The organism is Propionicimonas sp. T2.31MG-18, from assembly GCF_964266745.1.
GTDB lineage: Bacteria > Actinomycetota > Actinomycetes > Propionibacteriales > Propionibacteriaceae > Propionicimonas.
Genome location: NZ_CAXWGX010000012.1, coordinates 166,918 through 222,868, shown reverse-complemented (window position 1 = coordinate 222,868; position 55,951 = coordinate 166,918). Strand labels below are relative to the sequence as shown.

The window sequence follows — 55,951 nt, the reverse complement described above, 5'->3', positions numbered from 1 at the left end:
GTGGCCCTGGCGATCGCGTTCGTGAACCTCGGCTTCTGGCAGCTCGCCCGGCTCGACCAGCGCCGCGCCGCCAACAACACGGTGCTCGGCCACGAGAACTCCGCGATCGCCGACTTCTCCACCGTCTTCACCCGCCCGATCACCGAGGCCGACCAGTGGCAGCGCGTCCGCGTGTCCGGCACGTTCGACGCCGCCCACCAGTTCCTCGTCCGGTACCGGTCGAACGGGCCGGAGAGCGGTTTCGAGGTGGTCACGCCGTTGCGGACGCCCGACGGCACCTGGGTGCTCGTCGACCGCGGGTTCATCGCCAAGCCGGCGGACCGCGACTACCCCGCCGTCCTGCCGTCCCCACCGGCGGGCGAGGTCCGCATCGTCGGCCACGTCCGCCGCGACGAGCAGGGCAGCCCCGAGGCAATGACCCCGCTGCCGCCGACCAACACCGTGCGCCTCGTGAACTCCGCTGCGCTGGGGGCCACGCTCCCCTACCCCGTCGTGAACGGCTACCTCTCTGTCGTCGAGATCTCCCCCGCGCAGGACGGCGGGCTGGTTCCCGTGAGGCCACCGGAGCTGACCGAGGGCAACCACTTCTCCTATGCGATTCAATGGTTCACGTTCGCTGCGATGGCCGGACTCGGGCTGGTACTGCTGATCCGCTCCGACCTCCGCGCGACGAAGCTCGCGGCGACGTCGCCGCAGAACCCGGGAGGAGACCCGTCGTGAGGAAGTCCTGGATCGTTCCGCTGGGCCTGGTGGCCCTGCTCACCGCGTGCGCGTCGGTGACTCCCGCCGCCCCGGCGACCGGGCCGGCGCTGGACGGGACCAGCTGGACGGTGAGCCACCTGAACGGCAAGCCCACCGTCGAGGGCCACCCGCCGACGATGCGGTTCGCCGACGGCCGGGTGGGCGGTACGACGGGGTGCAACACCTTCAGCACCGGCTACACCCAGGACGGGGCACGCCTGACGTTCGGCAAGGACGTCGCGATGACCGCGATGGCGTGCGCCGACGAGGCGGTCACCGCGCAGGAGCAGGCCGTGACGACGGCGCTGGCGACGGTCGCAGGGCTGCGCCAGGCGGGGACGGGCCTCGAACTCGTGGACGCCGGGCAGTCGGTGGTCTTCGCCCTCGCACCCGTCGTCGACAAGCCGCTGGAAGGCACCACCTGGCAGCTCTCCGGGGTGATCGCCAAGGACGCCGTCACCTCTGCTGTCGCCGACGGCGTGGTGACGATGACCATCTCCGGCGACCAGCTGTCCGGCAAGGCCTGCAACACCTTCCGCGGCCAGGTGACGGCGAAGGACGGGTCCTTCACCGCCGGGCCGCTGATGAGCACGAAGATGGCGTGCACGTCCCCCGAGCTGACCGCGCAGGAGACGGCCGTCCTCGCCAACCTCCAGTCGGCCACCGCCTACGCGATCGAGGGCGACACGCTGACCATCACCGGTGGCGACACCGGCCTGGTCTTCACCGCGGCCTAGTGGGCGTCCCCTCGGCGATCGACCTGCTCGCCTGCCCCCGCTGCGCGGGCGGGCTCGTCGTCGCCGGCGGGGCCGTCCGGTGCGCCTCCGGCCACAGCTACGACCTCGCGCGCCAGGGCTACCTGAACCTGCTCGGGGGCCCGGAGCCCGCGAACGCCGACACCGCCGGCATGGTCGCGGCACGGGAACGGGTGCACGCCACCGGGCTGTTCGGACCGGTGGCGACCCTGGTGGCCGACGCGCTGGCCGGACGCGGTCGCCTGCTGGAGGCCGGCGCGGGGACGGCGTACTACCTGCGCCGCTCGCTGGGCGACGATCCGGCTGCCGTCGGCCTTGCGCTCGACGTCGCGAAGGCTGCGGCCCGCGCCGCGGCCCGGGCCGACCAGCGCGTGGCGGCCGTCGTCACGGACGTCTGGCGCACCCTGCCGGTGCGTCCGCGGTGCCTGGACGGCGTGCTGTGCGTCTTCGCCCCCCGCAACCTCGGCGAGTTCGCCCGCGTGCTGCGCCCGGACGGCCGGCTGGTGGTGGCCACCCCCGGCCCCGGGCACCTCGCCGGCCTGCGGGACCGCCACGGCCTGCTGCGGATCCCGCCGGGCAAGGACGCGGACGTGGCCGCCGCCGCCGCGGAGTTCTTCGAGCTCGTGGACACCCGCGTCGCCCGCCATCGCGCCGACGCGGACGGCACGCTCGCCCGCGACCTCATCGCCATGGGGCCGAACGCGTTCCACCGCGTGCCCGAAGAGGTCGCTGCCGGGGAGGTCGCGATCGACGTCACCGTGCAGGTGTTCCGGCCGCTGCGCTGAGCGCCGTCCGCGCGGGGCGGGGGTGCTCGATACCGCGCGGGGTTTGCTGACAAGATGGGGCGCATGGCGTCCACCTGGCCCAGCGACCCGGCCAAGCTCCTCCTGGCCGACCTGGTGGCGCACCTCGACCAGCAGTTGCCGCACGCGCAGGCGCTGCGGCGCGAGCTGCACCGTCACCCCGACCTCAGCGGTTTCGAGCGGTCGACCGCCGACCGGCTCCGCCACGCGCTGCCGACCCTGCGGGCCACGCGCGTCGCCGATACCGGCTTCCTGGTGCGGGTCGGGCCGCCGGGCCCGTCCGTCGCGATCCGGGCGGAGCTGGACGCCCTGCCCCTGGTCGAGCGGACCGGCGTCGAGTGGTCGTCCACCGGCAGCGCCATGCACGCCTGCGGCCACGACGTCCACATGGCGGCGCTGTGGGCGCTGCTCGAGGCCGCCCGGCACGTCGCGGACCTCCCGGTGGGCCTGGTGGGGCTCTTCCAGCCCCGCGAGGAGGTCCAGCCCTCGGGCGCGGAGGACGTCGTCGGCTCGCAGCTGCTGGCAGAGCACGAGGTGCGGGCCGTCATCGGCGGCCACGTCCAGCCCCGGGTGCCGACCGGCGTCGTCAGCACCGGCATGGGAGCGGTGAACGCCGCGGCCGACCAGTTCGACATCGTGGTGCACGGCCAGCCCGGACACGGCGCCTACCCGCACGTCGCGATCGACCCGATCCCCGTCCTCGCCTCCATCGTGCTCGGCCTCCAGGAGCTGGTGGGACGCACGATCGACCCGATCCACCCCGCGGTGATCACCGTCGGGCACATCGAGGCCGGCACCGCGCACAACATCATCCCGGAGAGCGGCTCGCTGCACGGGGTGATCCGGACCATGCACGAGGCGGACCGCACGCACCTGCATGCGGCCATCCGGAGGCTCGCCGAGCACACCGCCGCCGCGCGGGGGGCTCACGCGGAGGTCACCCTCGTCGTTGGTGACCCCGTGCTCAACAACGACCGCCGGCTGGTGCAGTTCGTCGACCCGCTGCTGGGGCACCTGGGGATGCCGGTGGCCCACGAGCCGTTCCGGTCCTGCGGCGCCGACGACTTCAGCCACTACTCCCGCATCGCGCCGATCCTGATGATGTTCGTCGGCACGGGCGGCCCGTCCAGCGGAGCCCGGCACCGCGTCGGGCTGCACCACCCGACCTTCCTGCCCGCGGAGGAGTCGATCCGCCACCTGGCGCTCGCCCTGGCCGCCGGCTTCGTCGGGGGTGCCCAGCTCGCCCTCCGCCCCCACGTGACGGACGGCGCGGTCGCCCCAGGTCCCGCGGTGGTCGCCGCGGCTCAGGCCAGCGACACCAGGTCGGCGTAGTCCGGGTTCCAGAGGTCCTCGACGCCGTCGGGCAGCAGCAACACCCGGTCTGGCTGGAGTGCCTCCACCGCACCCTCGTCGTGGGTCACCAGCACGACGGCGCCCGCGTAGGTGCGGATCGCGGCCAGCACCTCCGCCCGTGAGGCGGGGTCGAGGTTGTTCGTGGGCTCGTCCAGCAGCAGGACGTTGGCCGCGGAGACCACCAGCATCGCCAGGGCGAGCCGTGTTTTCTCGCCTCCGGACAGGACGCGGGCGGGCTTTTCCACGTCGTCGCCGCTGAACAGGAACGACCCGAGGATCTTGCGCACCTCGGTCTCGTTGAGGTCCGGCGAGGCGGTCATCATGTTCTCCAGCACCGTCGCGGCGACGTCCAGCGTCTCGTGCTCCTGGGCGTAGTAGCCCAGCCGCAGCCCGTGCCCGGGCACGACCTCTCCGGTGTCGGCGGCCTCGATGCCGGCCAGGATGCGCAGGAGGGTGGTCTTCCCCGCGCCGTTCAGGCCGAGGACCACGACGTTGGCCCCGCGGTCGATGGCCAGGTCGACGTCGGTGAACACCTCCAGCGAGCCGTAGGACTTGCTGAGCTCGGACGCGGTGAGCGGCACCTTCCCGCACGGGGCGGGCGTGGGGAACCGGATCTTGGCCACCTTGTCGGCCGCGCGGGCCTCCTCCAGGCCCGACAGCAGCTTCTCCGCGCGCCGGGCCATGTTCTGCGCCGCGACGGCCTTGGTGGCCTTCGCCCGCATCTTGTCCGCCTGCGCCATCAGCGCCTCGGCCTTGCGCTCGGCGTTGGCCCGCTCCCGCTTGCGGCGCTTCTCGTCGGTCTCGCGCTGCAGCAGGTACCGCTTCCAGTCCATCGTGTAGATGTCCAGCTCGGCGCGGTTGGCGTCGAGGTGGAAGACCTTGTTGACCGTCGCCTCGAGCAGGCCGACGTCGTGCGAGATCACCATCAACCCGCCGGGATAGGACTGGAGGAACCCGCGCAGCCAGACGATCGAGTCGGCGTCGAGGTGGTTGGTGGGCTCGTCGAGCAGCAGGTTGTCCGCCCCGGAGAACAGGATCCGCGCCAGTTCTACCCGCCGCCGCTGGCCGCCGGACAGCGTGCTGAGCTCCTGGCCGAGCACCCGGTCGGGCAGCCCGAGGTTCGCCGCGATGCGCGCGGCCTCGGACTCCGCCGCGTAGCCGCCCGCGGCGGCGAGCTCGGCCTCCGCGCGGGCGTAGGACGCCATCGCCTTCTCCTGCGCCTCGCCCTCCGCGGTGGCCATCGAGAGCGCGTAGGTGCCGAGACGGCGAAGGATGTGGTCGAGCCCGCGGGCGGAGAGGATGCGGTCGCGGGCGAGCTGGCCGAGGTCACCGGTGCGCGGGTCCTGCGGCAGGTAGCCGATCTGGCCGGTGCGGGTCACCGTCCCCGCCGCGGGCAGGGACTCGCCGGCGAGGATCCGCGTGAGCGTGGTCTTCCCCGCGCCGTTACGTCCGACGAGGCCGACCTTGTCGCCGGCGGCGACCTGGAAGGACGCCGGGGACAGCAACAGCCGGGCTCCCGCCCGGACCTCAAGCTCTCGTGCCACCAACATCGCCCGGCAAGGCTACCCTGTCGCGGTGGCCGGCATTCCCGCAGCAGACGTGCGCATCGACGCCGCGCTGGTCACGCGGCTGCTCGAGGAGCAGGCCCCGCACCTGGCCGATCCGCACGTGGAACCCTTCGCCCACGGCTGGGACAACGAGATGTTCGCGCTCGGACCCGGCCTCCTGGTGCGCCTGCCCCGCCGGCGCGCAGCGGCCGACCTGATCGAGCACGAGATCGCCACCCTTCCCCGCCTGGCCGGCCGGCTCCCGAGTCCCGTGCCGGTGCCGGTGTTCGCCGGACGGCCGTCCCGCGGCTACCCCTGGCGCTGGACGGTCGTGCCACGTCTGCCGGGGCACAGCGCGTCCGGGGTGCCGGTGCCCGACCGCGCGGCGGCGGCACCGGGGCTCGCCGCGTTCCTGGCCGCGCTGCACACCGCCGCGGACGACGACGCACCCGCCAACCCCTACCGCGGCGTCCCGCTGGCCGAGCGGGCCGAGGGGTTGTCCGAGCGGGTGCGGGTCGTGGCCGGCGACCGGGCCGTGCGGACGTGGCGGGCCCACGCCACCGCCCCGGCGTGGCCCGGCCCGCCGGTGTGGGTGCACGGCGACCCGCACCCGATGAACCTGCTGCTGCATTCGGACGGCACGCTCGCCGGCGTGATCGACTTCGGCGACGTCTGCGCCGGCGACCCCGCGAGCGACCTGTCCGTGGCCTGGCTCATGTTCGACGCGGACGCCCGCGCGGAGTTCCGCGCGTCGTGCAGCCTGTCCGGCACCTACGACTCCGCGGTGTGGGCGCGCGCCTGGGCCTGGGCCCTGGGCCTGGCGTCCGTGTTCGCGCTGGCCAGCGACGACATGCCGGCACTCGCCGCGATCGCCCGCCACGGCCTGGCCGAGACGCTCGGCGACCCGGAGTTCAGCGCAGCCGGGTGAGCCGGGACGGGTCGTCCAGCTCGAACTGCCCGGCGACGGCGGTCACCTCGAGGGCGGTCAGCCCGACCGGCGCCCCGAAGCTGGTGAGGAAGGCCGTGTCGGCCGCGTCGCGTCCGGTCGCCACGCGCAGCAGGCTCTGCCGCGGCGCCAGCCGGGTGGCGTCCACCACCCACCAGGCGTCGTCCACCATGGCCTCACAGACGGCGTGGAACTCCATCGGGCTGAGCCCCGGTGCGTAGACCGCGGCCAGCCGGGCGGGGACGCCCAGGGCCCGCAGCAGCGCGATCGAGAGGTGGGCGAAGTCGCGGCACACCCCCTGCCGGGCGAGCAGCGTGTCCAGGGCGCTGTCGGTCGCGACGCTCGCGCCGCTCACGTAGGCGATGCGGTCGTGCACCCATTCGACCACCGCGGCCAGCAGCGAGGCCCCCGCCAGGCCACCGAACTCGGCCGCCGCCGTCGGGGCGAGGGTGTCGGACTCGCAGTAGCGGCTCTGCCTGAGGTAGCGCAGCCGGTCGAGGTCGTCCACGGGCGCCGGTTGGGCAAGGCCGTCGGCGGTCGCGGCGTAGTCGAGCACGACGGGGCCCGCGTCCACGCGGACGCGGTGGAGGCGGGTGCCGTGCTGGTCGACGATCTCGACCGGTTCGAGCAGCGCCCCGGACGACGTCACCAACAGCGACTCGGAGACGACCGGGACGCCGCGCGCCACCGCCACGGAGAAGACGAGCTCGGCGGGGCCGTCGGCGGACAGTTCGAGGTGGCAGGAGACATCGCGTTTCACGTGGCCATGCTGCCCGATACGGCCAACCCGCAAACCATAAGCTGGCGGAGACCCTCAGGAGGACCCCGTGAACTACCGCAACGTCCAGGCCCCCACGGCCGTGGTGATGGTGCGTCCCCACCACTTCGCCGTGAACCCGGAGACGCTCGGCGACAACGCCTTCCAGGCGCTGCCGGGACGGCTGTCGCCGGAGGCGGTCGCGCGGACCGCGCGCGACGAGTTCGACGGCTGCGTCGACGCGCTCACCGCCGCCGGGGTACGGGTGCACGTGTTCGACGACTTCGGCCAGCTCGACACCCCGGACTCGGTGTTCCCCAACAACTGGTTCTCCACGCACCACGGCGGCCGGATCGCGATCTACCCGATGTACGCCCCGAGCCGTCGCCGGGAACGCCGCACGGACGTGATCGACCTGCTCAAGAGCACCTACCGGGTGCAGGAGGTGATCGACTACTCCGGGCTCGAGCACGACAACCTGTTCCTCGAGGGCACCGGCGCGATGGTGTTCGACCACCTCGAGCGCGTCGCCTACGTCGCCAGCTCCCACCGGGCCGACCCGGTGATCCTGGAGCGGTTCTGCACCGCGTTCGGCTACGAGCCGATGGCGTTCCCGACCGCCGACGCCCAGGGGCGGCCGATCTACCACACCAACGTGCTGATGACGATCGCCACCGACTATGCGCTGGTCTGCCTGGACGCGATCGCCGACCCGGCGCGGAGGGCCGAGGTGTCCGAGCGCCTCGCCGACAGCGGCCGCGCCGTGCTCGAGCTGAGCTTCGCGCAGGTGGCGGAGTTCGCCGGCAACGCGATGGAGCTCACCGGCGAGGACGGGCGGGTGCTCGCACTGTCCGCCCGCGCTGCGGCCGCCCTCACCCCGGCGCAGCGCGCGGTGGTCGAGGAGTCCGCGCGCCTGCTCCCGCTGGCCATCCCCACCATCGAGCTGGCCGGCGGATCGGTGCGCTGCATGCTGGCCGGCGTCCACCTGACGCCGCGGTGAGCCTCAGGCGTCCTTCGACGGACGCCCGCGCCGGGGCAACGGCCCGGCCTCCCGCGGCGAGCGCCCGGCCTTCGCCAGCGCCTGGCGCAGCAGCAGTTCGACGTGGGCGTTGAGCGAGCGGAGGTCGTCCGCCGCCCACCGCGCGAGGGCCTCGTGCACCGCCGGGTCGAGGCGGAGCAGGACGGGCTTGCGCTCCCGTCCCGCCGCTGCCCCCGGCGTGCCCTCGGCTGCGTCCGACACGGTCGCCTCAGTTGTAGAGCGTCCCGGTGTTGACCACCGGGGTGGCCTGGGCCGAACCGCACAGCACCACCAGGAGGTTGGACACCATGGCGGCCTTGCGCTCGTCGTCCAGGGTCACCACGTCGTCGGCCTCGAGCCGGCGCAGGGCGCTCTCGACCATGCTCACCGCACCCTCGACGATCTTCTCCCTGGCGGCGATGACGGCGGCCGCCTGCTGGCGCTGGAGCATGGCGTGGGCGATCTCCGGGGCGTAGGCGAGGCTCGAGATCCGGGCCTCGACGACCTCGAGGCCGGCGATCGCGATCCGGGCGGCCACCTCGGTCGCCAGTTCCGCCGCCACCAGGTCTGTCGACCCGCGCAGCGACTCCTCGCCGGGTCCGGCGTTGTCATAGGGATGGGTGGTGGCCACGTGGCGCAGAGCGGACTCGGCCTGCACCCGGACGAAGTCGTCGTACTTCTCGACGGCGAAGACGGCCTTGGCGGTGTCCGCCACCTGCCAGACGATGATCGCGGCGATGTTCACCGGGTTGCCGTCGGCGTCGTTGACCTTGAGCTCGTTGGTCTCGAAGTTGCGGACCTTCACCGACACCTTCCGGCTGACGACGAGCGGCATCGTCAGCTGGAGGCCCGGGCTGCGCAGCGTCCCGACGTAGCGGCCGAAGAACCGCAGCACGCGGGTGTCGCCGGGGCTGACCACCGTGAGCGCGGAGCCCAGCAGTCCCGCCACCAGCAGCACGAACGCACCGAGGATGCCGAGCGGCGTCCCGTTGCCGCCGGCCTCGTCCGCCCCCGCCGCCTGGACGACGAGCACGAAGCCGACGACCACGAGAGCGACCACGACGCCGAATCCCAGGGCGCCGTTGACGCTCCAGGCCGGCCGCTCGGCGATGTCCACCCGGGCCCCGCCGTGGCCCACCGGCACGCCGGCGGGCTCGCCCCCGGGGGCCGCCTGGTCGTCGAACCGGATCTGATCTGACATCGGAACTCACTCCTTCACGAGAAACTGATATCTAAGTGATATCACTTTTCGCGTGCCTGCTCAACACCAGCGCGTCCGCGGTGACGCCGCCGGTCGCGCAGAGCGCCAGGTCGAAGGCCAGGAACCCGCCCAGCAGCAGCCCCACCGTCGGTGCGCCCAGGCCGTCCACCGCCTCGGCGATCGCCACCGGGAACGTGTCGGCCAGCGCCCAGGTGGCGAGCAGCTCACTCGTCGGAGCGAGGGCGATGCAGGCGCCGATGAGGGCGAAGAACAGCAGCGTGAAGCCCAGGGCCGACCGCGCGGGACTGCGCCGGGGACCCTGCCAGGCGGTGACGATCGCGACGTAGGCCGTCGCGAGCGGGAAGTCGATGAAGAGCGCGTACAGCACCTCGACCACGATGAGGGTGAACGGCCCGAGACGGGGCTGTAGTACTTGGTAGGACGGCTCCATCACGGCGGGCGCCGCGGCGATCGCCGCGACGGCCAGGACGACGGCGAGGGCACCCCGGCCGATCCAGCCACGATTCTTCATCTGACTCTCCTTCTCCAGTTGGAGAAGAATCTAGCACGCTAGGCTCTCCACATGGAGAAGAGCGTTCCCGGCCGTCTCGTCGACGCCTCCCTCGCCCTCCTCGCCGGGCACGGCGGGGGCGCGGTCACCGTCCGCGCGGTGGAAGCGTCCGCCGGGGTTCCGCACGGCAGCGTCCGGCACCACTTCGGAGGGTTGGCCGGACTGCGCGCCGCTCTGGTGGACGGACTCCTCGCCGCCGAGCGGGTCGGTCCGCCGGACGCCGGAACCGCCGGCGAGCCCACGGTGGACGAGCTCGTCGACTGGTGGACCGGGGACGGCTCCGCCCTCGCCACCGCCCGCTACGAGGTGATGCTGATGGCGCGCCGGGAGCCCGGGCTGAGGCAGGTGTTCCTCGCCGCCAGGGACGCCCTCGTGTCCCGGATCACCGCGACGGGCGTCGCGGCACCGGACGCGGAGGCCCTCCTCGCCATGCTCGACGGCCTCGTCCTGGACGCCCTGCTGCGCGACCGTCCGCCGGACCTCACCCTCTGGCGGAACTCCCTGACCGTCGCCCTCGCCGCCACCACCTCCCCCTCCTGAACAGCAAAGTGGACCGAAACCGCCGACAACCGCGGTTTCGGTCCACATCGGCGGAAGAGTCGGGGGCTAGAGGTTGTAGCCGATGGAGCGGAGCTGCTCGCGGCCGTCCTCGCTGATGAGTTCCAGGGTCCACGGCGGCAGCCACACCCAGTTGATCGTCACAGAGCTCACCAGGCCTTCGAGGGCCAGCTGGGTGTCGTACTCCAGCCGGTCGGTGAGGGGACAGGTGGGCGAGGTCAGGGTCATGTCGATCGTCGCGTTGTTGGCGTCGTCGATCGTCACCCCGTAGACCAGCCCGAGGTCGACGACGTTGACCATCAACTCGGGGTCGACGACGTCCTTCATCGCCTCGAGCACGTCCTCCTCACTCGGCCGGGCGCTCGCCGGGTCGTCGGGGAAGGTGTCCTGCACCAGGTCCGAGGGGCGTACGTTCTGCGTCATCTCACTCCTTTCCTTCCGCGGCCAGGGCCTGCGCGGCGGCGTCCTTGAACGCCGACCACCCCAGCAGCGCGCATTTCACCCGTGCCGGGAACTGCGAGACGCCGATGAAGGCGACCGCATCCTCCAGCCTGTCCTCGTCGGGCTCTGCCCTGCCCTGGGAGTGCATCATCTCGGTGAACTCCTCGTGCAGGGCGAGCGCCTCGTCCACCGTCCGTCCGATCACCAGGTCGCTCATCACCGAGGTGGACGCCTGGGAGATCGAGCAGCCCACTCCCTCGTACGACACGTCGGCCACCCGGTCGCCGTCGAGCGCGACCCGCAGCATCACCTCGTCGCCGCAGGTCGGGTTCACGTGGGTCACCTGGGCCTGGTAGGGCTCGCGGAGCCCGCTGTGGTGCTTGGCCTTGTAGTGGTCCAGGATGATCTCCTGGTACATCGCCTCGACGCTCATGACCGTCCTCCGAAGAAGGAGCGCACGTAGTCGAGGCCCTCGGCGAGGGCGTCGATCTCGGCCTCCGTGGTGTACAGGTACCCGGACGCGCGGCTGGACGCCGTGATCCCCAGGCGCTCGTGCAGCGGACGCGCGCAGTGGTGCCCGCCGCGGACGGCGACGCCACGGGCGTCGAGGAACTGCATCACGTCGTGCGGGTGCACCTCGGTGCCGTCCGCCGTCGAGAGGGTGAACGAGACCGCTCCCCCACGGTCGACCGCCTCGGTGGGCCCGAGGACGGACACGCCGTCCACCTGTCCAAGGCGCTCCAGGGTGTAGCGGGTGATCCGCTGCTCGTGGGCGGCGACGTTCTCCATGCCGAGGCGCTCGAGGTAGTCGATCGCCGCGCCCAGGCCGACGGCCTGCGCGATCGGCGGCGTGCCAGCCTCGAACCGGGCCGGCGGCTTGGCGAAGGTGGAGCCGGTGAGCCGGACCACCTCGATCATCTCCCCGCCGCCGAGGAACGGCGGCAGGGTCTCCAGCAGGTCGTAGCGGCCCCACAGGACGCCGATGCCGGTCGGTCCGAGCATCTTGTGCCCGGTGAAGGCCATCAGGTCGGCGCCCAGCGCGGCGACGTCCGTGGGCAGCTGGGGGACGCCCTGCGAGCCGTCCACCACCACATGCGCGCCGACACGGTGGGCGAGCCCGGCGACCTCGGCCACCGGGTTCACCGTGCCGAGAACGTTCGAGACCCACGCGATCGACACGATGCGCGTGCGTTCGTTGATCAGGCCGTCCGCGGCCGCGCGCTCCAGGTCGAGCCGGCCGTCGGGCGTGATGTCGAACCACCGCAGGATCGCGCCGGTGCGCTGGGCCAGCAACTGCCACGGGACGATGTTGGAGTGGTGCTCCATCACCGAGATGACGATCTCGTCGCCCGGGGAGAGCCTGCCTCCGAGGGTGTGCGCGGCGAGGTTCAGCGCCTCGGACGCGTTCTTGGTGAACACGACCTCTGCTGCGCTCGCCGCGCCGACGAACCGGGCCACCTTCTCCCGGGCGCCCTCGAACGCCGAGGTCGCCTCGCCGCCCAGGGTGTGCATCGCGCGCGCGACGTTGGCGTTGTGCTCGAGGTAGTGCCGCGCGATCGCCTCGACGACCCGCTTGGGTTTCTGCGAGGTGTTCGCCGAGTCGAGGTAGGCCAGCGGCCAGTCCCCGATCCTGCGGGACAGGATCGGGAAGTCGGCGCGGACCCGCTCGACGTCGAGGCCGACCACCGGGGCGGCCACCCCGGACGCGGTGGGAACAGGCTCAGGCATCGACCTTGGCCGCCGACCGGACGAACCGGTCGTAGCCCTCGATCTCGAGGCGGTCCGCCAGCTCCACGCCACCCTCCTCGACGACGTGGCCGTCGACGAAGACGTGCACGTAGTCGGGCTTGATGTAGTTCAGGATCCGCGTGTAGTGGGTGATCAGCAGCAGGCCGCGATCGCCCTGGGCGGTGTAGCGGTTCACGCCCTCGGAGACGATCCGCAGCGCGTCGATGTCGAGCCCGGAGTCGGTCTCGTCGAGGATCGCGAACTTCGGGTTCAGCAGCTCGAGCTGAGCGATCTCGTTGCGCTTCTTCTCGCCGCCGGAGAAGCCCTCGTTGAGCGACCGTGCGGCGAAGCTGCCGTCCAGGCCCACCCGCTCCAGGGCCGCGTTCACGTCCTTCACCCAGGTGCGGACCTTCGGGGCCTCGCCGCTCAGGGCGGTCTTCGCGGTGCGCAGGAAGTTGGCGACGGAGACGCCCGGCACCTCGATCGGGTACTGCATGGCGAGGAACAGCCCCGCCCGGGCACGCTCGTCGACCGTGAGCTGGGAGAGCTCCACGCCGTCGAGGGTCACCGAGCCGCCGGTGATCGTGTACTTGGGGTGGCCGGCGATCGAGTAGGCGAGCGTCGACTTGCCCGAGCCGTTGGGACCCATGATCGCGTGGACCTCGCCGCTGCGGACCGTGAGGTTGACCCCCTTCAGGATCTCCTTCGGGCCGCTCTCGGTCTCGACCTCGACGCGCAGGTCACTGATGCGGAGTTCTGACACTTACTGCTCCTGGATGTCGATCGGGTTGTGTGGGTCAATGAGGACGTCCTGCCCGTCCAGCCGGACGGGGTAGACGGGTACCGGCATCACCGCCGGAAGTTCGAGCGGGAGGCCCGTGCGCAGGTCGAACCGGGAGCCGTGCATGTAGCACTCGAGGGTGCACCCGTCGATCTCCCCTTCGCTGAGCGGCACCTCGGCATGGGAGCAGACGTCGCGGATCGCGAAGAAGCCGTCGACGGTGTTGACGACGGCGATCTCCGCGTCGCCGCCGAGGTCCACCGCTATCGCGGAGCCGACGGGCACCTCGTCCACCGCGCAGGCACGGACGAAGCTCATGACGCCAGCCCCGCCGGGGTGCCGACGATCACCGCGAGCTCCTTCTCGACGGTGGCCAGCAGCCGCGTCTCGACCTCGGGGACGCCGATCCGCCGGATGATGTCGGCGAAGAAGCCGTGGACGACGAGGCGACGGGCCTCGTCCTCGGGGATGCCGCGCGAGCGGAGGTAGAACAGCTGCTCGTCGTCGAAGCGCCCGGTGGTCGAGGAGTGCCCGGCGCCCTCGATCTCGCCGGTCTCGATCTCCAGGTTGGGCACCGAGTCCGCACGGCAGCCGTCGGTGAGCACGAGGTTCTTGTTGGTCTCGTAGGTGTTGATGCCCTCTGCGACCTTGCGGATCAGGACGTCGCCGACCCACACCGAGTGCGCACCCTGGCCCTGCAGGGCGCCGCGGTAGTCGACGCGGCTGCGGGTGTGCGGGGCGTTGTGGTCGACGAAGAGCCGGTGCTCGATGTGCTGGCCGGCGTCGACGAAGTAGAGGCCGAACTGCTCCAGCTCGCCGCCGGGGCCGTCGTACTCCGCCGTCTCGACGAGCCGCACCAGGTCACCACCGAGGCTCGCCGTCACCGTGCGGACGCGGGCGTCCCGACCGATGCGCAGGCCGACGTGGCCGGCGTGGACGGCGTCGTCCGCCCAGTCCTGGAGGCCGACGAAGTTCAGGCTGGCGCCCTCGCCCACCAGCACCGAGACGCTGGACGCGTAGCGGGCCGACCCGAGGTGCCGCAGCACCACCGTCGCCTTGGCCTGCGCGCCGATGGCGAACACGACCTGGCCGTAGACCTGCTGGTCGGAGTCCGTCCCCACCAGCTCGATCACCACCGGCTCGGTGAGCTCGAGCCCGGCCGGCACCTCGACCAGCACGGCTCCCCCGCTCTCGGCCACGGCGAGGGCGGACGGGCGGTCCACCGGGGCCGGCACGCCCAGGGCGATCGCCTCTGACGTGCTGATCTCCCGCATCACGACGCCCTCGGGCAGCGTGGTTCGCCAGTCGAGGTGCGCGGAACTCGGCGCCCCGTCCAGCAGCCCGCGCAGGCGGCGCATCGGGGTGAACCGCCACACCTCCTCGCGGCCTCCGGGCATGGGGTGGTCGGCCAGGTCGAAGGAGGCGACGGGGTGCAGGTGGGACTCGACTTTGGTCTCCACCGCTTCGGCGACGTTCGGAACAGCGGTCACGGTCATCTTTCTGGGTTCGTCGGTCCGCGGGCTCAGCCCACGGCCCCTTCCATCTGCAGCTCGATCAGGCGGTTCAGCTCCAGCGCGTACTCCATCGGCAGCTCGCGCGCGATCGGCTCCACGAAGCCGCGCACGATCATCGCCATCGCCTCGTCCTCACCCATGCCACGGCTCATCAGGTAGAAGAGCTGGTCCTCGCTCACCTTGGACACGGTGGCCTCGTGGGCCATCGACACGTCGTCCTCACGGACGTCGACGTAGGGGTAGGTGTCGGAGCGGGAGACGGTGTCGACGAGCAGGGCATCGCACTTGACCGAGCTGGCGGAGTGGTGGGCGCCCTCGTTGACCTGCACGAGGCCGCGGTAGGACGAGCGTCCGCCGGAACGGGCCACCGACTTGGAGATGATCGAGGACGAGGTGTGCGGCGCGGCGTGCACCATCTTCGAGCCGGCGTCCTGGTGCTGGCCCTCGCCGGCGAACGCGATGCTGAGGGTCTCGCCGCGGGAGTGCTCGCCGAGCAGGTAGACCGCCGGGTACTTCATCGTCACCTTGGAGCCGATGTTGCCGTCGATCCACTCCATCGTCGCTCCCTCCTCACAGGTGGCGCGCTTGGTGACGAGGTTGTACACGTTCGTCGACCAGTTCTGGATGGTCGTGTACCGCACCCGGGCGTTCTTCTTCACGATGATCTCGACCACGGCGGAGTGCAGGGAGTCCGAGGAGTAGATCGGCGCCGTGCAGCCCTCGACGTAGTGGACGTAGGAGCCCTCGTCGGCGATGATCAGCGTCCGCTCGAACTGGCCCATGTTCTCGGTGTTGATCCGGAAGTAGGCCTGCAGCGGGATCGAGACGTGGACGCCCTTCGGCACGTAGATGAACGACCCGCCCGACCACACGGCGGTGTTCAGCGCGGCGAACTTGTTGTCGCCGACCGGGATGACTGAGCCGAAGTACTCCTCGAACAGCTCGGGGTGCTCCTTCAGGCCGGTGTCGGTGTCGAGGAAGATGACGCCCTGGCGCTCCAGCTCCTCGTTGATCTTGTGGTAGACCACCTCGGACTCGTACTGCGCGGCGACGCCGGCCACCAGGCGCATCTTCTCCGCCTCGGGGATGCCGAGCCGGTCGTAGGTGCGCTTGATGTCCTCGGGCAGGTCCTCCCAGGTCTGGGCCTGCTTCTCGGTCGAGCGGACGAAGTACTTGATGTTGTCGAAGTCGATGCCCGACAGGTCCGCGCCCCAGGCCGGCATCGGCTTGCGGCCGAAGAGCTTGTGGCCCTTCAGGCGGAGGTTGAGCATCCACTCGGGCTCGTTCTTCAGCCCGGAGATGTTGCGGACCACGTCCTCGGTCAGGCCACGCTGCGCGGACGCACCGGCCACGTCGGAGTCGCGCCACCCGTACTGGTAGCTGCCGAGCGCCTGGAGGTGCTCTTCCTGCGTCGCGCCGAGCCCGGGGGCGGCGGGAGCGGTTGAGGTCATCAGTGGGCCCTTCCTTGTGGGGACGGATGTGCGGTGGCGGGCACCGGGCGGGGCACGTGGGTGGTGCACACCCCGTCGCCGTGAGCGATGGTCGCCAGTCGCTGGACATGGGAGTCGAGCAGGTTCGCGAACGCCCTGGTCTCTGCCTCGCAGAGCTGCGGGAACTCGGCCGCCACGTGGGCGACCGGGCAGTGGTACTGGCACAGCTGGACGCCCGAGGCGACCGGCTGCAGCGAGGCCACGAAACCTTCGGCGGTCAGCGCTTCGACCAACGCCTCCGTGGGGCTCTCGTATTCCCCCGCGATGGCGTGGAAGCGGGTGGAGACGCTCTCCGCCACCCGGGCGGCGAACTGCTCGACGGCCGCCGGTCCGGCCACCCGCTGCAGGTACTCCAGCGCGTCGATCGCCAGCCGGTCGTAGGCCTGGAAGAACTCCGCGCGCCCGGCGTCGGTCAGCGCGAACACCTTGGCCGGACGTCCCCGCCCACGGTGGCCGTACACCCGCTGCTCCCTGCTGGTCACCTGGCCGGTGCTGGCCAGCACCGTGAGGTGGCGGCGGACCGCTGCCGGCGTCAGCCCGAGGCGGCCGGCGAGGTCGTTGGCCGTGGACGGCCCGTGCTGGAGGATCGAGCGGGCCACCCGGCTGCGCGTGGAAGCGTCCGCAGCCAGCTGCTCGGCCTCGGTGGGGACGGCGACGGCGCCCTCCTGCTCGCTTTTCACAACGCCATTCTTACCTTATTCGGCGCCGTACTCAACTCGCCGGCCGGTGCGGGACCGGATGCCGGACGCCCGCTTCCGAAAGATGGCCGTGTACAGGAACTACGACAGCTGGTCGTAGAGTGCGGGACGGTGACTTTGTCTTGTCAAAGGCGACAGGTCATCTACAACCACACAGACACCTTCAAAGGAAGCATCGTGACGACTCCCTCGCTCGATACCCAACCATCATCAGGACGGCGCACCCTCGTGCGTTCCGGCCTGGCTGTGGCGTTCGGGCTCATGGTCCCGGCCCTCAGCGCCTGCTCCGGCGGCGCCGGTGAGGCCGGCCACACCCAGCACCAGAGCGAATTCGACCTCCCCCTGCCCGACCTGCACGCGGCCACCTTCGCGGGCATGGGCGGAATCAGCGGCTGGTACCTGCTGCTGATCGGCCTGCTGATCTGCGTGGGCGGCTTCGCCTTCGGACTGGTCAGCTACATGCAGCTGAAGAAGCTGCCGGTGCACCAGGCGATGCGTGACGTCTCCGAGCTGATCTACGAGACCTGCAAGGCGTACCTGCTCCAGCAGGGCAAGTTCCTGCTCACCCTGTTCGCGTTCATCGGCGCGGTCATCTTCGTGTACTTCGGCTTCCTGAACACCTCCGGTGGCTGGGGCCGCGTCTTCATCGTGCTGGCGTTCGCACTGATCGGCATGGCCGGCTCCTACGGCATCGCGTGGTACGGCATCCGCCTGAACACCTTCGCCAACAGCCGCACCTCGTTCGCCGCGCTCGAGGGCAAGCCCTTCAACGTCTACAACATCCCGATGCGCTCGGGCATGAGCGTGGGCATGATGCTGATCTCGACCGAGCTGATCATGATGCTCGCGATCATGATGTTCCTGCCCGCCGACATCGCCACCGCCTGCTTCCTCGGCTTCGCCATCGGCGAGTCCCTGGGCGCGTCCGCGCTGCGCATCGCCGGCGGCATCTTCACCAAGATCGCCGACATCGGCTCCGACCTGATGAAGATCGTGTTCAAGATCGGCGAGGACGACCCCCGCAACCCGGGCACCATCGCCGACTGCACCGGTGACAACGCCGGCGACTCGGTCGGCCCGTCCGCGGACGGCTTCGAGACCTACGGCGTCACCGGCGTCGCGCTGATCACCTTCATCCTGCTCGGCGTGCAGGCCGACCTCCAGGCCCACTTCCTGGTGTGGATCTTCTTCATCCGCGCGATCATGCTGGTCGCCTCCGCGCTGTCCTACTTCGGCAACGGCCTGTGGGCGAAGGCGAAGTACGGCGACGCGGACGAGATGGAGTTCGAGACCCCGCTGACCTCCCTCGTCTGGGTCACCTCGATCGTCTCGATCGTCCTCACCTTCGCGATCTCCGCGATGCTGATGTCGGACATCCCCGGCAACCCCAACCTGTGGTGGCAGCTGTCGCTGATCATCAGCTTCGGCACCCTGGCCGGCGCGGTCATCCCCGAACTGGTGAAGGTGTTCACCGGTGTCCGGGCCAAGCACGTCGAGGAGGTCGTGAAGTCGGCCAAGGAGGGCGGCCCGTCGCTCGACATCCTCTCCGGTCTCGTCGCGGGCAACTTCTCCGCCTACTGGCTCGGCATCGCGATCGTCGCCCTGATGGCCGGCGCGTACGGCGTCTCCACGCTGATCCCGTCCGCGATCATGCTGGCCCCGGGCGTGTTCGCCCTCGGCCTGGTCGCCTTCGGCTTCCTCGGCATGGGCCCGGTCACCATCGCGGTCGACTCCTACGGCCCGGTCACCGACAACGCCCAGTCCGTCTACGAGCTGTCGCAGATCGAGTCCGTCCCCGGCATCGAGGAGGAGCTGAAGCGCGACTTCGGCGTCACCCCGAAGTTCGAGCGGGCCAAGCACCTGCTCGAGGCGAACGACGGCGCCGGCAACACGTTCAAGGCGACCGCGAAGCCGGTGCTCATCGGCACCGCGGCCGTGGGCGCGACCACGATGATCTTCTCGATCATCATGGGCCTGACCAACAGCCTCACCGAGAACATCGAGAGCCTGTCCCTGCTGCACGTGCCGTTCCTGCTGGGCCTGCTCACCGGTGGCGCGATCATCTACTGGTTCACCGGCGCCTCCACCCAGGCCGTCACCACCGGCGCCTACCGCGCGGTCGAGTTCATCAAGGAGAACATCGACCTGGAGAACTCCACCAAGGCCTCGGTCAAGGACTCCCGGCGGGTCGTCGAGATCTGCACCCAGTACGCCCAGCGCGGCATGTTCAACATCTTCCTCGGCATCTTCTTCGCCACCTTGTCGTTCGCGTTCGTCGAGCCGTTCTTCTTCATCGGCTACCTGATCTCGATCGCCATGTTCGGGCTCTACCAGGCCATCTTCATGGCCAACGCCGGTGGCGCCTGGGACAACGCCAAGAAGATCGTCGAGGTGGACCTCCAGGCCAAGGGCACCGACCTGCACGACGCGTCCATCGTGGGCGACACCGTCGGCGACCCGTTCAAGGACACCAGCTCGGTGGCCCTGAACCCGGTCATCAAGTTCACCACCCTGTTCGGCATGCTGGCGATCGAGCTGAGCCTCATCATCAGCAACCCGGCGATCAACGCCGTCCTGGCCGTCGTGTTCGGCCTGGCGTCGGTCTACATGGTGTGGCGTTCCTTCTACGGGATGCGGATCGACCAGCCCATGCTGACGGCTGCCGACTTCGCCTACCTCAAGCAGGCGCCGGCCGAGGTCGGCTCCGCGGCCACGGCTCCCGCCGCCGCGGACGCGGTGGAGGCCGTCGCGAAGGCCTGACCGCAGGACCCACCGCCGCTGCCCGGTTCCCGCGAGGGAGCCGGGCAGCGGCGTCTCGTCTGCCTAGACTGAACGGGTGCCTGCCGCCCTCTCGCTCACCGACGTGCGCCTGCGACTGGGCGGACGGGCGGTGCTGGACGGGCTGGGCCTGGTCGCCGCCCCGGCGGAGGTGACCGCTGTGCTCGGGCCGAACGGGGCCGGCAAGACCACGATGATCCGTTGCTGCACCGGCCTGCTCACCCCCGATTCCGGCCGAGTGGAGGTGCTCGGAGCGCCGCCGGGATCGGCGTCGGCGAACAGCCGGGTGGGGCTCATGCCGCAGGCGACCAGCGCGTGGTCCGGCGTCCGCCCCCGCGAACTGCTGGCCTACCTCGCCTCGCTGCACGCCACTCCCCTGCCGGTCACCGACGTGGTGGACGCCCTCGGCATCGGCCCCTTCGCCGGCACGCCCTACCGACGGCTCTCGGGTGGCCAGCAACAGCTGGTGAACCTTGCCGGGGCGATCATCGGACGCCCGGAGCTGGTCTTCCTCGACGAGCCCACCGCCGGCCTGGACCCGCACGCCCGCCGGGAGGTGTGGACCCTGGTCCGCGCGCTCCGCGACGCGGGCGTCGCCGTCCTGCTGACCACCCACGCCATGGACGAGGCAGAGCAGCTCGCCGACCACGTCGTGCTCATCGACGCCGGCAAGGGCGTGGCCGACGGCAGCGTGGCGGAGCTCACCGCCGGTGGCAGCCTCGAGCAGTTGTTCCTCGAGCTCACCCGGCCCGGGAGCGCGGCATGAGCACGCTCGACCTGCGTCCCGCGCCGGCGCCGGCACCGCGCCTGCAGCGGATCCTTCGCCACGCCCGCATGGAGACCGTCCTGGTCACGCGCAACGGCGAGCAGCTCCTGCTCGCCCTGGTGATCCCGCTCGGCCTGATCCTGGGCCAGGCCGTCGCCGGAGAGCGCCTCGGGATCGCGCGCGAGCCGTTCGTCGCCTCCGTGATCGCGCTGGGGTTGTGGTCCACGGGCTTCACCTCCCTGGCCATCACCACGGCCTTCGAGCGGCGCTACGGCGTCCTTGAGCGCCTCGTTGCCACCCCGCTGCGCCGCACCGACCTGATGCTGGGCAAGGCCGCCATGGTCATCGCCGTCGCGCTGGCGCAGGCTGCGGTCCTGGCCCTGGCCGGGGTCGCCGCCGGCTGGTCGCCCCGTCCGTCGGTGGCGCAGACCGCGGTCGCCGCGGGCGTGGTCGTGCTGTCCCTGGCCGCGTTCTCCGGCCTCGCCCTCGTGCTCGCCGGACGCGCGTCCGCCGAACTGACGCTGGGGCTGGCGAACCTGGTCTACCTGCTGGGGGCCGCCGGCGGCCTCCTGGTACCGGTCGCGGCCTTCCCGGGGTGGGCCCAGCCCGTGATCTCGCTGCTGCCGACCACCGCGCTGGGTGAGACGCTGCGCACGTGGGCCGGCGGTGGCGTCGACGCCCTGCCCCTGATCGTCGTCGCGGTGTGGGCCGTGGCGGCCCTCGCCCTGGCCAGAAAGGTGTTCCGATGGACCTCGTAGGCTCCCCCGCCGCCCTGCGACGCTGGGCGGTCGCGTCCCTGGTGGGCAACATGGGCATCGTCGTCACCGGGGGCCTGGTGCGCCTGACCGGCTCCGGCCTGGGCTGCTCCACCTGGCCGCAGTGCGAACCGGGCTCGATCACGCCGCCCGAGGCCTCCCTCCACGCGTCCATCGAGTTCGGCAACCGGCTGCTCACCTTCGTCCTTGTGGTGCTCGCCGTCGGTACCTTCGTCGCGGCCTGGAAGGCGAGGGACGATGCCGGCGCCCCCCGGCGCCGCACCCGGAGGCTCGCCCTCGCCGCAGCCCTCGGCATCCCCGCCCAGGCGATCATCGGCGGCTTCTCCGTGCTGGCCGGCCTCAACCCGTGGGTCGTCGGGCTGCACATGGTGGTGTCGGTGGCCCTGATCGCGGTGTGCACCGTGCTGGTCCACGACGCGTACGGCGGGCGACCGGCCGCCGCGCGCCCGCTCGCCCGCCTGCTGGCCCGGGTGGCCTTCTGGGTGGGGATGGCCTCGATGGCGCTCGGCGTGGTGGCCACCGGCGCCGGGCCTCACGCCGGAGACAGCGACTCGGCGCGCAACGGGCTCGACGTGGTGGCAGCGACCCGCGTCCACTCCCTCAGCGTCTGGGTCGTGGTCGCGCTCACCATCGCCCTCGTCCTGCTCACCACCGGTGCCGCGCGGCGGGCGGCCGTGCTGCTGCTGGCCGTCGAACTGGCCCAGGGTGCGATCGGCTACGCGCAGTACCTCCTCGGCCTTCCGGTGCCGCTGGTGGCGCTGCACATGCTCGGGCTGACCGTCTTCACCGCTGCGCTGGCGAACCTCTGGTGGCTGGTGCGCGACACCCGGCCCACGGACGCGGACCTCCCGGCAGCCGAAGCCGGGGCTCTCAGAACAGCAGGGGATCCACCGCAGCGGCCATGAACACCACGGCGAGGTAGCTGTTGGAGAGGTGGAACAGCCGCATCGGCTTCAGCGCGGCGTCCACCAGGCCCCGGCGGGCACGGACCAGGAGCGCCACGGCCTCGGCCAGCATCGCCAGGCCGGCGACCGCCGCGACCACGGGATAGAGCCAGCCCGTGCCGGCCACCGGCCACAGCAGCAGGCTGACCGCGACGGTGAGCAGGCTGTAGGCGAGGATGCGCCAGGCGACGGCCACGGGCGGCGCCACCACGGGCAGCATCGGGATGTGCGCCTCCTGGTAGTCCTCGCGGTAGCGCAGGGCGAGCGCCCAGGTGTGGGGCGGGGTCCAGGCGAACACGATCGCGAAGAGCACCAGGGGCGTCCACGCCACAGAGCCGGTCACTGCGGTCCAGCCGATCAGCGGCGGGAAGCAGCCGGCGATGCCGCCCCAGACGATGTTCTGGGCCGTCCGCCGCTTCAGCGCCAGGGTGTAGACGAACACGTAGTAGAGGTTGGCCACCAGCGCGAGCGCGGCCGACAGCCAGTTGGCGCCGAGGCCGAGGATGAGGGTGGCGGCCAGCCCGAGGGCGACGCCGAAGGCGAGCGCCCGGGGGGTGTTCACCAGCTCGCGGACCATCGGACGCCGCCGCGTGCGCCGCATCCGGGCGTCGATGTCGGCGTCCAGCACCGAGTTGAAGACGTTGGCACTGCCGGCGGCAGCGGTGCCACCCAGCAGCGTCCACACCACGAGCTGCCAGGACGGGAAGCCGCCCGCGGCCAGGAACATCGCCGGGATGGTCGTGACCAGCAGCAGCTCGATGATCCGCGGCTTGGCAAGGCCCACGTAGGCCGTCACCACGGCGCGCCAGCCACCCTGCTCAAGGGCGGCCAGGGACGCGCCCTCCTCGGCTGGTCTCATCCGGCTCCGATCACGTCAGGGGTCAGCGTCTGAGCAGTCTAGACGCCCGTTCCGCCCGGCCGCGATCAGCATCGCTCCCCAGTGACCGCGTGGGTACAGTCGCAGGTGTGAATCCGCTCCGCGACCAGCGCGATCCCCGCCTGCCCCGGATGGCGGGCCCCTCGGCCCTCGTCCTGTTCGGCGTCACCGGCGACCTCGCCCGCAAGAAGCTGCTGCCGGCCGTGTACGACCTGGCCAACCGCGGCCTCCTGCCACCCGGCTTCGGGCTCGTCGGGTTCGCCCGCCGTGACTGGGCGGCCGAGCACTTCGCAGAACTGGTCGCGGAATCGGTACGCGAGCACGCCCGCACCGAGTTCCGCGAGGACGTCTGGAAGCAGCTGCAGGAGGGGATCCGCTTCGTCCCCGGAGAGCTCAACGACAACGAGGCCTTCGCCCAGCTCAAGCAGACCCTCGCCGACCTCGACGAGCGGCAGGGCACCGGCGGCAACCACGCCTTCTACCTGTCGGTGCCGCCCAAGGCCTTCGACGTCGCCGTGGCCCAGTTGCGGCGCCACGGCCTGGCCGACCGTCCGAAGGGGTCCTGGCGACGGGTGGTCATCGAGAAGCCGTTCGGCCACGACCTGGACAGCGCCCGCCAGCTCGAACGCAAGCTCGCGAAGGCGTTCTCGCCGTCCAGCATCTTCCGGATCGACCACTACCTGGGCAAGGAGACGGTGCAGAACCTGCTGGCGTTCCGCTTCGCCAACACGATGTTCGAGCCGATCTGGAACCGCACGTACATCGACCACGTGCAGATCACCATGGCCGAGGACATCGGCATCGCCGGGCGTGCCGGCTACTACGACGGCATCGGCGCCGCCCGCGACGTCATCCAGAACCACCTCCTCCAGCTCGTCGCCCTGACGGCGATGGAGGAGCCGACGTCCTTCGGGGCCGACGAGCTCAGCCTGGAGAAGCGCAAGGTGCTCTCCGCCGCCCGGGTGCCGTCCGACCTGGACGCCCACACCGCGCGCGGGCAGTACGCGACCGGCTGGTCCGGCGGTGTCGAGGTGCCGGGCTACCTCGAGGAGCAGGGCATCCCGGGCGACTCGCGGACGGACACCTTCGCCGCGATCCGGGTCGACATCGACAACCGCCGCTGGGCAGGCGTGCCGTTCTACCTGCGCACCGGCAAGCGACTCCCCCGCCGGGTCACCGAGGTGGCGCTGAACCTGCGTCCGGCGCCCCACCTGCCGTTCGACGGCACGGACGTCCGCGCGCTCGGCACGAACGCGCTCGTGCTGCGGATCCAGCCGGACGAGGGCATCACGCTGCGGTTCGGGGCCAAGGTGCCGGCGACCCCGATGGAACTGCGCGACGTGAACATGGACTTCGGCTACGGCACGTCGTTCGCCGAGTCGAGCCCCGAGGCCTACGAGCGCCTGCTCCTCGACGTCCTGCTGGGCTCGGAGCCGCTGTTCCCCCAGCCGGCGGAGGTGGAGCTGTCCTGGCAGATCCTCGACCCCGTGCTGGACCGCTGGGCAGAGCGGGACACCCCGCCAGAGCCGTACCCCTCGGGCACGTGGGGTCCCCCGTCCGCCGTCGAGATGCTGGCCCGTGACGGGTTCAGCTGGCGACGTCCGTAAGGAGGAGCGATCGTGATCGTCACACTCACCGGCACCAACGCCGCAGAGGTGCAGCAGGCCATCGCGAAGGCCAGGCACCACGTGGGGGCCGCCTCCGGGCTGGTCTTCACCCTCGTCGTCGTCGCCGAGCTCTCCGACTACGAGCGGGCGAAGGAGGCGTGCGCCGAGGCCGGGCGCGAGCACCCGTCCCGCATCCTGCTCCTCACCAACGGACGCGCCCGGGCCGACCGGCTGGACGCGGAGGTGCAGGCCGGCGAGGGTTCGCCCGGCGAGATCATCGCACTGAAGTTCCACGGCGTGCTCCAGAAGCACCGCGAGTCCGTGGTGCTGCCGCTGCTGCTGCCCGACCTTCCGGTGATCGTGTGGTGGCCGGGACGCTCGCCGAGGACGCCGGGCCTGGACCCGATCGGCCGGCTCGCCACCCGACGCATCACCGACGCGATGGGCGACCCCGACCCGTTGGCAGCGCTGGAGGTGCGCGCCCGGAACTACTGCCCCGGCGACACCGACCTCACCTGGACGCGCCTCACCCGCTGGCGCGGGCTGATGGCGGCCGCCCTCGACGCCTACCCGATGGACGTCACCCGGGCCACCGTCAGCGCCGCCCCGGCGAACGCCGCCGGCACGCTGCTCGCCGCCTGGCTGTCGCAGCGCCTGGACGTCCCGGTGACCCTCGAGCGCACCGGCCCGGCCGTGGGCATCACCGGGGTCGTGCTCGGCTCGGGCGAGGACGAGATCCGGATCACGCGCACCGACGGCAACCTCGCCAGCTTCTCCGCCCCGGGGCTGTCGAGCAGGCTGGTCGCTCTCCCGCGCCGCGACGTGAACACGCTGCTGGCCGAGGAGCTGCGGCGCCTCGAGGACGATCCCATCTACGCTGAGGCCATGGCGTCCGTGGTGAGGAGAATCGATCGTGCCGTGGCACGCGGCCAGGTGAGGGCGGAGTGAGCGCGCAGCCCCAGGTGATCCGTCACCACGACGCGGACGACCTCGCCGCGCGCGGTGCCGCCCGGCTCCTCTCGGTGCTCATCGGGCTCCAGGCCGACGGCAGGGTCGCGCAGGTGTGCCTCACCGGCGGACGGATCGCCATGGCCGTCTACGCCCGCCTCGGCGAGCTGGTGGAGGGCTCGGCGCTCGACCCGTCCCGCCTCGAGCTCTGGTGGGGCGACGAGCGTTTCGTCCCGACCGGCGACCCGGAGCGGAACGCCGGGCCGACCCTGGCGCTGCTGGCCAGCCACTTCCCGGTGGATCCGGCCCGTACGCACCCGATGCCGAGCGCGGACGGCGTGATCGACGCCGCCGCGTCCGCGGCCACCTACGCCAAGGAACTTGGGGACACCCGCTTCGACCTGTGCCTGCTCGGCATGGGGCCGGACGGCCACGTGGCCTCGATCTTCCCCAACCACCCGTCCAGCGAGCCCACCACGCAGGCGGTGATCGGCGTCAGCGAGGCGCCGAAGCCACCGCCGGAGCGGATCAGCCTGACCATCCCGACGCTCAACGACTCCCGCGAGGTCTGGTTCCTGGTGAGCGGGTCGGAGAAGTCGAACGCGCTGTGCCGCTCACTGGCCGGCGACACGGCGCTGCCGGCGGCCCGAGTGGCCGGACGGGAGCGCACGCTGTGGCTCGTGGACGAGGACGCCTCGGCGGAGCTGCCCTACTTCGACTGCTCGCTGTAAGGCGTGGGCCTGCGGCCGGACGGGGGCATCCGGCTCAGTAGATGACCTCGCCGGCCGCCCGACGGGCGCGCAGGGCGTCCAGCGCCTCGGCGAGGATGGCCACGGCCTCTGCGTCGCTGCGACGCTCCTTCACATAGGCCAGGTGCGTCTTGTACGGCTGGGTCTTCGGCGGGGGCGGCGGGTTCTCGCTGTCGAGGTTCGCCGGCAGGCCGCACCGCGGGCAGTCCCAGGTGTCCGGGACGACGGCGTCCGCGGCGAACGCCGGGCGCGTCTCGTGACCGTGGGCGCAGAAGTAGGAGACGTAGAGGCGGGGGGCCGCGTCTCCGCGCTCGGCCTCCCCCATCGGGCCGGCGCCGACCCGGCTACCGCGAATTGCGCTACCACCAACCACGTGCTTTGACTCCTTGCTGCGAGCGGGCCGGACTCAGCCCAGGGCCCCGACTTCGGGGAAATACCGGTACAGCACCAACAGGCCGATGATGCTGGCGAGCCACACCAGGCCGACCATGATGGTCAGGCGGTCGAGGTTCCGCTCGGCGACCGAGGTGCCCCCCATCCCCGTGCTCATGCCGCCGCCGAACAGGTCGGACATGCCGCCGCCCCGGCTCTTGTGCAGCAGGATGAACAGTGCCAGGACGATGCTGGTCAGGATCAGGACGATCTGAAGTGTCACGATCGGCCAGGTCGTCACCAGAGGGAGCGCAGTCACGCGGAGAATCCTAACCCACGCCTGCCCGGACCAACGAAACGCGGGTAGGGGCTGGTCGCGGCCGGCGTCCACCCCGTCCCCTGCGAGGGCCAGCCTTCCCGTCCGAGGGCCAGCCTTCTCGCCGAGGGCCGGCACCGGTGGACGGGCCCTCGGCCACAACGCTGGCCCTCGACGCAGGGACGGGGGACGACGAAGCCCCCTCACTCCGGCGTGGGCCGGAGGGAGGGGGCGGGGTCGGACGCGGGCTGGGGTCAGCCGGCCGCGTAGTACATGACGATCTTGGCGAACTCGTCCGCATTGAGGCTCGCGCCTCCGACGAGGGCGCCGTCGACGTCGGGCTGCGCCATGATCTCGACCACGTTGCTGGCCTTCACCGAGCCGCCGTACTGGATGCGCACGGCCTCACCGGCGGCCGCACCGAAGGTGTCGGTGACGTAGCCACGGATCGCACCGCAGACCTCCTGGGCGTCCTCGGGGGTGGCCACCTCGCCGGTGCCGATCGCCCAGACCGGCTCGTAGGCGATGACGGACGCGGCGACCTGCTCCGCGGTCAGCGGGGCGAGGCAGTCCTCGACCTGGCCGAGGACGTGCTCGACGTGCGTGCCCTGCTTGCGGATCTCGAGCACCTCGCCGCAGCAGATGATCGGGGTCATGCCGGCCTCGAACACCACCTTCGCCTTGGCGCCGATCAGCTCGTCGGTCTCGCCGTGGTACTCGCGGCGCTCGGAGTGCCCGACCACGACGTAGCTGCAGTTCAGCTTGGCCAGCATGTCGGCCGAGACCTCGCCGGTGTAGGCGCCGGACGCGTGGACGGAGACGTCCTGCGCGCCGAACTTCAGCGGCAGCTTGTCCCCCTCGACCAGGGTCTGCACGGTCCGGATGTCGGTGAACGGGACGATCACGGCCGCCTCGGACAATGCCGGGTCGTACTTGGCGTCGGCCAGCGTCCAGGCCAGCTTCTGCACCAGCCCGGTGGCCTCGACGTGGTTGAGGTTCATCTTCCAGTTGCCCGCCATGAGCGACGTGCGTGCCATGTCAGTTCTCCCCTTCCAGGACAGCAAGACCCGGGAGCACCTTGCCCTCGAGGTACTCCAGTGACGCACCGCCACCGGTGGAGATGTGGCCGAAGGCCTCGTCTGCGAACCCGAGGTTGCGCACGGCGGCGGCGGAGTCGCCACCACCCACCACCGAGAAGCCGCTGGAGGCGGCAAGCGCCTTCGCGACCGCGTCGGTGCCCAGCGCAAGGGACGGGATCTCCGCGACGCCCATCGGGCCGTTCCAGAAGATCGTCGCCGCACCGGCGATCGCGTCCGCGAACAGCGCCTCGGACTTCGGGCCGATGTCGGCGCCCTCCTGGTCGGCCGGGATGCCGTCGGCGTCGACGATGGTCACCTCGCTGGCGTGGCGCGCCGGGATGTCCAGCTCGGACACCACGCGCACGTCGACGGGCAGCAGGATCTGCTTGCCGGCAGCGGTGGCCTGCTCGAGGTAGCCGGCGCAGGTCTCGATCTTCTCGCTGTCGAGCAGGGACGTGCCGACCTCGTAGCCCTTGGCCTTGAGGAAGGTGTAGGCCATGCCGCCACCGATGATGAGGGTGTCCGCGACCTTCAGCAGGTTGTCGATGACCGCCAGCTTGTCGGCGACCTTCGCGCCGCCGAGGACGACGACGTAGGGGCTCGCGGGGCTCTCGGTGAGCTTCTTGAGCACCTCGACCTCCTTGGCCACCAGGAACCCGGCGGCGTTCGGCAGGAGCTTGGCGACGTCGTACACGGACGCCTGCTTGCGGTGCACGACGCCGAAGCCATCGGACACGAACACGTCACCGAGGGCGGCGTACTTCGCGGCGAGCTCCTCGCGCTCGGCGTCCACCTTGGACTCCTCGGCCGGCTCGTAGCGGACGTTCTCGAGCATCGCGATCTCGCCGTCGGCGAGTGCGGCGACGGTGGCGGTGGCGCTCTCGCCGACCACGTCGGTGGCCAGCTTCACGTCGGCGCCGATCAGCTCACCGAGCCGCCGGGCGGCCGGGGCCAGCGAGTACTTCGGGTTGACCTGGCCCTTGGGCCGGCCCAGGTGCGCCATGATGACGACCTTCGCGCCGGCGTCCTTGAGCAGGGTCAGGGTCGGCAGCGCCGCGCGGATCCGGCCATCGTCGGTGATGGTGTCCCCATCCAGCGGCACGTTGAAGTCGCACCGGATCAGGACGCGCTTGCCCCTCAGCTCACCGAGGTCCTTGACTGATTTCACCTCTTACCTCTCTCTTCCGTTCATGAAGAGACGGGCCGGCCCGCCAACGCGGACCGACCCGTCATCGATCATCAGAGCTTGGAGCCCACCAGCACGGTCAGGTCGACCAGGCGGTTGGAGTAGCCCCACTCGTTGTCGTACCAGGAGACGACCTTCACCTGGTTGCCGATGACCTTGGTCAGCGGAGCGTCGAAGATGCTGGACAGCGGGTAGGTCTCGATGTCCTTGCTGACGATCGGGTCCTCGCTGTACTCCAGGATCCCCTTCAGCGGGCCCTCGGCAGCAGCCTTGACGATCGCGTTGATCTCCTCGACGGTGGTCTCGCGCGCGGCCTCGAAGGTGAGGTCGGTGACCGAGCCGGTCGGCGTCGGCACGCGCAGCGCGTAGCCGTCCAGCTTGCCCTTCAGCTCCGGCAGGACCAGGGCGACGGCCTTGGCGGCACCGGTGGTGGTCGGGACGATGTTCAGGGCGGCGGCGCGGGCGCGACGCAGGTCCTTGTGCGGGGCGTCCTGCAGGTTCTGGTCCTGGGTGTAGGCGTGGATCGTGGTCATCAGGCCCTTGACGATGCCGATGCCGTCGTTCAGCGCCTTGGCCAGGGGGGCCAGGCAGTTGGTGGTGCAGGACGCGTTGGAGATGATGTTGTGCGCGGCCGGGTCGTACAGGTTGTCGTTGACGCCCATGACGATGGTGATGTCCTCGTTCTTCGCCGGGGCGGAGATGAGGACCTTCTTGGCGCCGGCGGCGATGTGGGCCTTGGCCTTCTCGGCGTCGGTGAAGAAGCCGGTGGACTCGATCACGATGTCCACACCCAGCTCACCCCACGGGAGGTTGGCGGGGTCGCGCTCGGCGAACGCCTTGATCTCCTTGCCGTCGACGTACAGCGCGGTCTCGTCCGCGGTGACCTCGCCGGGGAAGCGACCCAGGATCGAGTCGTACTTCAGCAGCTGGGCGAGCGTCTTGTTGTCAGTGAGGTCATTCACGGCCACGACGTCGAGATCGGCGCCCGAAGCCACGAGGGCGCGGAAGTAGTTGCGGCCGATCCGGCCGAAGCCGTTGATGCCAACCTTGACGGTCATAAGTGAGGGTCTCCTTTACGAACGGGTCCAGTGGCGGGCTTGAGCCCAGCCCTGTTCGGGTTCCACCCTATCGGTTCACGGTGCCGCCGGATGCAGGGGCGGAAATCCGGACCGTGCACCCGGGAGCCCGCAGAGCCCCCGTTCCGGACACCGGCGGTGCGGTGCGCCTCAGGCGTCCTCGTCCAGCATCTCGGGGCTCAGGACGGCCTCGGTGTTCGGGACGCCCAGCTCGCCGGCCCGCTTGTCCGCGGTCGCGAGCAGCCGACGGATGCGACCGGCGACGGCATCCTTGGTGAGTGGCGGGACGTGCAACTGCCCCAGCTCCTCCAGGCTGGCCTGCTTGTGCTCGAGCCGCAGCTGGCCAGCCACCAGCAGGTGCTCGGGGATGTCCTCGCCCAGGATCTCCAGGGCACGGCGGACGCGGGCCCCGGCGGCCACCGCGGCCCGCGCGGAGCGGCGGAGGTTGGCGTCGTCGAAGTTCGCCAAGCGGTTGGCGGAGGCGCGGACCTCGCGGCGCATCCGGCGGTCCTCCCAGGCGAGCACCGACTCGTGCGCACCGAGCCGGGTGAGCATCGCCGAGATCGCGTCGCCGTCCCGGATGACCACGCGGTCGATTCCGCGCACCTCCCGTGCCTTCGCACTGATGCCGAGCCGCCGGGCGGCGCCGACCAGGGCCAGCGCGGCCTCCGAGCCGGGGCAGGTGACCTCGAGCGCCATCGAGCGTCCCGGCTCGGTGAGCGAGCCGTGCGCGAGGAACGCGCCGCGCCACGCGGCGACCGACACCTCGATGCCTCCGTTGACCACCTGGACGGGCAGCCCGCGGACGGGACGCCCGCGCGGATCGATGAGGCCGGTCTGCCGGGCGAGGGACTCGCCGTCGCGGATCAGCCGCACGACGTACCGGGTGCCGCGGCGCAGGCCGCTGCCGGTGATCACGACGAACTCGCAGGTGAAGCCGAACAGCTCGGCGATCGCGGTGCGCAGGCGGCGTGCGGCGACGCCGGTGTCGAGCTCCGCCTCGACAACGATCCGCCCGCCGGCGATGTGCAGGCCGTTGGCGAACCGCAGCAATGCGGCCACCTCGGCCTTGCGAAGCTCCGGCTTGGTCACCTCCAGGGTCGCCAGCTCGGACTTCACCTGCTGCGTCATCGCCATGTTGCCGGAAACTGCCTTTCGCCGAGAGCGTCGATGGGCGCTTAGCCTACAGACCCATGATCCCCGCATAAACCGCGGCCAGGAGGTGGGGATCGTGGCGGGGCGACCCGTCCCTCATCCGGACGGGCGCGACGACCAGGCGGGCACCCAGCGACTGCACGTAGGTCGCCAGGTGCGGGTCGCCGGCGGCGAAGGACGGATCGGCGACGACCGCGTCGAGGCGCAGTCCGGGCGCGTGCTCGGCGAGCACCTCCACGTGGCGGGACGCAGTGTACGCGGGCGTCTCGTCCTCGGTCGGCACCAGGTTGAGGGTGAGGATCCGGCGGGCGCGCGACGCCTGGATCGCGTCCAGGAGTTCGGGTACGAGCACGTGCGGGATCACCGAGGAGTACCAGGACCCCGGCCCGAACACGAGGTAGTCGGCGGCGTGGACGGCGCGCAGCGCCTCCGGTACGGCCGGCGGGTCCGCCGGCACCAACCGGACGTCGGCGATCTCCCCGGTCGCCAGGGCCACGGCCTCCTGGCCGACGACGAGCGTCACCTCGTCGGGCGAGGACGGGTCGGCGCCGATCACGTCCGCCTCGATCACCAGGGGGACGGCCGCCATCGGCAGCACCCGTCCCTCGACGTGGAGCATGGCGGCCACCATGTCGAGGCCGGCCACCGGGTCGGACAGCTGCTGCCACAGCCCGGCGATCAGCAGGTTGCCGATGCTGTGTCCGCCGAGCGGGCCGTCCCCGGGGAAGCGCGACTGCAGTACCTCTGCCCACGCGCGCCCCACCTCGTCGTCGCCGCACAGCGCCGCCAGGGCCATCCGCAGGTCGCCGGGGGGCAGGATCGGGAACTCCTCGCGCAACCGGCCGGACGAGCCGCCGTCGTCGGCGACGGTCACCACGGCCGTCAGCCGGTGGGTGAGCTGGCGCAGGGCGGTCAAGCTGGCGGCGAGGCCGTGGCCGCCGCCGAAGGCCACCACGGACGGCGGCGGGGCGAACCCGTTCACTCCATTCCCAGGTCCCGGTGCACGACCTCGGTGTGCACGCCTTCCGCCGCGAGGCGGCGGGACAGCTCCTCGACGAGCGCGGTCGAGCGGTGCTTGCCGCCGGTGCAGCCGATCGCGACGGTGGCGTGGCGCTTGCCCTCGCGGACGTACCCGGGGCGCATCAGGTCGATCAGCCCGAGGGCGTGCTGGAGGAACGGCTCCGCGTCCGGCTGCCCGAGCACGTAGGCGGACACCGGCTGCGCCAGCCCGGTCTGCGGCCGAAGCGCCGGCACCCAGTGCGGGTTCGGCAGGAATCGTGCGTCGAACACGAGGTCGGCGTCGATCGGGATCCCGTTCTTGAACCCGAACGACATCAGGGTGACCTGGAGGTCGGTCTCGGACGCACTCGCGTAGGCCTTGGCGACGCGCGCGGCCAGCTCGTGCACGTTGATCGAGGAGGTGTCGATCACGAGGTCGGCGCTGGCGCGCAGCCCGGCCAGCATCTTGCGCTCCTTGCGGATGCCGTCGAGCAGGCGCCCGGAACCCTGCAGCGGGAGCGGCCGCCGCACGGATTCCTGCCGGCGGACGATCGCCTCGTCGCTGGCGTCGAGGAAAAGGATCTGCGGCACCACCCCGACGTCCCCCAGGGCGGAGAACGCGGCCGGGATCTGCTGGAAGTCCGAGCGGCTGCGCACGTCCAGCAGGACGGCGACCCGGGTGAACTGGCGGCGCCGGCTGATCTGGAGGAGCTCGGGAAGCATGCTCGGGGGGAGGTTGTCGACGACGAACCAGCCGAGGTCCTCCAGGGCGTGGCCGGCCGTCCGGCGTCCCGCACCGGACATACCGGTGATCACCAGCAGTTCTACGGGCGGGGCGGAGTCGTTCATGGGCTCATTATCCCGCCGCGGGGCTCACTGCTCGATGACCTCGCCGGTGGTCACGTTGATCGCGACCGGCGGTTCCTGTCCGGCGAGCGCCTCCTTGATGGACGCGGCGGTGCGCGGCCCGATGCCCGGCACCTGGGCGATCTGCTCCACGGTGGCCGCCCGCAGCTTCCGCAGCGACCCGAAGTAGGTGATCAGCGCCTTGCGACGGATCTCCCCGAGCCCGGGGACGTCGTCGAGCAGCGACTCCACCATGCTGGCGCTGCGCCGGCCCCGGTGGTGGGTGATGGCGAAGCGGTGGGCCTCGTCCCGCACCCGCTGGAGCAGGTACAGCCCCTCGCTGGCGCGCGGCAGGATGAGCGGGTACTCCTCCCCCGGGAGCCACACCTCCTCCAGGCGCTTGGCCAGCCCGCACAGCGCGACGTCGACCACACCGAGGTCGGCGAGCGCCCGCTCCGCGGCCGCGACCTGGGGCGCGCCGCCGTCCACGACCACCAGCGAGGGGGCGTAGGCGAACTTGCGCGGGGCTCCGGTCGTGGGGTCGACGAGGAGTGGCCCGGACTCGTCCTCGCGCCCGGCCTGCCGCCGCTCCTCGATCAGCCTGGTGAACCTCCGCGTGAGCACCTCGTGCATCGCGCCGACGTCGTTCGATCCCTCCACGGTCCGGATGATGAACCGGCGGTACTCCCCCTTGCGGGGCAGGCCGTCCTCGAACACCACCATCGACGCGACGACCTCCGTGCCCTGGGTGTGGGAGATGTCGTAGCACTCGATGCGCAGCGGCACCTGCGGGAGGTCGAGCGCCTCCTGGAGCTCCTCCAGCGCCCGGTTCCGGGTGGACAGGTCGCTGGCCCGGCGCACCTTGTGGAGGGCGAGGGAGTCGGCGGCGTTGCGGGCGGCGGTCTGCAGCAGGGCCGCCTTGTCGCCGCGCCGGGGCACCTTCAGTCGCACCCGGCCCTCGCGCTGCTCCCCCAGCAGCTGGCCGAGCACCTCCGCCGAGGCCGGCAGGGCGGGGAGGAGCACCTGCGGGGGGATCGCGTCCGCGTCCGCGTCGGCGTAGAGCTGGAGCAGGAACTGCTCGAGGAGCTCGCCGGTGTCCGCGTCGTCGCTGCGCTCGGCCACCCAGCCCCGCTCCCCGCGCACCCGCCCGTCGCGGATGTGGAACACCTGGACGGCGACCTCCAGCGGGTCCTCGGCCAGGGCGACGAGGTCGGCGTCCGTCCCGTCGCCCAGAACGATGGCGTTCCGCTCGGTGGCCTGCCTGAGCGCGGAGAGCTGGTCACGCAGGACCGCGGCTCGCTCGAACTCCAGGTTCGTGGAGGCGATGAACATGTCGGTCTCGAGGCGCCGGATGAGGGTCGAGGTGCGCCCGGCGAGGAAGTCGCACACGTCCTGGACGAGGGCGCGGTGGGCGTCGGCGTCGATCCGTCCGACGCAGGGGGCTGAGCACTTGCCGATGTAGCCCATCAGGCAGGGACGCCCGGACACGTGCGCGCTGTGGAACACCCCCTTGGTGCAGGAGCGCATCGGGAACACGCGCAGCAGCGAGTCGATGGTGTCGCGGATCGCCCACGCCTGGGCGTACGGGCCGAAGTAGCGCGTGCCCTTGCGCTTGCTGCCCCGGCCGACGAAGACCCTCGGGAACTCCTCCGACCACGTCACGGCCACCCAGGGGTAGGACTTGTCGTCGCGGTACTTGATGTTGAAGCGCGGTTCGAACTGCTTGATCCAGGTGTACTCCAGCTGGAGCGCCTCGAGTTCGTTGCGCACCAGCGTCCACTCGACCTTCGCCGCCGTGCGGACCATCGTCTGCGTGCGGAAGTGCAGCGCTGCGGGATCGGCGAAGTAGGAGCTGAGCCGCTGGCGGAGGTTGACCGCCTTGCCGACGTAGACGACCCGTCCCTCCGCGTCGCTGAACCGGTACACCCCCGGCCCGGTCGGGATGGTGCCGGGCGCCGGACGGTAGGAGGCCGGATCAGCCATGCCGTCCGTCCTCACGCAACCGGGTCGTCCTCACCCGAGCCAGCATAGGCACCGCCACTGACGATCCGGACGCGGACCGCCGCAGGCCCGCCCTCAGCCCAGGAGCGCCGTTCCGGGCGGCAGGACGCAATCTGGCGCCGGATTCACAGGCGCGTCACAGGCAGGGGGTGGTTGAACCTTCTACCATTCCAGCATCCGAGTCAGGAGGACCCATTGACCAGTCCGTCACTCCCCAGCCGCCGGGTCGTGCTCAGCACGGCCGGGGCGGCCGCCGTCACGTTCTGCCTCGCCGGGTGCGCGGCGGCCTCAGGCCCGTCCGCGGCGACGGCCACCGGCCCCACGACGGTGCCGGCCTCCGAGATCCCCGTCGGCGGGGGGAAGATCGTGGGCTCGTTCGTGGTCACCCAGCCCACCTCGGGGACGTTCGAGGCCTTCGGATACCTGTGCACGCACCAGAACCTCCCGGTGCAGCAGGTGACCGACGCGGCGATCGTCTGCGGGCGCCACGGCAGCAGCTTCTCCCTCGCCGACGGTTCGGTGCTCACCGGGCCCGCGACGAAGGCGCTGTCCAGGGCCACCGTCACCGTGAACGGCGACGCGCTCACGATCAGCTGAGGCGCTACCCCGCGGGCGCCAGGAGATCGGGTTCCTCGACCGCCACCGGCACGCGGTGCCCGGCGAGCACCGGCTTCAGGAACGCGCCGGTGAACGAGGCCGGGTTTCCGGCCACGTCCTCGGGGGTGCCCTCCGCCACGACCTGACCGCCCCGCGAGCCCCCCTCCGGCCCGAGGTCGATCACCCAGTCGGCGGCCTTGATCACGTCGAGGTTGTGCTCGATCACCACCACCGTGTTGCCCTTGTCCACCAGGGACTGCAGGACCGACAACAGCTTGCGGATGTCCTCGAAGTGCAGGCCGGTGGTCGGCTCGTCGAGCACGTAGATCGTCCGTCCGGTGGAGCGCTTCTGCAGCTCGGAGGCGAGCTTCACCCGCTGCGCCTCTCCGCCGGACAGCGTCGTCGCCGGCTGACCCAGCCGGACGTAGCCGAGCCCGACGTCGACCAGGGTGCGCAGGTGGCGGGCGATCGACGGGATGGCCGCGAAGAACTCCACAGCCTCCTCGATCGGCATGTCCAGCACCTGGGCGATCGTGCGTCCCTTGTAGTGCACCTCGAGCGTCTCGCGGTTGTACCGCGCGCCGTGGCACACCTCGCAGGGCACGTAGACGTCCGGCAGGAAGTTCATCTCGATCTTGATCGTGCCGTCCCCGGCACAGTTCTCACAGCGTCCGCCCTTGACGTTGAAGGAGAACCGGCCCGGTTGGTAGCCGCGCACCTTCGCCTCGGGCGTGTCGGCGAACAGTCGGCGGATGTGGTCGAACACGCCGGTGTAGGTGGCCGGGTTCGAGCGCGGCGTGCGGCCGATCGGCGACTGGTCGACGTGGATGCTCTTGTCGACGTGCTCGACGCCGGTGAGCGATCGGTGCCGCCCCGGCACGGCGTGCGCGTTGTACAGCTTCTTCGCCAGCGCGGTGTACAGGATGCTGTTCACCAGCGACGACTTGCCCGAACCGGACACGCCGGTGACCGCGATGAACTGCCCCAGGGGGAACGACACCGTGACGTCGCGCAGGTTGTGCTCCGACGCCCCATGGACGGTGATCGCCCGGCCGGTGGCCGGACGCCGCCGCTCGGGCATCGGGATGGACCGCCGCCCGGACAGGTAGGCGCCGGTGAGCGAGGTGGGGTGGGCGAGCAGGTCGCCCACCGTTCCGGAGACGATGACCTCTCCGCCGTGCTCGCCCGCACCCGGCCCGATGTCGACCACCCAGTCGGACGTACGGATGGTGTCCTCGTCGTGCTCGACCACGATCAGGGTGTTGCCGAGCTCGCGAAGCCGGACGAGCGTGTCGATCAGCCGCCGGTTGTCGCGCTGGTGCAGGCCGATCGACGGCTCGTCGAGCACGTAGAGCACGCCGACCAGGCCCGACCCGATCTGGGTGGCGAGCCGGATGCGCTGTGCCTCGCCGCCGGACAGGCTCCCGGCGGGGCGGGAGAGCGTCAGGTAGTCCAGGCCCACATCGAGGAGGAACCGCAACCGCTCGTTGATCTCCTTCACCACACGCTCGGCGATCTGCGCCTCGCGCTCGGTGAGGGTGAGGTTGCGCATGAACGCGGCGACCTCGTCGATCGACATCGCCGAGACCTCGGCGATGTTGCGTCCTCCGATGGTGACGGCGAGCGAGCTGGGCTTGAGCCGGGCGCCCTTGCACGTCAGGCACGGCACCTCGCGCATGTAGCCGGCGTACCGCTCGCGCGCGTTGTCCGACTCGGCCTCGGCGTGCCTGCGCCGGACGTAGGGGACGGCGCCCTCGTACTTCGCGCGGTAGGTGTGCTCCCGTCCGTGCCGGGTGCGACTGTGGACGGTGAGCGCGTGCGGGACGCCCATCAGCAGCATGCTCTGGATGCGGGACGGCAGGTTCTCCCACGGTGTCTCCACCGAGAACCCCTCCTGCTCGGCCAGCGCGGCGAAGAGGTTCTGGAAGTAGCCCGCCAGGTACGGCGTCTGCCACATCGCGATCGCACCGTCGGCCAGGCTGCGGCCGGTGTCGGGGACGACGAGGTCGACGTCCACCTCCATCCGGGTGCCGAGCCCCGAGCAGGCGGGACAGGCGCCCCACGGGCCGTTGAACGAGAACTGCCGCGGCTCGAGCTCCTCGACGGAGATGTCGTGCTCGTTCGGGCAGGCCAGCTTCTCCGAGTACCGGCGCTCCCTGCGGGGGTCGTCCTCCGGCAGGTCGACGAAGTCCACAGAGACCACGCCGCCGGCCAGTCCCAGGGCGGTCTCGACCGAGTCGGTGAGCCGCTGCTTCATGCTGGGCTTGGCGGCCAGCCGGTCGACGATCACGTCGATCGAGTGCTTCTTCTGCTTCTCCAGCGTGGGCGGGGAGAGCAACTGGTGCACCTCGCCGTCCACCCGGACGCGGGACAGCCCCTGACCCGCCAGCTGGCGGAACAGGTCGACGTACTCGCCCTTGCGACCCCGGACGACCGGGGCCAGCACCTGGAACCGGGTGCCCTCGGGCAGCGCGAGCAGCCGGTCGACGATCTGCTGGGGGGACTGCCTGCTGATCGGCTCCCCGCACTCCGGGCAGTGCGGACGCCCGGCCCGCGCGTACAACAGGCGCAGGTAGTCGTAGATCTCGGTGATGGTGCCGACGGTGGAGCGCGGGTTGCGGCTGGTCGACTTCTGGTCGATCGACACCGCAGGCGACAGGCCCTCGATGAAGTCGACGTCCGGCTTGTCCATCTGGCCGAGGAACTGGCGGGCGTAGGCCGACAGGCTCTCGACGTAGCGGCGCTGGCCTTCGGCGAAGATCGTGTCGAACGCGAGGCTCGACTTGCCCGACCCGGACAGGCCCGTGAACACGATCAGGGCGTCGCGAGGGAGGTCGAGATTGATGTTGCGCAGGTTGTGCTCGCGCGCCCCTCGAACGATCAGCCGGTCAGTCACCCGATCATGGTAGATGCTGCCTCCGACAGCCCGTCCCGCCGATCCGGACGGGGCTGGCCCGGGGCCGCCGCGGGGCCGTAGGTTGGTGCCATGAGCCAGTACACCGGGTCGATTCCGGTGGAAGACGTGGTCCGATGGAACGCCGACGCCACCCAGCGCCTGCTCGGCTACACCATCGGCATCGGCGAGGACGAGTGGCACCGGCCGACGCCGCTGCCCGGGTGGTCCCGGGCCCATGTGGCCACCCACCTGAGCCGCAGCGCGGACCACCTGCGGGGCATCACCGAGGCGGTCGGGGCCGGCCTCCCCCAACCCGGGCCGCTGCCCGCGTCCCGCCGGTTCGCCGATCTCGAGGCCGGCGCCGACCGCGACGGGCTCGCGCTCCAGATCGACCTGGACACCAGCGCCGGCGCCCTCCAGGCGGCGATCGAGAAGGTGACCGACTGGTCCGCCCCGGTGGAGCTCCACCGGCTCGACCTGACCCTCGCCGCCGTGCCGCTCGCCCGGCTCCACGAGGTGTGCGTGCACCACCTCGACCTCGACTGCGGCTGGGCCGCCGACGCGATCGACCCGGCGGCCGCGGCGTGGCTGCTGCGCTGGGTGCTCGACCTGCTCGCCGACGCCGGCCTGCCCGCCCTCCACCTGGAGGGCGACTCCGTCGTGGCCGACATCGGGGATGGCGCCGAGCGGCGGAGCGTGAGCGGCAGCGACGCGCGCCTGTGGGCGTGGCTCGCCGGGCGCCTGTCCGCGTCCGGCGTGTCGGGTGCGGACGGACTGCGGCCGGCGTTCCTAGGCTGACCGCTCGTCGCGGCGCGACTTCACCAGGCTGGCGATGGTCGTCACCGCCAGCGTGCCGATGATGACCGCGAGGGAGACCCAGATCGGCACCTCCGCGTCCAGCCCGAGCCCGGCGTCCCACCCGTACTCGTGCGCGGCGTGCAGCACCAGCTTCACGCCGATGAACGCCAGGATCACCGACAGGCCCACCGACAGGTAGACCAGGCGCTGCAGCAGCCCGCCGATGAGGAAGTAGAGCTGGCGCAGGCCCATCAGGGCGAACACGTTCGCGGTGAACACCAGGTACGGCTCCTGGGTGAGGCCGTAGATCGCCGGGATCGAGTCGAGCGCGAAGAGGAGGTCGGTCGTGCCGAGGGCGACCACCACCAGGAGCATCGGCGTCACCAGCCGCCGGCCGCCCTCGGTCACCACGAGCTTCGTGCCGCGGAAGTCGTCGGTGGACGGGAAGCGGCGGCGCACCCAGCGCATGACGGCGTTCTCGCTGTCGTCGTCCGACTCGTCGGAGCGGTAGTCGAGGTAGAGCTTCACCGCGGTGTAGATCAGGAACGCGCCGAAGACGAAGAACACCCAGCTGAACCGCTCGATGGCCGCGGCGCCGAGCGCGATGAAGATGCCCCGGAAGATCAGGGCGAGGACGATGCCGACCATCAGCGCGAACTGCTGGAGGTGCCGCGGCACCCGAAGGTTCGCCATGATCAGCACGAAGATGAACAGGTTGTCGACGCTCAGGCTGTACTCGGTGAGCCAGCCGGCGAAGAACTCCGCGGCGTACCGGGGGCCCGCCAACCACCAGATCCCGAGCCCGAACAGCACCGCCAGACCGGAGAAGACGCCGATCGCGATCCCCGCCTCGCGCATGCTCGGCTCGTGGGGCCGGCGACCGATCACGAGCAGGTCCACAGCGAGCACGGCGACGAGGACCCCGATCGTGATCAACCAGATCTCGGCCGTCACATGCATTCAGCAGTCCCTCGTCTGGTCATCGGGTTGTTGTTGGGGGGTACGCCTGATTCTGTCAGGCTCGTGCCCGCCGGCCAAAGCCGGGGACCCCCCGACTCTCAGCGCGTGGCCTCCAGCATCTGGCGCAGCGTCTTCTTCAGGTCGGCGATCTCGTCGCGCAGCCGGGCGGCCAGTTCGAACTGCAGCTCCGCGGCGGCCGAGTGCATCTGCTCGGTGAGCTCGCTGATGAGTCCGGCCAGCTCGCTGGACGGCATCGCGCCCAGGTCGCGGGAGCGCTCGGCGGACAGCGGCACCGGACTGGTCGGACGGCGCCCGCCCGCCCGGCTGACGAGGGCCGTGGTGTCGGCGTCCTCGCGCGCGAGCAGGTCGGTGAGGTCCGCGATCTTCTTGCGCAGCGGCTGCGGATCGATCCCCCGCTCGGCGTTGTAGGCCACCTGCTTCTCGCGGCGCCGGTTGGTCTCGTCGATCGCCGCCGCCATCGACGGGGTGATCTTGTCCGCGTACATGTGCACCTGGCCGGCCACGTTGCGCGCGGCCCGTCCGATGGTCTGGATCAGCGACCGCTCGCTGCGCAGGAAGCCCTCCTTGTCGGCGTCCAGGATGGCGACCAGGCTCACCTCGGGCAGGTCCAGGCCCTCGCGCAGCAGGTTGATGCCGACGAGCACGTCGTAGGTGCCCAGGCGGAGCTCGCGCAGGAGTTCGATGCGCCGCAGCGTGTCGACCTCGGAGTGCAGGTAGCGGGTGCGGACGCCGTTCTCCATCAGGTAGTCGGTGAGGTCCTCTGCCATCTTCTTGGTCAGGGTGGTCACGAGCACCCGCTCGTTGAGCTCCGTGCGGAGGCGGATCTCGGCCATCAGGTCGTCGATCTGGCCGCGCGTGGGCTTCACGACGATCTCCGGGTCGACCAGGCCGGTGGGACGGATGAGCTGCTCGACGAACCCGCGCGACTTCGCCAGCTCGTACGGCCCCGGCGTCGCCGACAGGTAGACCGTCTGCCCGATGCGCTCGACGAACTCCTCCCAGCGCAATGGCCGGTTGTCCATGGCGGACGGCAGCCGGAACCCGAACTCGACCAGCGTCCGCTTGCGGGACATGTCGCCCTCGTACATGCCGCCGATCTGCGGCACGGTCACGTGCGACTCGTCCACGACCAGCAGGAAGTCCTCGGGAAAGTAGTCGAGCAGGCAGTTCGGCGGGGTGCCGGTGCCGCGTCCGTCGATGTGCCGGGAGTAGTTCTCGATGCCGGAGCACGTGCCGATCTGGCGCATCATCTCGATGTCGTAGCTGGTGCGCATCCGCAGCCGCTGCGCCTCGAGGAGCTGGTTGTTCGCCTCGAGGTCGGCCAGCCGGACGGCGAGTTCGGCCTCGATGCCCTCGATCGCACGCTCCATGCGCTCCGGCCCCGCCACGTAGTGGGACGCCGGGAAGACGTAGATCTCCTGGTCGGTGCTCAGCACCTCGCCGGTGAGGGGGTGCAGCGTGGACAGTGCCTCGATCTCGTCGCCGAAGAACTCCACCCGCACGGCGTGCTCCTCGTACATCGGGAACACCTCGACGGTGTCGCCCTGCACCCGGAACGTGCCGCGGGTGGCCGCGAGGTCGTTGCGCACGTACTGGATGTCGACCAGCCGGCGCAGCAGCGTGTCCCGGTCGACCTCCTCGCCGCGGCGCAGCCGGACCATCCGGTCGACGTACTCCTGCGGCGTGCCCAGACCGTAGATCGCCGACACCGTCGCGACCACGATCACGTCCCGCCTGGTCAGCAGCGAGTTGGTGGCGGAGTGCCGCAGCCGCTCCACCTCCTCGTTGAGGGAGGAGTCCTTCTCGATGTAGGTGTCGGTCTGGGGGACGTAGGCCTCGGGCTGGTAGTAGTCGTAGTACGAGACGAAGTACTCCACGGCGTTGTCCGGGAAGAACTGCCGCAGCTCGTTGGCGAACTGCGCGGCCAGGGTCTTGTTCGGCTGCATCACCAGCATCGGGCGCTGGAGCCGCTCGGCGAGCCAGGCGACGGTTGCCGTCTTGCCGGTACCGGTGGCGCCCAGGAGGACGACGTCCTGCTCACCGGCCTCGATCCGGCGCTGGAGCTCGTCGATCGCTGCGGGCTGGTCGCCGGCCGGCTCGAAGTCGGCCACGACACGGAACGGCGCCACCCGGCGCTGCACATCGGTGATCGGTCGCACGGGGAGAGCATAGGTCCCGGCTCCGACACTCCCCGGGGCCGGCGGGCGGCCCCGGGGAGCATGGTCGGCTCAGCCGGCGGACTGGCTGCCCAGCACCACGCCGAGCATCTGGTCGACGGCGTTGAAGCTGTCCTCGGGCGTGTCCTTCGTGAACAGCAGGGTGCTGAGCGTCGACACCCCGTCGGTGGTGCGCACCGCGGCGAACGTCACCGCCAGCATCTGCGTGCTCTTGCCGTTGCTGGTCGAGATGAACGCGGCCGGGCACTGGGCGACGGCCAGGTTCTTCAGGTTGATGTCGAGGTCCTTGGCGTCACCGAACTTCGCCCCGGCCGCGCCGTCGAGCACCTGCCGGTTGAAGGCGTCGCAGAGCTGGCCGGCGTTGGTGTTCTTCTTCTGCTGGACGACCCGGGTCACGAACACGGCCTTGCCGTCGCTCACCGAGATGGCCGAGGGTGCCTGCTCCTGGACCTCCCACCCCGGTGCGGGGAGGAACATGACCCCGTTGCCGAGGTCGACCACCCCGCCGTTGGGCGGCGTCGGCTCCGGCGACGGGCCCTCGGTGGGCTCCTGGGTCGGTTCCCCCGTGGGCTCCGCGGAACCCGTGGCTGTGGGCTCCGGGGACGGGGACGCCGTCGTCGTGGGCACCGTGGGGACGGGCGTCGGCGTCACCGGGTCGACCGGCGCCTGCCGGTTCGACAGCATCAGGAGGGCGGCACCGGCGATGACCAGCAGCACGACCGCGCCGATCACGATCAGCAGGACCTTGCTCGAGGACGCGCGCGGCGCCGGGGGCTGCCCGCCCGGGCCACCGTAGCCCGGCTGCGCGCCGGCCTGCGGGCCGTAGGCGGGACGGCCGTAAGCGCCCTGGGGGTACGCCTGGCCGGCGTAGCCGGCCTGCGGCGGGTACCCCTGGCCCGGGTAGGGCTGCGGAGGGTACCCGGCCTGCGGGTACCCCGGCTGCTGCGGGTAGCCGGCCTGCTGGGGGACGCCCTGCTGCGGGACGCCCTGCTGCGGCGCTCCCTGCGGGGGGACCCCCTGCGGCGCACCCTGCTGCGGCGAGCCCTGGGGCCAGGAACCGGGGGCCGGGGTGTTCGGGTTCTGGGTCATGCCCGTGCCTCCCCGTCCTCGTCACCGGTGGTGGCCGGCACGTCCGCAGCGGCCACGTCCGCCTCCGCCGTTCCGGGCGCGGGGCCCTCCGGCGGTGACCCGGGTGGAGCCTCGTCGGTGGACGCGCCGGTGGCCGCCATCGCGGGGGCCTTCAGCCAGGCGCGCACGGAAACCCCGCAGGCCGTGCAGAACGCGGACCCGGGCAGCAGCGGCATCTCGCAGCGGGCGCAGAAGCCCAGCTCCGCGCCGGCCGGCTCGCCGTCGCGGGCGGCCGACTCGAGGGCGGCCTCCAGCAGCCCGGCATTGAGCACCGTGCGGAGCCGCAGGATCAGCAGGGCGAGCACGAGCAGGCCCCAGACCACCTGGAGGATCCACGAGACGGCCTCCGTGCCGACGTAGCCGAGCAGGTAGGTGCCGGTGCTGTAGACCACGTTCGCACCAACGGCAAGGCCGACGGCGGCGAAGTAGCGCGGCGTGAAGCCGTCGTAGCCCTTGCCGAGCCCGGAGAACTCCGCCACGGCCAGACCGGTCGCCGTGCCCATGACCAGTGGCTTCACGAATCCCTCGAGGAAGACCAGGGACGCGAACTGCGCCGGCTCGGGAGAGACCAGGCCGCCGGTCAGCAGCGGCCAGTGCCGCACGAGGGTGTCGAAGCTGGCGTAGGCGACACCGCTGACCACACCGAAGGTGAGCCCGTCCATCAGGTCGTCGAACGCCGGACGGCCGGCCAGGAACACCGGCCCCAGCTGGCGGATCGCCTCACCCACCACCGGAACGAGGACGGCGACCACGAGGAACGTGCCCCACTGCGGGCCGGCGATCATGGTGCCGTCCGGGGAGCGCAGGGTGGTCGACAGCGGCAGGAAGCCGCTCCAGATCAGCGTGAACACCAGCGACAGCACACCGGTGAGCAGGAACGCGAAACCGGTCACCGCCAGCGGCTCGTCCTCCCACAGGTTCACGTCGTAGAGGTAGGTGATGTACACGATCGGGATCGCGAACGCCGCGATCAGCACGGCGATCGGCATCGCGCCGAAGATCGCCGCGACGAGCGCCGCGACCAGCGTGATCGTGAACGCCGTCCGGTAGGTCTGTGGGTGGCGCCCGGCCTCCCGCGGCATGATCGAGGAGATCAGCGCGAACGAGGCGACGGGCTCGTCCGGGGCCAGGGCGAACCTCCGCCGGCCGCGTTCGTCACCGGGCACGAGGTCCAGTCCGCAGCGATGGCAGAAATGCGCGACATCAGGAACCGGGGAAAGGCAGCGAGAACAATTCACGAAAAAGCCCCCTTTGCTTGCTCTGGCGACAGCATAGGGGCCGACCTGTCGGGCGGAATACCCGCTGGTCAGCGATTTCCGGTCAGTCGCGGAACCACGTGATCACGCCAGAGGTCGGCGACCTGAACGGCCAGATCGGCGAGCGAGCCGGTGTTGTCCACCACCACATCCGCGGCGGCGAGCCGTTCCGCGCGGGACGCCTGCGCCTGGACGCGGGCCCTGGCCTGGGACTCGTCCAGCCCGTCGCGGTCGCGGATCCGGGCCAGCTGGGTGTCGGGATCGACATCGACGACCACCACCAGGTCGAACGCGTCCTGCTGCCCGGTCTCGACCAGCAGCGGGATCATGTGCACCACCACGTCGTCGGGTCCGGCCAGGGCGCTGAGCTCTGCCGCGCGGGAGCGGACGGCCGGGTGGACGATGGCCTCGAGGTCACGGCGGGCGTCCCCGTCCGCGAACACGGTGCGTCCCAGGGCGGCCCGGTCCAGCGACCCGTCCGCGCCGAGGACGCCCTCGCCGAAGCGTGCGACGACGGCGGCCAGGCCGGGAGTGCCGGGCTCCACCACCTCCCTCGCGAGCCGGTCGGCGTCGATCACCAGGGCACCCCGGGCACGCAGCAACTCCGCGACGGTCGACTTGCCGGAACCGATCCCGCCGGTCAGCCCGATCGTGATCACCGTCCGGCCCCGCACCACGAGGTCCGCACCGACATCCCGCTCCCTCCACACCGTGGAGCACCAGCATGCCAGCCGGACGGGAAAAGACGACGTGCCCCCCACCGTGAGGTGGAGGGCACGTCGGGTGCCTTCAGGCTGGTCAGCGACCGCCGGTGAGCTTCTCCCGCAGGGCCTGCAGGGCCTCGTCAGAGGCCAGCGAGCCTTCCGGAGCCGCGTCGTCGGACGCGCCACCGGCGGAGTAGGCGGCGGTGTTGGCCTGGGCGACCGCGGCCTGCACGTCGGCAGCCTCGGCCTCCTCGACCTGGCGCTTGTGCGCCTCCCACCGGGCCTGCGCCTCGGCGTACTGCTGCTCCCACGCACGCTGCTGCGCCTCGTAGCCGGGCTTCCACTCCTGGGTCTCCGGATCGAAGCCCTCGGGGTAGATGTAGTTGCCCTGCTCGTCGTAGGACGCGGACATGCCGTAGAGCGCCGGGTCGAAGTCGTCGGCGGCGACGTCCACACCTTCGTTGGCCTGCTTGAGGCTCAGCGAGATGCGGCGACGCTCGAGGTCGATGTCGATGATCTTGACCATGACCTCGTCGTTGACGCTGACGACCTGCTCGGGGATCTCCACGTGGCGCTCGGCGAGCTCGGAGACGTGCACCAGGCCCTCGATGCCCTCCTCGACGCGGACGAACGCGCCGAAGGGGACGAGCTTGGTGACCTTGCCCGGGACGATCTGGCCGATCTGGTGGGTCCGGGCGAACGTCTGCCACGGATCCTCCTGGGTCGCCTTCAGCGACAGCGAGACGCGCTCGCGGTCCATGTCGACGTCCAGCACCTCGACGGTGACCTCGTCCCCGACCTCGACGACCTCGGACGGGTGGTCGATGTGCTTCCAGGACAGCTCGGAGACGTGCACCAGGCCGTCCACGCCGCCCAGGTCGACGAACGCGCCGAAGTTGACGATGGAGGAGACGACACCCTTGCGGATCTGGCCCTTGGTGAGCTGGTTGAGGAAGGTGTGACGCACCTCGGACTGGGTCTGCTCCAGCCACGCACGGCGGGACAGCACCACGTTGTTGCGGTTCTTGTCCAGCTCGATGATCTTGGCCTCGAGCTCCATGCCGACGTACGGCTGGAGGTCGCGCACGCGGCGCATCTCCACCAGCGACGCCGGCAGGAAGCCGCGCAGGCCGATGTCGATGATCAGGCCGCCCTTGACCACCTCGATGACGCGGCCGGTGACCACGCCGTCCTCTTCCTTGACCTTCTCGATCGTGCCCCAGGCGCGCTCGTACTGCGCACGCTTCTTGGACAGGATCAGCCGGCCCTCCTTGTCCTCCTTGGTCTGGACCAGGGCCTCGATCACATCGCCGACGGCGACCACGTCGAACGGGTCGACATCGTGCTTGATGGAGAGTTCCTTGGAGGGAATGACGCCTTCGGTCTTGTAACCGATGTCGAGCAGGACCTCGTCCCGATCGACCTTGACGACCGTGCCGGTCACGATGTCGCCGTCATTGAAGTACTTGATGGTCGCGTCGATCGCTGCCAGGAAAGCTTCGGGGGAACCGAAGTCGTCGACCGCGACGGTGGCTGCCTCGGGAGTAGAGGTCATGTAGTAGGGCTCCGATGGTTTGGTGTGAAAATGGCGTGTGCACGCCGACCACGTGCTCCACTGCGAGAACCAGGCTGACGTCTGGAGACATCGCGCAAAGCGCGCCGACCCGCTAGGTCCGAGGTCATGCCGGTCGAAGTGCGACCGACAGCCTATCGATTGCTGTGAGCGAGGGTCAATCCGGGCGCCGGGACAGGGATAGTCTAGGGAACCGACCCGAAGGAGGACCATGAGCGGAACGGCCGAGATCCACGAAGCGACGCTGACCCCCACCAAGCTCGAACTGCTCGCGGGCTGGCTGCCTGCCCAGGAGTGGTTCGTCGGCGACGCCGACGACCTGACGCGCGTGGCCTCCTACCGCTTCGTCGACCCCGATGGCGAGGTCGGCATCGAGACCATCCTGGTCCGGTCGGCGGGCGTCACCTACCAGGTCCCGCTCACCTACCGCGCCGAACCGCTGGACGAGGCCGCGGATTCCCTGATCGGCACCATGGAGCACTCCACGCTCGGCACCCGGTACACCTACGACGCCGTCGGCGACCCCGTGTACATGGTCGAACTCATGCGCGTGATCCACGAGGGCGACAACGAGGCCGACCTCTCCCGCGGCGAGAAGACCATGACCGTCCAGGGCTCCGGCATCGTGCCGGTGTCCAACGCCGCCGGCGAGTCGATGCGCATCGTCCGGGTCCTCGACGGCCAGCACGTGCCGGGCACGCGCGTGCCGCTGGGCACGCTCGAGGGCACCTGGACGCAGGACGGGGTCGAGCAGCAGCAGGTGCTCGCCGTCCTCCGCTGACCGCGGGTCCGTCCCGCTGATCCGGCCCACCCCGCGGTGCGGGGCGGGCAGTCGGCCACGCCGCCCGCCCGCCGGTGAGGTCCAGCGGCCCGCGGCTTCGTGCTCGCGGGCCAGCCCACCACGCGCGGGCCAACGCACACCCGACGGCCAGCCTCCCCACCCGAGAGCCAGCCTCCCCACCCGAGAGCCAGCCCACCCACCCGAGAGCCAGCCTTGACGCCGAGGACCAGCGCACCGGTACTGGCCCTCGACGAGAAGGCTGGCCCTCGATCGGCCGGGGCACTGCTTGAAGGGCCGATGACTGAAGCCCGCCGTCTGGGCGATCGGCGCGGACGCACCCGCGTCCCCTCGAGGACCAGCCTTGACGCCGAGGGCCGGCACACCGGTGCTGGTTCTCGGCCAGATGGCTGGCCCTCCCATGTGGGGGCTGGCGCTCGCGGACGGGGGCTGGCCCCCACATGTAGGGGCTGGCGCTCGCGGACGGGGGCTGGCCCCCACACAGGAGGGCTGGCCTTCCTCATTCGGAGGGGGCGGCCACACGTCGGGGCCACGCATCGGGCGCGCCCACGACGGGCCGGCGATCAGAGGCGGAGATGCCGTCAGGCGCGCGGGAAAGGCGCGCCCGGGTCGGGTCAGACGTCGGCGAGGCGGTAGCCGGTGACCGGCTCGGCCTCCCACTCCTCGAACGGGTCGTCGGCGACCGCTGCACGGGCGAGGTGGACGGACGCGGCGAACGCCTCCTCCGACTCCCAGATCGCCAGTCCGACGAGCACCCCCTGGGCGGCGTCCTCGAGCGTGTGGACGGCGACGAGGCCGGGAGCGGCGGCGATGGCCGCGCCGTAGCGGTGCATCGAGGCGATCAACTCCTCGCGCTTCCCCGGTCGCGGGTGGTGGACGGACAGGTGGTGGAACACGGCGACCTCCTTCGGGTCAGTGTGCCGCATCGTGCCAGGAACGGCCGGCGCCGACCGAGACCTCCAGCGGGACGCGCATCTCGACGGCGTGGCCCATCCTGTCCCTGACCAGCGCCTCGAAGACGTCGCGCTCCCCCGGCGCGACCTCGAAGACCAGTTCGTCGTGCACCTGCAGGAGCATCCGGCTGCGCAGCCCATTGCTGGCGATCGCGGTCTCGACGTCGAGCATCGCGACCTTGATGATGTCGGCTGCCGACCCCTGGATCGGGGCGTTCAGCGCCGCCCGCTCGGCCATCTCGCGGCGCTGCCGGTTCGAGGAGGTGAGGTCGGGCAGGTAGCGGCGGCGACCCAGCACGGTCTCGGTGAAGCCGGTCCGCCGTGCGGTCGCGACGATCTCCTGGAGGTAGTCGCGGACGTGGCCGAACCGCTCGAAGTACTCCTCCATCAGCCCGCGCGCCTCGGACACCTCGATCTTGAGCTGCTGGCTCAGCCCGAAGGCGCTCAGCCCGTACGCCAGCCCGTAGTTCATCGCCTTGATCCGGGCCCGCATCGCCGAGGTGACCTCGTCGGAGGGGACGCCGAACACGCGCGAAGCCGTGATCGAGTGGAAGTCCTGCCCCGAGGCGAAGGCCTCGATCAGCCCATCGTCGCCCGACTGGTCGGCCATGATCCGCATCTCGATCTGCGAGTAGTCGGCCGTGAGCAGTGTCTCGTAGCCCTCGCCGACCACGAACGCCTCACGGATGCGCCGTCCCGCCTCGGTGCGGATCGGGATGTTCTGGAGGTTCGGGTCGGTGGACGACAGCCGTCCGGTGGCCGCGATCGTCTGCACGTACGTGGTGTGGATGCGCCCGTCGTCCGCGACCGCCTTGAGCAGCCCCTCCACCGTCTGGCGCAACCGGATCTGGTCGCGGTGGCGCAGCAGGTGCGCGAGGAACGGGTGCTCGGTGCGGGCGAACAGGTTCTCCAGCGATTCCGCGTCGGTGGTGTAGCCGGTGAGCGTCCGCCGGGTCTTCGGCATGCCGAGCTCGTCGAACAGCACAGCCTGGAGCTGCTTGGGCGAGCCGAGGTTGATCGGACGGCCGAGCACGGCGAAGGCGTCCGCCTCCGCGGCGACCACCGCTGCGTCGAAGTCGGCGTGCAGCCGGTGGAGGTAGTCGAGGTCGACCGCCACGCCGATCCGCTCCATCGTCGCCAGCGTCCTGGTCAGCGGCAGCTCCACCTCCCGCAGCAGGCGGGCACCGCCCTGGGCGTCCAGCTCATCCTCCAAGGCGGTGGCCAGGTCGATCACCGCCCGCGCGCGCACCATCGCGTCGTGGCTCTCGGTGTCGTCGAACGAGAACGCCGCCTGCGCCCCGTCCGCTCCCCCGCTGCCGGCGACGGCCAGGTCACGGCGCAGGTGCCGCGCGGTGAGGTCCGCGAGGTCGTACACCCGTTGGTCGGGCCGCAGCAGGTAGGCGGCGAGCTGGGTGTCGCTGGCAAGCCCGGACAGTTCCCACCCTCGCGACCAGATCGCCAGCAGGGGGCCCTTCGCGTCGTGCATGGCCTTTGCCGCGGAGTCGTCGGCGAGCCAGGCGGCCAGTGCGCGGTCGTCCTCGGGGGACAGGCCGGTGACGTCGAGCCACGCCGCCGCCCCGTCGGCCGCGGCGAGCGCCAGGCCGGTGACGTCACCGGCACCGGCACGCCAGTGCCCGGACACGTCGAGCCCGACCACCCCTGCGCGGGCGTGCGCGTCCAGCCACGCTCCCACGGCGCCGGCACCGAGGATCTCCCCGCTGACCTCGAAGCCGCCCTGCGACCCGGCGTCCTCCGCGGGGAGCGTCTCCAGCAGCCGGTCGCGCAGGACGCGGAACTCGAGCCCGTCGAACAGCGAGTGGACGGCCTCGCGATCCCAGTCACGCCGGGCCAGGTCGTCCACGCCGACCGGCAGCTCGAGGTCGCCGACCAGCGCGTTCAGCTCGCGGTTGCGGGCCACGTCCGCGAGGCGCTCGCGCAGCGACTCCCCCGCCTTCCCGGTGAGCTCGCCGGCGTGGATGAGGAGGTTCTCCAGCCCGTCGTAGGCCGCCAGCCACTTGGCCGCCGTCTTCGGCCCCACGCCGGGGACGCCCGGGAGGTTGTCGCTGCTCTCGCCCACCAGTGCCGCCAGCTCCGGGTAGCGCGACGGCGCCACCAGGTAGCGCTCCTCGACCGTCGCGGGATCGAGCCGCGCCAGGTCCGAGACGCCCTTGCGGGGGTACAGGACCGTGACCTGGTCGTTCACCAGTTGCAGCGTGTCACGGTCGCCGGTGCAGATCAGGACGCGGAGGCCGGCGGCGGCGCCCCGTCGGGCGAGGGTCGCGATGATGTCGTCGGCCTCGAACCCCTCGCGCTCGAGGTGGACGACGTTCAGGGCGTCCAGCACCTCCTTGATGAGGCCGATCTGCCCGGTGAACTCGGCCGGGGACGCCGACCGGTTCGCCTTGTAGTCGGCGTAGCGCTCGCTGCGGAAGGTCTTGCGGGACACGTCGAACGCGACCGCGAGGTGGGTGGGCTGCTCGTCGCGGAGCACGTTGATCAGCATCGAGGTGAACCCGTAGACCGCGTTGGTGTGCTGCCCGGTCGTCGTGGAGAAGTTCTCCACCGGCAGGGCGAAGAAGGCACGGTAGGCGATCGAGTGGCCGTCGATCAGCAACAGGGTGGGCTGCTCGGCGTGCGGACTGGTCGGGGTCGTCACAATCCGGAACTCTAACGCCCGGCGCGGACACCTCGACCCGGCGCTGTGCCAAGGTGGGCGCCATGAACGTTCCCGACTGGTTCGCCGGCCTGTCCAGCCCCCTGGACGAGAAGCTGGGCGTCGAGCTGCTGGAGGTCACCCCCAACCGGGCGGTGGGACGCGCGCCCGTGGCGGGCAACACCCAGCCCTTCGGGCTGTGGCACGGCGGTGCGTCGTGCGTGCTGGCCGAGGGGCTGGCGTCCCTGGCGGCGGCCGCGGAGGTGGGACCGCGCGGCGCGGTCACCGGCGTGGACATCAACGCCACGCACCTGCGCCCGGCGCGCGAGGGCTGGGTCACCGGGGTTGCCACGGCGATCCGGATCGGCGGCACGTTGGCCACCTACGACATCTCGCTCACGGACGACGCGGGCGAGCAGGTCTGCGCGGCCCGGATCACGGTCTACCTGAAGCGGGCCCCGGGAGCGGGCGCGACTACTTCTTGAGCGCGCGGCCCTTGCCCTCGCCCTTGGACTGCTCGATGACCGCCTCGGCCACCTCGCGCATCGACTTGCGCAGGTCCATCGCGGTCTTCTGGATCCACCGGAACGCCTCGGGCTCGGTCAGGCCGAGGCCTTCCTGGAGCAGGCCCTTGGCCTGGTCGACGGCCTTGCGGGACGCGAAGCGCTCCTCCAGGTCGGCCACCTCGGCCTCGACTGCGCGGATCTCGGCGAAGCGGGCCATCGCGATCTCGATCGCGGGGATCACGTCGGAGGAGTCGAACGGCTTGACGACGTAGGCCATGGCGCCGGCGTCGCGGGCGCGCTCGACGAGCTCGCGCTGGCTGAACGCGGTGAGCATGACCACCGGCGCGATGCGCTCCTCTGCGATCACGGCCGCGGCGGAGATCCCGTCCATCTTGGGCATCTTGACGTCCATCACCACGAGGTCGGGCGTGAGCTTCCGCGCCAGCTCGAGGGCCTCCTCGCCGTCCCCCGCCTCTGCGATGACGGTGTAGCCCTCCTCGGTGAGCAGTTCGACCAGGTCGAGGCGGATCAGGGCCTCGTCCTCTGCGACCAGGACCCTGAGCTGGTCGGTCGTGGTGGTCTCGTCGTCGGCAGTCATCGCTATCGGCTTCCTGGTTCGGTGCATCGTCGGCCCGGGGGTGAGGGCAGGTCGAGGGTACCGCGCCCCGAATGCGTCCCGCCAAGTTGTGGCACACTTCTTGGGCACCTGCCGGGGTGGCGGAATGGTATACGCGGACGGCTCAAACCCGTCTGCCCGCAAGGGCGTAGGGGTTCGAATCCCCTTCCCGGTACTCGGCCCGGCCCCACCTTCCCCGGCCCGCCCTGCGCCGGCGCCACGCCGCTAAGCAGTTCACGCACGGGCGGACGCCGGCCCCCGGTCGCCCGGCTCAGCGGAGCTCCCACCACGCGATCCCGTCCAGCGGGGTGCCGGCCGCCGTCCGCCCGTCCTCGACCCACCACCGTCCGCCGTCCAGCACGAGCCGCCGCGGCCACAGCGTCCCGCGAACGCCGTCCCCGGCGACGTCCAGGCCCCGCCGCTCGCGGCAGGCCGTCGCCGCGTCGCGGAGCAGCCCCGGCGCGACCGGGTGGCCCGGGGCGGGCACGGGAGTGACCACCAGCCCGCCGGCGCCGTCGGACCAGGAGCGGACGCCCAGCGCACGGGCCAGCAGCGGCTGGGCCGAGAGCGGGAACGCGCCCGGCGGACCCGTGTCGCCGGGAAGCGTCCCGCGCCAGCCGTCCAGCAGTTCCACTCCGCCGCCGGGGCCGGCGGTGGTCACGATCGGCACGCCGGCACCGTTCAGGGCTGCCAGGTCGCGCAGCACGGTGCGGCGCGAGACCTCCAGCCTGCGGGCGAGCACGGACGTGGTCGTCCGTCCCTGCTCCTGCAGCACCAGCAGGAGGCTGAGCAGGCGCCCGGCTCGCACCCCGCCAGCATGCCGCCGGCGCATCGGTGACACAAGATGTCACCGGTCGGCTGGCAGGCTGTCGCCCGGGCCGCGCGCGCCGGCCCGGGGAGGAGTCCAGCGATGACCGACGGCACCCCCGAGCGGCCCTGGCTGCTCAGGACCCCGCCGCTGAGCAGCGAGTACGAGGCCTGGTTCGACGAGGCCGGCGGCCTTCCGGTCCTGGCGGTGCGGGTGGGCACGACCCTGCTCCACTACGACCGCGCGGCGATCGAGGACCTGCGGGCGATGCTCACGGCCCACGGCGACTGGATGGAGCTCGGCTCGGCGGACGAGCAGAAGGAGGCCCGCCCGGGCACGGTCGAGGCGTGGGCCCGGTCGCCGGAGAACCCCAGGGGCGGCTGGTACGGGCTGAAGAAGGGCCTGCGCGGCCGCTTCGCCATGTACGTCCCGCCGGTGCTCGAGCACCTCGGCCTGGCCGAGGTCGAGCACAACCCGCGCAACAACCGGATGCGGGCGGTCCCGCCCGCCCCGGTCGTCGCCGGCGGGGATCAGTCCATCTCGTAGACGCGCAGCGAGTTCGTCTGCCGGCTGTGGCGGCCGGGGTTGCCCGCGACGATCACCACGTTGTCGCCGTGCTGGAGGAAGCCGGTCTCGCTCAGGCCCCGCTGCACGGATTCGACCATGGCGTCGGTGCTGGTGTACTCCGGGGTCACGTACGACTGCACGCCCCAGCAGAGGGTGAGCTCCTGCGCGGTCTTCGGCAGCGGCGTGAATGCCATGATCGGCACCTCCGAGCGCAGCCGGGCCAGCCGGTGCGGGGTGTCGCCGGAGATCGTGAACGCGGCCAGGTACTTGGCGCCGACGCGCTCGGCCACCTCCACGGCAGCCTTGGAGATCACGCCGGAGGTGGTGTGCGGGTTCCAGGCCAGCGGACGGATCTTGTCCAGGCCCTCCGCCTCGGTGCGGGTGATGATCCGGGCCATCACCTCGACGGCGGCGATCGAGTAGTCGCCGACCGCCGTCTCGCCGGACAGCATCACGGCGTCCGCCCCGTCGAGGATGGCGTTGGCCACGTCCGAGGCCTCGGCGCGCGTGGGACGGTGCGCCGTGATCATCGACTCGAGCATCTGGGTGGCCACGATCACCGGCTTGGCCCAGGCCCGCGCGGCGTCGATGATCCGCTTCTGCACGCCGGGGACGTCCTCCAGCGGCAGCTCCACGCCCAGGTCACCCCGGGCGACCATGAAGGCGTCGAAGGCGTCGATCACCTCGTAGAGGTTGTCGATGGCCTGGGGCTTCTCCAGTTTCGCGATGACCGGGACGTGGCGGTCCTCCTCGTCCATCACCTTGCGCACCGGCACGACGTCGGCCGCGCTGCGGACGAACGACAGCGCCACCATGTCGACGCCGTGGCGCAGGGCCCAGCGCAGGTCGCGCTCGTCCTTCTCGCTGAGCGCGGGCACGCTCACCGGCACGCCCGGCAGGTTGATGCCCTTGTGGTCGGAGACCTTGCCGCCGATCACCACCTCTGTGACGACGTCGGTGTCGGTGACCTCGACGGCCTTCAGCTCGATGGCACCGTCGTTGATGAGGATCTGGTCGCCGGGACGCACGTCCTGGGTGAGGGTCTTCAGCGTGGTGGACGCCCGCTCCGCGGTGCCGGGGACGTCGTCGATCGTGATCACGAACCGGTCGCCGGCCTGGATCATCGCCGAGCCGTCGACGAACTCGCCGAGGCGGATCTTGGGCCCCTGGAGATCGGCCAGGATGCCGACCGGGCGCCCCGCGATGCGGGCGGCGTCGCGGATCCATCCGACGCGCTTGGCGTGGACGAGGTGGTCGCCGTGGCTCATGTTCAGCCGAGCGACGTTCATGCCCGCATTGACAAGGTTGACCAGGGCCTCGGCGGAGTCGGTAGCCGGGCCGATGGTGCACACAATCTTCGCTCTACGCACACCTGAACCCTAGCCGAGGACGGGCCCCCGGGATGGGCAGACCTCAGTGGCGGACGAGCTCCAGTGCTGCCGCCAGGTCCTCAGGGTAGTCGGAGTGGAACCGCACCTGCTCACCCGTCCGGGGGTGGAGGAAGGACAGCTCCACCGCGTGCAGCCACTGCCGTTCCAGGCCCAGCCGGGCGGCCAGGACGG

General features: G+C 71.2%; 55 protein-coding genes and 1 tRNA gene (2 of these 56 running past the window's edge). 20 read left to right on the top strand and 36 right to left on the bottom strand.

What is annotated here, in order from left to right:
- The 4 genes from ACFQQJ_RS05970 to ACFQQJ_RS05955 all read left to right on the top strand — a co-directional run.
- On the top strand, positions 1–720 hold the 3' portion of the coding sequence (locus ACFQQJ_RS05970) for an SURF1 family protein (protein WP_377105079.1). 84 nt of this gene lie to the left of the window's left edge; only the last 720 of its 804 coding nucleotides appear in the window; the start codon falls outside the window, past its left edge; it ends in the stop codon at positions 718–720.
- Entirely contained in the window at positions 717–1,478 is a 762-nt protein-coding gene (locus ACFQQJ_RS05965) for an META domain-containing protein (RefSeq protein ID WP_377105078.1), read from the top strand. The genes ACFQQJ_RS05970 and ACFQQJ_RS05965 overlap by 4 nt, the downstream gene beginning before the upstream one ends.
- Positions 1,478–2,281 carry a putative RNA methyltransferase gene (locus ACFQQJ_RS05960; protein ID WP_377105077.1) on the top strand — a complete coding sequence of 268 codons (804 nt, stop codon included), beginning with the start codon at positions 1,478–1,480 and terminating at the stop codon, positions 2,279–2,281. Before ACFQQJ_RS05965 ends, ACFQQJ_RS05960 begins: the two co-directional genes overlap by 1 nt.
- 63 nt (positions 2,282–2,344) lie before the next feature.
- The gene (locus ACFQQJ_RS05955; protein WP_377105076.1) at positions 2,345–3,631 is read left to right on the top strand and encodes a M20 family metallopeptidase; all 1,287 of its coding nucleotides are present in this window, start codon (positions 2,345–2,347) and stop codon (positions 3,629–3,631) included.
- Here the strand turns inward: ACFQQJ_RS05955 and ACFQQJ_RS05950 are convergent.
- Positions 3,604–5,202 carry an ABC-F family ATP-binding cassette domain-containing protein gene (locus tag ACFQQJ_RS05950; RefSeq protein ID WP_377105075.1) on the bottom strand — a complete coding sequence of 533 codons (1,599 nt, stop codon included), beginning with the start codon at positions 5,200–5,202 and terminating at the stop codon, positions 3,604–3,606. The genes ACFQQJ_RS05955 and ACFQQJ_RS05950 overlap by 28 nt on opposite strands.
- 25 nt (positions 5,203–5,227) lie before the next feature.
- Between ACFQQJ_RS05950 and ACFQQJ_RS05945 the strand changes: the two genes are divergently transcribed.
- Positions 5,228–6,127, top strand: a complete 900-nt coding sequence (locus ACFQQJ_RS05945; RefSeq protein ID WP_377105074.1) for a phosphotransferase — start codon at positions 5,228–5,230, stop codon at positions 6,125–6,127.
- Here the strand turns inward: ACFQQJ_RS05945 and ACFQQJ_RS05940 are convergent.
- On the bottom strand, positions 6,111–6,905 hold the full coding sequence (locus ACFQQJ_RS05940) for a transglutaminase family protein (protein WP_377105073.1): 795 nt from the start codon (positions 6,903–6,905) through the stop codon (positions 6,111–6,113). The two genes, ACFQQJ_RS05945 and ACFQQJ_RS05940, sit on opposite strands and share 17 nt — an antisense overlap.
- Before the next feature lie 67 nt (positions 6,906–6,972).
- On the opposite strand from ACFQQJ_RS05940, the gene ctlX reads away from it, so the two are divergent.
- Positions 6,973–7,902, top strand: a complete 930-nt coding sequence (ctlX, locus tag ACFQQJ_RS05935; protein WP_377105072.1) for a citrulline utilization hydrolase CtlX — start codon at positions 6,973–6,975, stop codon at positions 7,900–7,902.
- A gap of 3 nt (positions 7,903–7,905) precedes the next feature.
- On the opposite strand, the gene ACFQQJ_RS05930 is transcribed toward ctlX, so the two are convergent.
- The 3 genes from ACFQQJ_RS05930 to ACFQQJ_RS05920 are packed head-to-tail and all read right to left on the bottom strand — an operon-like array spanning position 7,906 to position 9,653.
- Complete coding sequence (locus ACFQQJ_RS05930) at positions 7,906–8,142, bottom strand: hypothetical protein (RefSeq protein ID WP_377105071.1); 237 nt, start codon at positions 8,140–8,142, stop codon at positions 7,906–7,908.
- A 7-nt stretch (positions 8,143–8,149) separates the two neighbouring features.
- Complete coding sequence (locus ACFQQJ_RS05925) at positions 8,150–9,121, bottom strand: SPFH domain-containing protein (protein ID WP_377105070.1); 972 nt, start codon at positions 9,119–9,121, stop codon at positions 8,150–8,152.
- Between the two features lie 31 nt (positions 9,122–9,152).
- Positions 9,153–9,653, bottom strand: coding sequence for a hypothetical protein (locus ACFQQJ_RS05920; RefSeq protein WP_377105068.1), 501 nt, complete (start codon positions 9,651–9,653; stop codon positions 9,153–9,155).
- Positions 9,654–9,704: 51 nt separating this feature from the next.
- Here ACFQQJ_RS05920 and ACFQQJ_RS05915 point away from each other — a divergent pair, with 51 nt between their 5' ends.
- The gene (locus ACFQQJ_RS05915) at positions 9,705–10,232 is read left to right on the top strand and encodes a TetR/AcrR family transcriptional regulator (protein WP_377105066.1); all 528 of its coding nucleotides are present in this window, start codon (positions 9,705–9,707) and stop codon (positions 10,230–10,232) included.
- Positions 10,233–10,298: 66 nt separating this feature from the next.
- On the opposite strand, the gene ACFQQJ_RS05910 is transcribed toward ACFQQJ_RS05915, so the two are convergent.
- The 8 genes from ACFQQJ_RS05910 to ACFQQJ_RS05875 are packed head-to-tail and all read right to left on the bottom strand — an operon-like array spanning position 10,299 to position 16,884.
- Positions 10,299–10,673 carry a metal-sulfur cluster assembly factor gene (locus tag ACFQQJ_RS05910; protein WP_377105064.1) on the bottom strand — a complete coding sequence of 125 codons (375 nt, stop codon included), beginning with the start codon at positions 10,671–10,673 and terminating at the stop codon, positions 10,299–10,301.
- Position 10,674: 1 nt separating this feature from the next.
- Positions 10,675–11,124 carry a Fe-S cluster assembly sulfur transfer protein SufU gene (gene sufU / locus ACFQQJ_RS05905; RefSeq protein WP_377105062.1) on the bottom strand — a complete coding sequence of 150 codons (450 nt, stop codon included), beginning with the start codon at positions 11,122–11,124 and terminating at the stop codon, positions 10,675–10,677.
- Positions 11,121–12,419: a cysteine desulfurase gene (locus ACFQQJ_RS05900; protein ID WP_377105060.1), complete on the bottom strand. Its 1,299-nt coding sequence runs from the start codon at positions 12,417–12,419 to the stop codon at positions 11,121–11,123. The genes sufU and ACFQQJ_RS05900 overlap by 4 nt, the downstream gene beginning before the upstream one ends.
- Positions 12,412–13,182, bottom strand: a complete 771-nt coding sequence (gene sufC, locus ACFQQJ_RS05895) for a Fe-S cluster assembly ATPase SufC (protein ID WP_377105058.1) — start codon at positions 13,180–13,182, stop codon at positions 12,412–12,414. The genes ACFQQJ_RS05900 and sufC overlap by 8 nt, the downstream gene beginning before the upstream one ends.
- On the bottom strand, positions 13,183–13,518 hold the full coding sequence (locus tag ACFQQJ_RS05890; protein WP_377105056.1) for a non-heme iron oxygenase ferredoxin subunit: 336 nt from the start codon (positions 13,516–13,518) through the stop codon (positions 13,183–13,185).
- Positions 13,515–14,696 carry a Fe-S cluster assembly protein SufD gene (gene sufD, locus ACFQQJ_RS05885; RefSeq protein ID WP_377105054.1) on the bottom strand — a complete coding sequence of 394 codons (1,182 nt, stop codon included), beginning with the start codon at positions 14,694–14,696 and terminating at the stop codon, positions 13,515–13,517. The genes ACFQQJ_RS05890 and sufD overlap by 4 nt, the downstream gene beginning before the upstream one ends.
- A gap of 26 nt (positions 14,697–14,722) precedes the next feature.
- Positions 14,723–16,165 carry a Fe-S cluster assembly protein SufB gene (sufB, locus tag ACFQQJ_RS05880; RefSeq protein WP_377105052.1) on the bottom strand — a complete coding sequence of 481 codons (1,443 nt, stop codon included), beginning with the start codon at positions 16,163–16,165 and terminating at the stop codon, positions 14,723–14,725.
- Complete coding sequence (locus ACFQQJ_RS05875) at positions 16,165–16,884, bottom strand: helix-turn-helix transcriptional regulator (RefSeq protein ID WP_377105050.1); 720 nt, start codon at positions 16,882–16,884, stop codon at positions 16,165–16,167. Before ACFQQJ_RS05875 ends, sufB begins: the two co-directional genes overlap by 1 nt.
- Before the next feature lie 279 nt (positions 16,885–17,163).
- Between ACFQQJ_RS05875 and ACFQQJ_RS05870 the strand changes: the two genes are divergently transcribed.
- The 4 genes from ACFQQJ_RS05870 (at position 17,164) to ACFQQJ_RS05855 (ending at position 22,127) form a co-directional block, all read left to right on the top strand.
- Positions 17,164–19,662: a sodium-translocating pyrophosphatase gene (locus tag ACFQQJ_RS05870; RefSeq protein WP_377105473.1), complete on the top strand. Its 2,499-nt coding sequence runs from the start codon at positions 17,164–17,166 to the stop codon at positions 19,660–19,662.
- Positions 19,663–19,738: 76 nt separating this feature from the next.
- A complete protein-coding gene (locus ACFQQJ_RS05865) occupies positions 19,739–20,446 on the top strand; it encodes an ABC transporter ATP-binding protein (protein ID WP_377105048.1) in 708 nt (235 codons plus the stop codon).
- Entirely contained in the window at positions 20,443–21,204 is a 762-nt protein-coding gene (locus ACFQQJ_RS05860; RefSeq protein ID WP_377105046.1) for an ABC transporter permease, read from the top strand. Before ACFQQJ_RS05865 ends, ACFQQJ_RS05860 begins: the two co-directional genes overlap by 4 nt.
- A complete protein-coding gene (locus tag ACFQQJ_RS05855; protein ID WP_377105044.1) occupies positions 21,192–22,127 on the top strand; it encodes a heme A synthase in 936 nt (311 codons plus the stop codon). The genes ACFQQJ_RS05860 and ACFQQJ_RS05855 overlap by 13 nt, the downstream gene beginning before the upstream one ends.
- Here ACFQQJ_RS05855 and ACFQQJ_RS05850 read toward each other — a convergent pair.
- Positions 22,093–23,025, bottom strand: coding sequence for a heme o synthase (locus ACFQQJ_RS05850; RefSeq protein WP_377105042.1), 933 nt, complete (start codon positions 23,023–23,025; stop codon positions 22,093–22,095). The genes ACFQQJ_RS05855 and ACFQQJ_RS05850 overlap by 35 nt on opposite strands.
- Positions 23,026–23,054: 29 nt before the next feature.
- Between ACFQQJ_RS05850 and zwf the strand changes: the two genes are divergently transcribed.
- From zwf to pgl, 3 genes are read left to right on the top strand one after another with little or no spacing between them, the layout of a single operon-like run.
- Positions 23,055–24,650 carry a glucose-6-phosphate dehydrogenase gene (gene zwf / locus ACFQQJ_RS05845; protein WP_377105471.1) on the top strand — a complete coding sequence of 532 codons (1,596 nt, stop codon included), beginning with the start codon at positions 23,055–23,057 and terminating at the stop codon, positions 24,648–24,650.
- Between the two features lie 12 nt (positions 24,651–24,662).
- Complete coding sequence (locus tag ACFQQJ_RS05840; protein ID WP_377105040.1) at positions 24,663–25,598, top strand: glucose-6-phosphate dehydrogenase assembly protein OpcA; 936 nt, start codon at positions 24,663–24,665, stop codon at positions 25,596–25,598.
- Positions 25,595–26,329: a 6-phosphogluconolactonase gene (pgl, locus tag ACFQQJ_RS05835; RefSeq protein ID WP_377105038.1), complete on the top strand. Its 735-nt coding sequence runs from the start codon at positions 25,595–25,597 to the stop codon at positions 26,327–26,329. Before ACFQQJ_RS05840 ends, pgl begins: the two co-directional genes overlap by 4 nt.
- A 34-nt stretch (positions 26,330–26,363) precedes the next feature.
- On the opposite strand, the gene ACFQQJ_RS05830 is transcribed toward pgl, so the two are convergent.
- From ACFQQJ_RS05830 to uvrC, 9 genes are all read right to left on the bottom strand, one after another.
- Positions 26,364–26,720: an RNA polymerase-binding protein RbpA gene (locus ACFQQJ_RS05830; RefSeq protein WP_377105036.1), complete on the bottom strand. Its 357-nt coding sequence runs from the start codon at positions 26,718–26,720 to the stop codon at positions 26,364–26,366.
- A gap of 33 nt (positions 26,721–26,753) precedes the next feature.
- Positions 26,754–27,047 carry a preprotein translocase subunit SecG gene (gene secG / locus ACFQQJ_RS05825; protein ID WP_377105469.1) on the bottom strand — a complete coding sequence of 98 codons (294 nt, stop codon included), beginning with the start codon at positions 27,045–27,047 and terminating at the stop codon, positions 26,754–26,756.
- A 242-nt stretch (positions 27,048–27,289) separates the two neighbouring features.
- Positions 27,290–28,072, bottom strand: a complete 783-nt coding sequence (gene tpiA / locus ACFQQJ_RS05820) for a triose-phosphate isomerase (protein ID WP_377105034.1) — start codon at positions 28,070–28,072, stop codon at positions 27,290–27,292.
- Position 28,073: 1 nt separating this feature from the next.
- Positions 28,074–29,282, bottom strand: coding sequence for a phosphoglycerate kinase (locus ACFQQJ_RS05815; protein WP_377105032.1), 1,209 nt, complete (start codon positions 29,280–29,282; stop codon positions 28,074–28,076).
- Positions 29,283–29,353: 71 nt separating this feature from the next.
- Positions 29,354–30,358 (bottom strand): type I glyceraldehyde-3-phosphate dehydrogenase, encoded by a 1,005-nt coding sequence (gene gap / locus ACFQQJ_RS05810; protein WP_377105030.1) that lies wholly within the window; start codon positions 30,356–30,358, stop codon positions 29,354–29,356.
- A 168-nt stretch (positions 30,359–30,526) separates the two neighbouring features.
- Positions 30,527–31,513: a DNA-binding protein WhiA gene (gene whiA / locus ACFQQJ_RS05805; RefSeq protein ID WP_377105028.1), complete on the bottom strand. Its 987-nt coding sequence runs from the start codon at positions 31,511–31,513 to the stop codon at positions 30,527–30,529.
- Positions 31,514–31,559: 46 nt separating this feature from the next.
- Complete coding sequence (gene yvcK / locus ACFQQJ_RS05800; RefSeq protein WP_377105026.1) at positions 31,560–32,513, bottom strand: uridine diphosphate-N-acetylglucosamine-binding protein YvcK; 954 nt, start codon at positions 32,511–32,513, stop codon at positions 31,560–31,562.
- A complete protein-coding gene (gene rapZ / locus ACFQQJ_RS05795) occupies positions 32,510–33,379 on the bottom strand; it encodes an RNase adapter RapZ (RefSeq protein WP_377105023.1) in 870 nt (289 codons plus the stop codon). Before rapZ ends, yvcK begins: the two co-directional genes overlap by 4 nt.
- 24 nt (positions 33,380–33,403) lie before the next feature.
- On the bottom strand, positions 33,404–35,359 hold the full coding sequence (gene uvrC, locus ACFQQJ_RS05790; protein ID WP_377105021.1) for an excinuclease ABC subunit UvrC: 1,956 nt from the start codon (positions 35,357–35,359) through the stop codon (positions 33,404–33,406).
- 213 nt (positions 35,360–35,572) lie between these two features.
- Between uvrC and ACFQQJ_RS05785 the strand changes: the two genes are divergently transcribed.
- Entirely contained in the window at positions 35,573–35,974 is a 402-nt protein-coding gene (locus tag ACFQQJ_RS05785) for a Rieske (2Fe-2S) protein (protein WP_377105019.1), read from the top strand.
- Positions 35,975–35,978: 4 nt separating this feature from the next.
- On the opposite strand, the gene uvrA is transcribed toward ACFQQJ_RS05785, so the two are convergent.
- Positions 35,979–38,870, bottom strand: coding sequence for an excinuclease ABC subunit UvrA (uvrA, locus tag ACFQQJ_RS05780; protein WP_377105017.1), 2,892 nt, complete (start codon positions 38,868–38,870; stop codon positions 35,979–35,981).
- 90 nt (positions 38,871–38,960) lie between these two features.
- Between uvrA and ACFQQJ_RS05775 the strand changes: the two genes are divergently transcribed.
- Positions 38,961–39,668, top strand: a complete 708-nt coding sequence (locus ACFQQJ_RS05775; RefSeq protein ID WP_377105015.1) for a maleylpyruvate isomerase family mycothiol-dependent enzyme — start codon at positions 38,961–38,963, stop codon at positions 39,666–39,668.
- Here ACFQQJ_RS05775 and ACFQQJ_RS05770 read toward each other — a convergent pair.
- The 6 genes from ACFQQJ_RS05770 to rpsA form a co-directional block, all read right to left on the bottom strand.
- Complete coding sequence (locus ACFQQJ_RS05770; RefSeq protein WP_377105013.1) at positions 39,660–40,628, bottom strand: TerC family protein; 969 nt, start codon at positions 40,626–40,628, stop codon at positions 39,660–39,662. The genes ACFQQJ_RS05775 and ACFQQJ_RS05770 overlap by 9 nt on opposite strands.
- Positions 40,629–40,726: 98 nt before the next feature.
- A complete protein-coding gene (gene uvrB / locus ACFQQJ_RS05765) occupies positions 40,727–42,808 on the bottom strand; it encodes an excinuclease ABC subunit UvrB (protein ID WP_377105011.1) in 2,082 nt (693 codons plus the stop codon).
- Positions 42,809–42,877: 69 nt separating this feature from the next.
- On the bottom strand, positions 42,878–43,915 hold the full coding sequence (locus tag ACFQQJ_RS05760; RefSeq protein ID WP_377105009.1) for a hypothetical protein: 1,038 nt from the start codon (positions 43,913–43,915) through the stop codon (positions 42,878–42,880).
- Positions 43,912–45,120, bottom strand: a complete 1,209-nt coding sequence (locus ACFQQJ_RS05755) for a PrsW family intramembrane metalloprotease (protein ID WP_377105007.1) — start codon at positions 45,118–45,120, stop codon at positions 43,912–43,914. The genes ACFQQJ_RS05760 and ACFQQJ_RS05755 overlap by 4 nt, the downstream gene beginning before the upstream one ends.
- A gap of 140 nt (positions 45,121–45,260) precedes the next feature.
- Positions 45,261–45,920, bottom strand: coding sequence for a dephospho-CoA kinase (coaE, locus tag ACFQQJ_RS05750; protein ID WP_377105005.1), 660 nt, complete (start codon positions 45,918–45,920; stop codon positions 45,261–45,263).
- Between the two features lie 88 nt (positions 45,921–46,008).
- Positions 46,009–47,469 carry a 30S ribosomal protein S1 gene (gene rpsA / locus ACFQQJ_RS05745; protein WP_377105003.1) on the bottom strand — a complete coding sequence of 487 codons (1,461 nt, stop codon included), beginning with the start codon at positions 47,467–47,469 and terminating at the stop codon, positions 46,009–46,011.
- A 229-nt stretch (positions 47,470–47,698) separates the two neighbouring features.
- On the opposite strand from rpsA, the gene ACFQQJ_RS05740 reads away from it, so the two are divergent.
- Complete coding sequence (locus tag ACFQQJ_RS05740; protein ID WP_377105001.1) at positions 47,699–48,268, top strand: hypothetical protein; 570 nt, start codon at positions 47,699–47,701, stop codon at positions 48,266–48,268.
- 632 nt (positions 48,269–48,900) lie between these two features.
- Here ACFQQJ_RS05740 and ACFQQJ_RS05735 read toward each other — a convergent pair.
- Complete coding sequence (locus ACFQQJ_RS05735) at positions 48,901–49,182, bottom strand: antibiotic biosynthesis monooxygenase (RefSeq protein ID WP_377104999.1); 282 nt, start codon at positions 49,180–49,182, stop codon at positions 48,901–48,903.
- A 16-nt stretch (positions 49,183–49,198) separates the two neighbouring features.
- On the bottom strand, positions 49,199–51,895 hold the full coding sequence (polA, locus tag ACFQQJ_RS05730) for a DNA polymerase I (RefSeq protein ID WP_377104997.1): 2,697 nt from the start codon (positions 51,893–51,895) through the stop codon (positions 49,199–49,201).
- 62 nt (positions 51,896–51,957) lie between these two features.
- Between polA and ACFQQJ_RS05725 the strand changes: the two genes are divergently transcribed.
- Complete coding sequence (locus ACFQQJ_RS05725; protein WP_377104995.1) at positions 51,958–52,377, top strand: PaaI family thioesterase; 420 nt, start codon at positions 51,958–51,960, stop codon at positions 52,375–52,377.
- Here the strand turns inward: ACFQQJ_RS05725 and ACFQQJ_RS05720 are convergent.
- A complete protein-coding gene (locus ACFQQJ_RS05720; protein ID WP_377104993.1) occupies positions 52,367–52,996 on the bottom strand; it encodes an ANTAR domain-containing response regulator in 630 nt (209 codons plus the stop codon). The genes ACFQQJ_RS05725 and ACFQQJ_RS05720 overlap by 11 nt on opposite strands.
- Positions 52,997–53,106: 110 nt before the next feature.
- On the opposite strand from ACFQQJ_RS05720, the gene ACFQQJ_RS05715 reads away from it, so the two are divergent.
- Positions 53,107–53,189 (top strand) — tRNA-Leu (locus ACFQQJ_RS05715).
- Between the two features lie 96 nt (positions 53,190–53,285).
- Here the strand turns inward: ACFQQJ_RS05715 and ACFQQJ_RS05710 are convergent.
- Positions 53,286–53,822 carry a helix-turn-helix transcriptional regulator gene (locus ACFQQJ_RS05710; RefSeq protein WP_377104991.1) on the bottom strand — a complete coding sequence of 179 codons (537 nt, stop codon included), beginning with the start codon at positions 53,820–53,822 and terminating at the stop codon, positions 53,286–53,288.
- Positions 53,823–53,924: 102 nt separating this feature from the next.
- Here ACFQQJ_RS05710 and ACFQQJ_RS05705 point away from each other — a divergent pair, with 102 nt between their 5' ends.
- Entirely contained in the window at positions 53,925–54,368 is a 444-nt protein-coding gene (locus ACFQQJ_RS05705; protein ID WP_377104989.1) for a DUF6855 family protein, read from the top strand.
- Here the strand turns inward: ACFQQJ_RS05705 and pyk are convergent.
- Together pyk and ACFQQJ_RS05695 are read right to left on the bottom strand one after the other, a co-directional pair.
- Positions 54,353–55,759 carry a pyruvate kinase gene (gene pyk / locus ACFQQJ_RS05700; RefSeq protein WP_377104987.1) on the bottom strand — a complete coding sequence of 469 codons (1,407 nt, stop codon included), beginning with the start codon at positions 55,757–55,759 and terminating at the stop codon, positions 54,353–54,355. The two genes, ACFQQJ_RS05705 and pyk, sit on opposite strands and share 16 nt — an antisense overlap.
- Positions 55,760–55,802: 43 nt before the next feature.
- Positions 55,803–55,951 carry the 3' end of an RluA family pseudouridine synthase gene (locus tag ACFQQJ_RS05695; RefSeq protein ID WP_377104985.1) on the bottom strand. The gene runs 766 nt beyond the window's last position, so 149 of the gene's 915 nt are visible here — the last part of the coding sequence; the start codon falls outside the window, past its right edge; it ends in the stop codon at positions 55,803–55,805.

Coding starts and splice junctions, on each gene's coding strand:
- ACFQQJ_RS05855 (WP_377105044.1), top strand. CDS start 21,192: ATGGACCTCGTAGGCTCCCCCGCCGCCCTGCGACGCTGGGCGGTCGCG.
- ACFQQJ_RS05950 (WP_377105075.1), bottom strand. CDS start 5,202: ATGTTGGTGGCACGAGAGCTTGAGGTCCGGGCGGGAGCCCGGCTGTTG.
- rapZ (WP_377105023.1), bottom strand. CDS start 33,379: ATGAACGACTCCGCCCCGCCCGTAGAACTGCTGGTGATCACCGGTATG.
- ACFQQJ_RS05860 (WP_377105046.1), top strand. CDS start 20,443: ATGAGCACGCTCGACCTGCGTCCCGCGCCGGCGCCGGCACCGCGCCTG.
- ACFQQJ_RS05925 (WP_377105070.1), bottom strand. CDS start 9,121: ATGTCAGATCAGATCCGGTTCGACGACCAGGCGGCCCCCGGGGGCGAG.
- ACFQQJ_RS05915 (WP_377105066.1), top strand. CDS start 9,705: ATGGAGAAGAGCGTTCCCGGCCGTCTCGTCGACGCCTCCCTCGCCCTC.
- ACFQQJ_RS05705 (WP_377104989.1), top strand. CDS start 53,925: ATGACCGACGGCACCCCCGAGCGGCCCTGGCTGCTCAGGACCCCGCCG.
- ACFQQJ_RS05850 (WP_377105042.1), bottom strand. CDS start 23,025: ATGAGACCAGCCGAGGAGGGCGCGTCCCTGGCCGCCCTTGAGCAGGGT.
- ACFQQJ_RS05720 (WP_377104993.1), bottom strand. CDS start 52,996: ATGACTGCCGACGACGAGACCACCACGACCGACCAGCTCAGGGTCCTG.
- ACFQQJ_RS05900 (WP_377105060.1), bottom strand. CDS start 12,419: ATGCCTGAGCCTGTTCCCACCGCGTCCGGGGTGGCCGCCCCGGTGGTC.
- ACFQQJ_RS05740 (WP_377105001.1), top strand. CDS start 47,699: ATGAGCGGAACGGCCGAGATCCACGAAGCGACGCTGACCCCCACCAAG.
- sufD (WP_377105054.1), bottom strand. CDS start 14,696: ATGACCGTGACCGCTGTTCCGAACGTCGCCGAAGCGGTGGAGACCAAA.
- ACFQQJ_RS05725 (WP_377104995.1), top strand. CDS start 51,958: ATGAACGTTCCCGACTGGTTCGCCGGCCTGTCCAGCCCCCTGGACGAG.
- tpiA (WP_377105034.1), bottom strand. CDS start 28,072: ATGGCACGCACGTCGCTCATGGCGGGCAACTGGAAGATGAACCTCAAC.
- whiA (WP_377105028.1), bottom strand. CDS start 31,513: ATGGCGATGACGCAGCAGGTGAAGTCCGAGCTGGCGACCCTGGAGGTG.
- ACFQQJ_RS05760 (WP_377105009.1), bottom strand. CDS start 43,915: ATGACCCAGAACCCGAACACCCCGGCCCCCGGTTCCTGGCCCCAGGGC.
- ACFQQJ_RS05775 (WP_377105015.1), top strand. CDS start 38,961: ATGAGCCAGTACACCGGGTCGATTCCGGTGGAAGACGTGGTCCGATGG.
- sufU (WP_377105062.1), bottom strand. CDS start 11,124: ATGAGCGTCGAGGCGATGTACCAGGAGATCATCCTGGACCACTACAAG.
- sufB (WP_377105052.1), bottom strand. CDS start 16,165: ATGACCTCAACCGCTCCCGCCGCCCCCGGGCTCGGCGCGACGCAGGAA.
- ACFQQJ_RS05910 (WP_377105064.1), bottom strand. CDS start 10,673: ATGACGCAGAACGTACGCCCCTCGGACCTGGTGCAGGACACCTTCCCC.
- ACFQQJ_RS05920 (WP_377105068.1), bottom strand. CDS start 9,653: ATGAAGAATCGTGGCTGGATCGGCCGGGGTGCCCTCGCCGTCGTCCTG.
- gap (WP_377105030.1), bottom strand. CDS start 30,358: ATGACCGTCAAGGTTGGCATCAACGGCTTCGGCCGGATCGGCCGCAAC.
- ACFQQJ_RS05770 (WP_377105013.1), bottom strand. CDS start 40,628: ATGCATGTGACGGCCGAGATCTGGTTGATCACGATCGGGGTCCTCGTC.
- ACFQQJ_RS05955 (WP_377105076.1), top strand. CDS start 2,345: ATGGCGTCCACCTGGCCCAGCGACCCGGCCAAGCTCCTCCTGGCCGAC.
- rpsA (WP_377105003.1), bottom strand. CDS start 47,469: ATGACCTCTACTCCCGAGGCAGCCACCGTCGCGGTCGACGACTTCGGT.
- ACFQQJ_RS05870 (WP_377105473.1), top strand. CDS start 17,164: ATGGTCCCGGCCCTCAGCGCCTGCTCCGGCGGCGCCGGTGAGGCCGGC.
- ACFQQJ_RS05890 (WP_377105056.1), bottom strand. CDS start 13,518: ATGAGCTTCGTCCGTGCCTGCGCGGTGGACGAGGTGCCCGTCGGCTCC.
- uvrC (WP_377105021.1), bottom strand. CDS start 35,359: ATGGCTGATCCGGCCTCCTACCGTCCGGCGCCCGGCACCATCCCGACC.